This is a genomic window from Flagellimonas amoyensis (assembly GCF_003058265.1).
GTDB classification, from domain to species: Bacteria; Bacteroidota; Bacteroidia; order Flavobacteriales; family Flavobacteriaceae; genus Flagellimonas; species Flagellimonas amoyensis.
Map to the genome: position 1 here is coordinate 57672 of NZ_QBUK01000006.1, position 57671 is coordinate 115342.

Here is a 57671-nt window from a genome sequence, read left to right on the forward strand (position 1 = left end):
CCATCCCATCCAAATGCGTTTGTAATTTTTCCAGAATCCGGTCCAAAAGTCCGTCAAGATCATAAAAATGGCCCGTGATGGATTTTAAGGAGGATGCTTTGTCCAGATTCCCAAAATCTTCTTGGTTCACGTTCAGTCCTATCCCAATGATCGAATGCTGCACCCACTGCCCTTTTAGGACATTCTCGATCAAAATGCCACCGATTTTAAAAGAACCTGACATAATGTCGTTGGGCCATTTCACCTTCAAATCAGGTATGGCATGCTCCTCCAAGGCATCACAGACCGCCAATGACACCCCAATGTTCAACAAAAATTGCTGTTCTGCCAGCAACGAATCAAAGTGCTTCAAAACACTGAAAGTTAGGTTTTTACCCTCTTCAGATTCCCAAACGGAACCCATCTGTCCCCTACCCTTGAGCTGTTTCTTGGCCTCAATGGTGGTATAGTCTGCCAAGGGGCCGGATGACTGTAGGAGCCCCTTCAAAAATACATTCGTGGAATCCGTGGCATCAAGTTTGATTATCCGAGTATGTTCTCCCAATGTGGTACGCCTTATCGATTTGTTAAAAACTAAGGCTAAGAAAACAAAAAAAATATAACTTTGTAAAAACTAAAATTTTTGAATGCAGAAAACGAAAGCCAGCGCAGATGAACTGATTGCCTTGATTTTGCACGGGATAGAAGACGTAAAGGGGGTTGATATAAATCTACTGGACCTAAGGGAAATCGAAAACACAGTTTGTGACTACTTCATAATCTGCAACGGTACTTCCAACACGCATGTCAATGCAATCGTTTCCTCTATACAAAAAACCGTAAGCAAAGCCATCCAAGACAAGCCTTGGCACGTTGAAGGTTCAGACAATGCCGAATGGATATTGATGGACTACGTAAACGTGGTGGTACATGTATTTCAAAAACATATTAGGGAATTCTACGACATTGAAGGACTTTGGGGAGATGCCAAGGTAACGATGGTGGAGAGCAGCTACAATTCTTAAAAAAAATGGCAAAAGAAAACAATCCAAATACCCCTAAGAAACCTCGTTTTAGTTCGTGGTGGATATACGGCGTGGTGATCGCTTTGATCATCGGCTTCCAGTTCTTTGGAGGAAGCAGCTTCTCCAGTACCGAGAAGACCACAACTTCAGAACTACAGGAATTTTTACGCAATGGTGACATCTCCAAGATCGTCATCATCACCAATACACGCCAGGCCAAGGTATATTTGACCGAAGAGGCCCTCAACAAGGATGTGCACAAAGGAGTGGCCAAAAAGCCCCTTTTCCCTTCCTCCAGTTTGATGCCCCAGTATATCCTGGATTATGGTGACCTACAGATTTTCCAGAACGAGATCACAGAGATCAAGAAAGAGAACAACCTGGATACCATTGTGGAGTTCGATACCGAATCCAATGTTCTGGGCGATTTATTATTGTCATTGCTGCCCTTTGCGTTGATCATTGCCATCTGGATCTATTTGATGCGCAGAATGTCCGGTGGTGCCGGAGGTGGTGCCGGAGGACAGATTTTCAACATCGGAAAATCCAAGGCCAAACTATTTGATGAAAAGACCGATACCCGCACATCGTTCAAGGATGTCGCCGGTCTGGAAGGTGCCAAGGAAGAAGTACAAGAGATTGTGGAATTCCTTAAGAACCCTGATAAATATACCTCGCTCGGTGGAAAAATACCCAAAGGGGCCCTTTTGGTTGGACCTCCGGGAACAGGTAAGACCCTTTTGGCCAAGGCCGTGGCCGGAGAGGCAAAAGTGCCTTTCTTCTCCCTGTCCGGTTCCGATTTTGTGGAAATGTTCGTAGGTGTGGGAGCTTCCCGCGTGCGTGATCTTTTCAAACAGGCCAAGGACAAGTCCCCTGCCATCATCTTTATTGATGAGATAGATGCCATTGGACGCGCAAGGGGCAAGAACAATTTTACAGGTTCCAACGATGAGCGCGAGAACACCTTGAACCAGCTGCTCACCGAAATGGACGGGTTTGGCACCAACACCAACGTCATTGTACTGGCCGCCACAAACCGTGCCGATGTACTGGACAAAGCCTTGATGCGTGCCGGACGATTTGACCGTCAGATCTATGTGGACCTTCCCGACCTGAACGAAAGAAAAGAAATCTTTGAGGTGCACTTGCGCCCCATCAAGACCGCGGAGACATTGGACCTCGACTTTTTGGCCAAACAGACCCCAGGTTTCTCAGGTGCTGACATCGCCAACGTATGTAACGAGGCCGCCCTTATTGCTGCCCGTAAAGAGAAAAAGGCGGTGACCAAGCAGGATTTCCTCGACGCCGTGGACAGGATTGTCGGTGGTTTGGAGAAAAAGAACAAGATCATTACCCCCGAAGAGAAAAAGACCATTGCATACCACGAAGCCGGTCACGCCACCGTGAGCTGGATGTTGGAGCATGCCGCACCTTTGGTGAAGGTCACCATAGTTCCACGCGGACAATCGTTGGGAGCAGCTTGGTACCTACCCGAAGAGCGCTTGATCGTTCGTCCGGAACAGATGTTGGACGAAATGTGTGCCACCATGGGAGGAAGGGCCGCTGAGAAGGTCATCTTCAACAAGATTTCCACAGGAGCTTTGAGCGATTTGGAAAAAGTGACCAAACAGGCCAGGGCCATGGTCACAATATATGGTCTGAACGATAAATTGGGGAACATCACCTATTACGATTCATCTGGCCAGAACGAATATGGGTTCACCAAGCCCTATAGCGAGGAGACCGCACAGCGAATCGATCAGGAAATATCCAAAATGATAGAGGAGCAGTACCAACGCGCCATCAAGCTCCTGGATGACAATAAGGACAAATTGACCGAGCTTGCTGACAGGCTTTTGGAAAAAGAAGTTATCTTTAAGGACGATCTGGAAAAGATTTTTGGCAGAAGACCTTTTGAAAAAGAAGAGGAAAAACTGGAGCCTGCCAAATAGATTGGGTTCCAAAAGATGGAGTCTAAACTGAAATAGAAAAATGCACTCGATACGGTAAATGGGAGTTTTTAAAAAGATTTTCGGAGGAGGAAAAAAGGTTTCCAAGGAAACTTTGGAAACCCGTGGAGACCACATGCCCGATCTGAAAATTCCCATTGACGAAAAGTTCACCATCTATTTCAAGAAAAACGGGGGAAAGTTCATCTACTGCGAGGACTTTTCAGAAATATCCGATGCGTTGAAAAACATCATCTCGGAGAACAACTGGCAGAACCACATGCTCTATTCCCTCGACCCCAGACTGGAAAACCGCTTTGCTTCAGAAAAACTTGAATTTACGGGCAATCGGCAGGAAAGTGACATTTTCTTCACCACCTGCGAACACCTTGTTGCCCACAACGGCTCCATTTTGGTATGTTCCAACCAGATCAAGGAAAAGAAATTGGACGAACTCCCCTCCAACCTGATCGTGTTTGCCACCACAAGCCAATTGGTGGACTCCATCAGTGGGGCACTCAAGATCATCAAGGAAAAATACCGTAAGGACATTCCCAACAATATCACCACGCTAAAGCATTTTCAACCTACACCGGAGAACAAAGACGATTTCCTTTCCTATGGAAGTGCCTCAAAAAATGTCTATCTTTTACTCCTGGAAGACTACTAGTACATGAAAGAAATTTTAAGGCGCTCCATAACGGGGGTCATCTACGTGGTGCTTCTCTTGGGAGCGGTTTTTTTAAGTTCGGATGCCTTCGATTTCCTTTTTATGGCCTTTGGACTTGCCTGCCTGTATGAATTCAAACGCATCGTAAAGCTCAAGGGATACGCCATCTTTGTCGCTTATCTGGCACTCTGGTGGGTATTCATCTATCTTGTTCAGGACGGCGCTCTGGTGACCCTTCTCATGCTACTGACCATAACGGTGGACCTAGTGCTCCTTGCTTTTCTATTTTCCAAAAGACCAAAAGAGTTTACGGAGCTCCAAAAATTCATCATTGCCGTTTTCTACATTGGTGGCGGATGTATCTTCCTGACCATGATCCCCTATAAGGATGATGCCTTTGCCCAATTTTTGATCATGGGCATCTTTATCCTGATCTGGGTCAACGATACGTTTGCCTATTTGGTGGGAAGGGCCATGGGCAGAACAAAATTGTTTCCTGCAGTTTCTCCAAAAAAAACCATTGAAGGTTCTGTAGGAGGTCTTATTTTTGCACTGGTGGCCGCCTATATCCTTTCTTGGTACGAAACCAAGCTCAGCTTGATGGAATGGATGGCAATGGCCACCCTGATCGTGGTTGCGGGAAGCCTTGGCGATCTTTTGGAATCCAAATTCAAACGTATGGCGGGAGTGAAGGACAGTGGTGCCATCCTTCCCGGTCATGGCGGGGTTTGGGACCGATTGGACAGCTTGGTGTTTGCTTCGCCATTTGCATATTTGATACTTAATATTTTCTCCTATGTTTCATAAAGAGGGTCAAAAAATAGTCATTTTCACTTTTTTTCTTGTGGTTGCCGCCCTATTTGCCGCACAGTATTTGATTGATGTGGAATGGGCACGGTTCACCATACAGATTTCCGCCCTTGTTGTCCTGATTGCCATTCTCCAGTTTTTCAGGAACCCCAAAAGACCGGTGACCCCCAATTTTGATGAGATCTTGGCTCCCGTGGATGGGAAGGTCGTGGTCATAGAAGAAGTGGATGAACCTGAATATTTTAAGGAACGTAGAAGACAAGTCTCTATTTTCATGTCACCCGTGAACGTGCATGTCACCCGATACCCTGCCAGCGGAACTGTAACCTATTCCAAATACCATCCCGGGAAATATTTGGTGGCCTGGCACCCCAAATCCAGTACGGAGAACGAACGTACCACCGTGGTGCTCCATACTCCTAAATTTGGTGAGATTGGGTACCGACAAATTGCCGGGGCCATGGCCAGGCGTATTGTCAATTATGCGGAAGAAGGCGAACAAGTGACACAGGGTGAAGATGCGGGCTTTATCAAGTTTGGGTCCAGGGTAGACCTTTTGTTGCCCTTGAATTGCAACATCACCGTGAAACTGAACCAAAAAGTGACCGGGGCCAAAACCTGCATTGCATCTGTAAGAAGAGAAGATGATTGACGAAGCCTTGCATAAAAAATTTGAGGAGGCGGTAGCTTTTGTGAACAGCTATACGGAACCATTGCCCGCCGATTTGCTACTAAAACTGTATGCCTACTTCAAAATTGCCAACCGAAATTTTGACAATCCGGGCAGCAGGACCCCATTGATCAATGCCTTCAAGGCCAATGCCCTGTTCCAAGCGAAGAACATGGGCCGAAAAGAGGCCATGGAAAAATACATCGAACTGGTGGATTTGGAAATTAGGACACTCTAGGACGCCAAGTTGGTTGCCGCATATGGCTTTTCAAAATAGGTGAAATATACGCCGCCAAAAATGGTGATCAAAAAATAGATGGCCACGGAATAACTGGCCATCGGCAAAAAAGAATCGATTCCGAACCAATCCTTGGTGAAGAAAATCAAGGCCAACCCCGCCACTCCCCGGAACACTTCAATCCAGACAGCATACTTTTTTCGGTCCATCAAGGTCGTGTACCCATAGACGCCTATAAAGACAAAGCCCCCGAACAGCAAAAGGCCATCAAACCCAATGTTGGAATAATTGTAGAACATAAAGAGCATCAGGGCCGTGGTCATGATGAGTTGGAACAAGGCATATACCTTCAGCGAATTGGAAGCTTCCGGCCGGTATTTCTCAAAATTATAGACATCTTCAATGATCTCTACCGGATGGGCTGACTTGACATCCGCAGGCCGCCAGCCAGTAGGCATGAACCAAATCCGTAGTTTGTCCCAGTAGCTCCTGGTCCGCCATGCATCCTTCACTAGTCGCCACAAATGCTGAAAATTGATGATGATGGGATTCCACGTGTTGGCAGGTTTCAAGACACCATATTGGGGCGGTACCTTATCCAGTTCCTCCTGAAATGTTCCGAACATCCTGTCCCAAATACAGAATATCTGCCCTAAGTTCTTGTCGATGTATTCCTTGTTGATGGCATGATGAACCCGATGCTGCGAAGGGGTAACGATCACATACTCCAACCATCCCATTTTTCCGATATGTTGGGTATGGTACCAAAACTGGGCAAAAAGATGGATAGGCGCCAAAACAGCGATGACCTCATGCGGGACCCCAAGCAGGGCAGCAGGGATCAAGAGCAGCGCATAATAACCCAAAAGATTGGAAATGGGCTGGCGAAGGGCACAGGCCAGATTGAATTCTTCACTGCTGTGGTGAATGACATGCTGGTTCCAGAAAAAATTGATGTGGTGGCTGAGGCGATGGTTCCAATATCCCGCAAAATCAAGCACGATGAAGGCCACCAACCAGACCAACCAGGTAGCCTTGATTTCGGTAAGCGCCAAATGTTCCAACAAAAATGGATAGCTGACCAGAACGAGTACCAACCCCAAAGAATCCTTTACCACATTGGTCAGCCCCGAGCTGAGACTGCTCACGGTATCCATCAGGTTGTGCTTCTGGTTTTTCACAAAACGGCCGTAGAGCACTTCGAAAAGTACCAGACCTATAAAGAAGGGAGTGGCATATAACAATGCCGTTGCATACGATTCCATTCCAAAAGTTTAAAATTTTAGTCGTTGCAAGTATGGGGCTGTGCACCATGAAGTTACTCCAAATTTTTGAATAATTGGATATCGTTGGCATCTGTAAGGTCGGGAATGTGTTCCAAACGCGGAATACAGAGCACACTTTGTGGGTTATCCGTCACCAAATTACCAACAGCCTTGGGCAGTTCCTTCTCGTCCCGGACCGGATCTAGGGGACAATTCTGTAAATAAGGATAAATGTCCTCACCATAAAAACTGAAGATGTTCATGCTCACACGAAGTTCCCCTGTTTCGTCAATATAGTTGGGCATATCCTGTAGGGCAGGTTTTTCAACGATTTTCTTGAGGAAACCATCTTCGGAAATATCCATGACCGCAAATTTGGAGATACGCTCGTCCGTAAACTCAAATCCGGAACTGGCATAGCTGATGAGGGCATTGGCCGCTTTTCTTTCGCTCCGTAAATCCTTGAGGGCCCCTACAGAATACAGGTTGTCTCCGTTACAGACCGTAAAAGTGGATGTTTTGAGCACCGGATATTGATCCAAACATTGCTGAAGGGCATCTGCAGTTCCCAAGGGCTTTTCCCTATCGCCCGGCACCTGCTGGATGGCCATGAATACCTGCAAACCAGAAGGAAGACCTCCATGATCCACCAGATTTTGGAAAGCCTCATTCCCTGGACTAGTGATCAAATAGAGGTTTTCATAACCAGCTTCCATGGCATTCCTGACCAGATAAAACAAAAAAGGCTTCCCTCTATTCCCCACGGGAATGAGGCTTTTATGGGGAATGTGGTCCATCACACCCTTGTTTTCCCGATCTGATGACAGACTTCTTTTCATTCGGGACGAAGCCCCTCCCACCATGATCACCAAACTATTGTTTTCCATATTCACTATGCTGTTATTTCAACTTCATACACTGCTTTGGCGCCGGCATCCAAAAAAGCTTGTCGCACGGCTTCCTTGACTTCCCCAGTGACCATGGCCACCATGCAGCCACCTCCACCCGAACCTATGGTTTTTGCACCGATGGCCCCTGCCCCAATGGCAGCCTCCATCATCCGTACCATTTCTACAGGGGTATTCTGAATCTGCTCCTCAAGGATTTTTTGGTGCCTGTTCATCAAATCCCCTAATTTTCGAAGGTTGGGCAGTTCCTTTTGCAACTCCTTCTTGGCCGCAAGGGTAATCTGATAATTATGGATGGCCGCATACCAATGATCTCGAAATTCGTGGGGCACCGATTCCAAATATTTTTCATAGTCGTCCAACACAGACTCCTTCAAAACAAATTCGGGATGGTTCCTTTTCACGGCATCGACAGCGTTTTGTGCGAAGACACGGGCATTCTTGAGCACTTCGAGGGTCTTTTTGGCCAGACCGGATTCGGCCACCAACAATTGCCCCATGTCCCCTACCAAGCGTTCACTTTTTCCACTTTCGGTATCGATGTAGAGCAACCCACGTTGCGCAATGGTGTATTGGTCCATCAATCCACCCGGGGAATCGAAGAAAACCACTTCGGCTTTATAGGCCCATCTGCCTACTTGAAAATCGCTTGTTTCATCCAATTTACCATTAATGGCCACCAAAAAACGAATCCAGGCCACCAATAAGGCCGAGGAACTGGAAAGGCCTGCGTTTACCGGGATATTTCCTGAGATTTCAACAGTATAACCTTGTTGGTAACGGAAGCCCTCATTCTTTAAAACCGCCATGGCCGAACGGAAAAAATCGCCGGGTTGGACATTTTTCAAGTCATCGTCCAAAAGAATGAATTCCTCCTCCTCCAGATCCAATAGTTTCAGAACAAATTTTTCCTCAGTATTGGGTCGGGCCGTTATGTGGATATAGCGATCTATGGCACCTGCAATTACCGGAAGCCCCAAATAATCTTGATGGTCCCCATAAAAGCAGATACGTGCCGGAACTTGTATTTGAATCATGTGATGGTTAGCTTATAATGTCCAAGGGGTCGGTTTCCTTCCAGTTGCCCCTTGTAAAATCAGGAAAAGGTTGTGGAGCTCCCCCACTGGCCACAGAGCGTTCGCTCAATGGTGAAACGGCACTCCAGAGACATCCTTCGTAGACGTTTTGGTCCAAGGGAAGTCCTTTTTGGAGGCATTCCACGATACGATAGACCATGATCCCGTCCATTCCACCATGCCCGCTGCCTTTGGCCGCTTCGTTCAACCTTTTGTATAAGGGATGGTCGTATTTTTCATATAATTTTTCCAGTTGGTCGCCCTGCACCCAGGAATGGTGGTCCGTGGTCAGCCCCTCAACACCTCCTTCGAGCGCCACCCGGGTCGGAAATCCGGCCAATATACCTTTGGTACCCTGGATTAAGTTCAATCTGGAATAGGGCCTGGGGCTGGTTTCGTCCCATTGCACCATAATGGTCCTTCCCAAGTTCGTTTTGATGATGGAAGTATTCAAATCCCCTCCCTTGAAGTCCAATTGGTTCCATTTATGATCCTTTGGATAGTTCTTTTCTGCATAGAGCCCCCGGCCTCTTGATGGGGTCGAGAAGGAAACCAAACTGCCAAAGGTATCCTCTCCCCTGCCCAAATTCATGTATTGGGCAACGGGACCCAAGCCGTGGGTCGGATATAGGTTCCCATTTCTTTTGGCATAATGAGGGGTGCGCCAAGAACCGGTTCCCCTTTCCTGTTCCTCCATCTGCCAACGCAATTCGTGGATGTAAGCGGCCTCACCATGCAATACTTCACCGATCACCCCCTGCCTGCACATGTTCAGGAACATGAGCTCATCACGACTGTAGTTGACGTTTTCCAACATCATGCAATGTTTTTGGGTACGCTCACTGGTGTCCACAATGTCCCACATTTCTTGGATGGTCAATGCGATGGGCACCTCCACAAAGGCATGGGCACCCTGCTCCATGGCACCGATGGCCATAGGGGCATGGTTCACCCAGTTGGTGGCAATGAAGACCACATCCGGCCGTACCTCCTGCAACATTTTTCGCCATTGGTTCTCATCGCCCCAATATTGCGCTATGTTCTTATGCTTGTTTGGTCCGCCTGCCTCTTTTACCCATTGTGTCTTCTCCTTGACCAAATCTTCATAAAGGTCGCAGATGGCAACGACTTCCGTTCCCTCCAAGGCCGCAAAGAACTTGGCGTGTGTGCCTCCCCTGGCCCCGACCCCTATGAAAGCGGCACGGACCTTAGCCATCTTCGGAGCGGAAAAACCGCCCATATAGGTCGATGAGATCGGTCTTTCAGGGGCTGCCTTTAAATAATTGGGAACAATGGCCACCGCAGCAGCCGTCAAGGACGTTTTTTGAATAAAACTTCTTCTATTGAGGTTTTTCATGGTCCATAAAAAGTGTTGGTTCTAATCGATTCCAAAGTATGAAAAAAATAAAAAGGGAAGCCAGCTTCCCTTTTCAAAAATTGTTCGAATAACCAAAGGTTATTGTAAACTGGCCAAGCTTTTCTCCAAAGTCTCGATCTTGGCCTCGGCATCTGCAGCCTTTTTTCGTTCTATAGCCACGACCTGTTCCGGGGCATTGTTCACAAAGCGTTCGTTGCTCAATTTTCCCTGGACCGATTTTAAAAAGCCTTTGGTATAATTCAGTTCTTCCTTGATTTTTGCAATCTCGGCCTCCACATCAATGGCCCCACTGATGGGAATGAAATACTCGTTGCTCTTTACCCTAAAGGTCAACGCACCATCCAAACTGGCGTCCGTCACCTCTAAATTCGATAGGTTGGCCAACTTCCGAATAATGGCATCCATTTGGTTGTCCACGCCTTCTGCATTCATCATAAAAAGTTCCAATGCGTCTTTTTGGGGAATGCTTTTTTCCTTTCGGATGGTCCTGATACCTGAGATGACCTCCGCAGCAAAATCAAAACCGTTGATCAATGCCGTATCCACTTTGCCGGGTTTTGGCCATTGGGACACGATCAATGCTTCCTCCGGGGTTCGTTCCTTAATATGTTGCCAGACTTCTTCGGTCAAAAATGGCATGAACGGGTGCAGCAATTTCAAATTTTCTTCGAATAACTGGGTGACCGCGTCAAATGTCACGCTATCGATGGGCTTCTGATAGTCCGGTTTCACAATTTCCAACAACCAGGAACAGAAATCGTCCCAGACCAATTTATAGATGGCCATCAAGGCATCTGAAATACGGTATTTGGAAAAATGGTCCTCTATTTCCACCAAGGTCTGATCAAACTTGGCCCTGTACCAATCAATTCCCACTTTGGCCGCTTCGGGCTGTGGAATATCGGCGACCTCCCATCCCCTTACCAACCGGAAAGCGTTCCAAATCTTATTGGCAAAGTTGGAACCTTGTTGGCAAAGTGCCTCATCGAACAAGAGATCGTTACCTGCGGCAGAACTCAACAGCAGTCCCACACGAACACCATCGGCCCCAAAATCTTCGATCAATTTCAGTGCGTCGGGTGAATTCCCCAACGATTTGGACATTTTCCGACGCTGTTTGTCACGGACCAATCCGGTCAGATATACATTTTCAAAAGGTCTTTTTCCACGGTACTCATATCCGGCCATGATCATACGGGCCACCCAAAAAAACAGGATATCCGGTCCAGTGACCAGATCATTGGTCGGGTAATAATAATCCACCTCTTCATTGTCCGGCTCCAAAATACCGCCAAACACGCTGATGGGCCATAACCAGGATGAAAACCAGGTATCCAAAACGTCCGGGTCTTGTGTCAAGTCCGAAGTCTGAAGTCCGAAGTCCGAAGTTTTTTCCTGTGCCAATTTCAGTGCTTCTTCGGGGGTTTCCGCTACCACAAAATCATCCTTTCCATCTCCATAATAGTAGGCCGGAATCTGCTGTCCCCACCACAACTGGCGCGAAATGTTCCAATCACGTATGTTTTCCATCCAATGGCGATAGGTGTTGTCAAATTTGGATGGATATAGTTTAATGTCGTTCGTTTCCAAAACCCCTTCGAGAGCCGGTTTGGCCAATTCTTGCATTTTCAGGAACCATTGGTCGGACAATCGGGGTTCAATGACCGCTTTGGTCCGTTCCGAAGTGCCCACTTTGTTCAAGTGCTGCTCCACTTTGACCAAATAGCCTTTTTCCTCCAGCTCCTTCGCAATTTCCTTGCGCACCAAAAAACGGTCCTTTCCTTCGTAGTGAAGTCCAAAGGAGTTGAGGCTCGCATCTTCATTAAAGATATCGATGACCTCCAAATTGTGCTTGTCCCCAAGGTTTTTGTCATTTTCATCGTGGGCAGGGGTCACTTTTAAGCAGCCTGTCCCGAATTCCACATCCACATAGTCGTCCTCAATGATAGGTATCACACGACCGCAGATGGGCACAATGGCCTTTTTGCCGCGGAGGTGATGGTACCTTTCGTCGTTGGGATTGATGCAGATTGCAGTATCTCCCAAAATGGTCTCTGGACGGGTGGTGGCAATGGTCACTTTTTCGTCTGAACCTTCTATGGCGTAGGCCAAATAATACAGATTCCCTTGTCTTTCTTCATAAATGACCTCTTCATCGGACAAGGTGGTCTTGGCCTCAGGGTCCCAATTTACCATTCGAAACCCCCTGTAAACCAATCCTTTATTGTAAAGATCCACAAAAACTTTGATCACCGAAGCTGACATATCGTCATCCATGGTAAACTTGGTTCGGTCCCAATCGCAGGAGCAACCCAGTTTTTTCAACTGCTGAAGAATAACACCGCCATACTCGTTCGTCCAGTCCCAGGCGTGTTTCAGGAACTCTTCCCGGGATAGGTTGGCCTTGTTGATGCCCTGATCCTTCAGTTTGGCGACCACTTTGGCCTCCGTGGCAATGGAAGCGTGGTCCATTCCCGGTACCCAACAGGCATTTTTGCCCAAAAGCCTTGCCCTTCGTATCAAAACATCTTGGATGGTATTGTTGAGCATGTGCCCCATATGCAGTACCCCGGTGACGTTTGGCGGGGGTATTACAATGGTATAGGGCTTTCTTTCATCGGGTTTCGAGCTAAAATAGCCATGTTCCGTCCAGTACGCATACCAGTGTCCTTCAACCCTTTGGGGTTCATATTTTGATGGAATCTCCATTTTTCGGTACAGTTTTTGTTTAATGGGTATGGATTGGTTTTTTTGAAGGGAAACACAATGTTAATTTAATGCAATTCTTCCGATAGAAGCCAATCCAGAAATACGAAACAAAAATAAGTAACGTTATTAGATAACAAAAGAATTTTGGATGCAGGTGGCAAAACATCTACATTTGGAGTTCACCCAAAAACCAAAAATGATGAAAAAAACTGTACTCATGCTGTTTGTAGGGCTTCTATCTCTAGGGATATATGCCCAGGAAACTGCTAAGATTGAATTTAAGAGCGAGACCATTGATTACGGTGAAATTGAAAAGGGCAGCGATGGTGTCCGGGTATTTGAATTTACCAATACCGGAAGTTCGCCCTTGGTGATCAGCAGCGTAAAATCAAGCTGTGGTTGCACCATCCCGAAAAAGCCAGAAGAACCCATCATGCCCGGAAAAACTGGCAAGATAGAGGTGAAATATGACACCAACAGGGTAGGACCCATTAGAAAGGCCATCACGGTGACCTCCAATGCGGACACTCCCACTAAGGTTCTAAAAATAAAAGGGAACGTAAACGGCCCAGGAGCTAAGTAAGTAAAAAGAAAATTATGACCCTATCCCCGAAAAGCGATTGTTTTTCGGGGATTTTTTTTAGTCGTCATCGAAGACTTTTTTGAGCACAAAGGAAAACGTGAGGTCCCTGTTGTACCTTTCTATGTGCACTTTGATGCGCTTGCCTTCTTTCTCGTTCATCATTTTGAGGATATCCTGTAGTTTGTACCGATGTACGCTTTTACCATTGACAGCAAGTATCACATCCCCTTCACGCAGTCCGGCCTCTGCAGCTGGGCTTCCGGCCCTGATACCGGACACCACGATTTCCGGCACCAAACTGAGTCTGGTCTTGTTCTCCAGTAGTATCTGGACATTCCCAAAGGTGGAATCATCGTCCTTGACAATTCCGCCGGGACCGGCAATACTTTCGGCGATGTACCGCAGTCCATTGTGCTGAAGTTGTACGCCGGACAGATTATAGTGGAAAGGTTCCTTAAAATTACCGTTCTTTTTCAGGGTGACCAATCCACGGGTATAATCAAAAACGATGTTGAACCGTTTCAGGATCTCCCCTCCCACACTACCATTGCGGTCGCCCAGATTTTCCAATGCAGCAAAGGATTCCCAGTACGGAAATGCTACTTTGGCTTCCTTGAGTTCAAACCCACCGATTTTGACACCATCAATTTTGCTCCGTTTTCCAAAAATGTCCCCACTGAGCCCCCTGCCCAAATGGTCCTCATAGTTTTTTTCAGGTATATCCAGTCCCTTTTCCGGTTCTTGGAACAGCCAGAGGGCATCACTACTACCTGTATCCACGAGCAGTTTAACTGGAATATTGGCTGTATCTTTCATTAAAACGGTTCCTTGCACATAGGCTTTGTTCTTTTCTATGACTATGGGAAGGGACTGTGTATTCTTTTTCTTTTTGTGTTTGAACATCTGGGGGTTATGGAGTTTTATGGTTTGTGAGCCATAATTCACCTCCATGATGAAATCCTTGAAGAGGTCATACCCCATTATCCCATGGACCGGTATGCCCAAAGAGGTGGAAAAATTGATTTCCCTGTCCAAGACGATGTAAAGATCTTGGGAAAAATTCCGTACATCCCCAAGGCGAAAGATATTGGATTTAGAGCTGAGCGCCTTCATTGGCTCCCCTGTTCCCAGCCCCCTAATGGTGACTTCGGATACGTTGTTGATGGGTATGGAATCGGATTCGGAAAGGTTGAACAGAATAGGTTTGCTGACGCCTGAATCCAGAATAAAGGTAAGCTCGGCCCCATTGATCTCCACGGGGATGATGATAAGGTTGTTGATGAGCTCAAACCTGATTTTTTCGAACTTCTGCCCTTTGGGCAAGAAATACCCCTGCGCCAAAACCAGCAAGGGCGCCATCGCAAAAAGCACAAAAAAAGCAAGTTTTCTTCCCAACATTCTTAATTCTAGTAGGTTGTACATATTAAATATACAAAATAAGACGAATCGTTCACCTTATTTTAACATTTTGGCAAACAGATAAATAAACCTGTAATGTGTTGTTTTCAAGTGTTGGTTTTCCCATTTTTGCCAAAAATTTAGCACATGCCGAGTATCTCCGAAAAAGGAAGGCAAATGCCTGCCTCCCCGATCCGAAAATTGGTCCCCTATGCCGAAGCCGCAAAGAAGAGAGGGACCCACGTCATCCACCTGAACATTGGCCAGCCGGACATCAAGACCCCGAAAGTGGCCTTGGATGCCGTTAGGAACCACAATATAGAGGTCCTGGCCTATAGCATGACCGAAGGTTCGGAAATCTATCGGGAAAAGATAGCGGCCTATTATGACAAAAAGGACATCCATGTGGCCGCCAAGGACATCATTGTGACCACAGGTGGCTCGGAAGCCATTTCTTTTGCCATGGGAACCATCATGGATACCGAGGATGAGATCATTATCCCGGAACCGTTCTATGCCAACTACAATGGTTTTGCCACTGCTGCCGGCGTGAAGGTGGTACCCATTGCCTCATCCATAGACACCAATTTTGCGCTTCCACCCGTTGCGGAATTTGAAAAGCTGATCACTCCACAGACGAAGGCCATCCTGATCTGCAATCCGGGGAACCCAACAGGATACCTCTATAGTAAGGAAGAAATAGAACAACTGGCCACTTTGGTGAAGAAGCACGACCTTTTCCTTATTGCGGACGAAGTCTATCGCGAGTTCACTTACGAAGGAAGGCAGCATTATTCCATTTTACAGGTCAATGGTCTAGAGGAACATGCCATTGTGGTGGATTCGGTTTCCAAAAGGTACAGCATGTGCGGGGCACGTATCGGATGTATCGTTTCCAAGAACAGGGATGTTATCCAAACTGCAATGAAATTTGCCCAAGCCAGATTGTCCCCTCCCACTTTTGCCCAGATAGCCAGTGAGGCAGCGTTGGAGACCCCTCAGGAATATTTTGACGATGTCATTGAAGAATATGTTTCCCGTAGAAATGTCCTCATTTCAGAACTCCAACAATTGGAGGGCGTAAAAGTGGCCGTGCCGCAGGGTGCTTTTTACTGTGTTGTGGAACTGCCCGTTGTGGATGCCGATGATTTTGCGCAATGGTTACTTGAAAAATTTGAACTGGACGGCAACACGGTCATGGTAGCCCCGGCAGCAGGCTTCTACGCCACTCCCGGATTGGGAAAAAACCAGATCAGGATTGCCTATGTCCTAGAAAAAGAGCAACTTGTAAAGGCCGTCCAGATTTTGGGCAAGGCTTTAAAGGAGTACAACGCCAAGTGACCATACAGGAAAACATATCCCTCAAGAGCTACAATACCTTTGGTATTGATGCAAAGGCGCGCTTTTTTGTGGAAATATCCGGATTGGCCCAACTCCAAAAGGTGCTGGAACTGACGGTTTATCCCAAAAGATTCATCATCAGCGGGGGGAGCAATATGTTGCTCACCAAGGACATTGACGCCCTTGTGATGCACATCGGCCTAAAAGGCATCTCCATCGCCGAAGAAAATGGAGAAACCGTCGAAATCAAGGCCATGGCCGGTGAAAATTGGCACAATCTCGTCATGTGGAGCCTGGAGCGTGGATATGGCGGGTTGGAAAACCTCTCCCTTATCCCTGGCAATGTGGGGACCGCTCCTATCCAAAATATTGGCGCCTATGGCGTGGAGCTGAAAGATGTATTTGTAAGCTGTACCGCAATGGAGGTGAAAACCGGGGAACTGGCCGCTTTCGACAAGGAGGAGTGCGAGTTTGGATACAGGGATTCCATTTTCAAGAACCGGGCCAAGGACAAATACATCATCACATCCGTAAACCTCAGGTTGACCAAAAAGGACCATATGCTGCACACAGGCTATGGCGCCATCGAGGAAGAACTCAAAAGAAATGGTATTGTTTACCCCACCATCAGGGACATTTCCAACGCAGTGATAGCCATTAGGCAAAGTAAATTGCCCGACCCCAAGGAACTGGGGAACAGTGGCAGTTTTTTCAAAAACCCCGTGATCTCGAAAAAAAAGTTCGACAAGTTCATCAAATCACACCCCAAGGCCCCTTTTTATGAATTGGAAGATGACCAGTTCAAAATACCGGCCGGATGGCTCATAGAGCAGAGCGGGTTCAAGGGAAAACGTTTCGGGGATGCCGGGGTACATGAAAAACAGGCGCTGGTACTGGTGAATCATGGAAACGCCACTGGAAAAGAAATCCTGGAACTGGCCGAAAAAATACAAAAAGAGGTTCGCGGAAATTTTGGGATAGACATCCAAGCTGAAGTGAACATCATAAAATAACCCCCGCATTGAAACCAATAACGGGGGTTATACCAAACCAAACTAACCAAAATTATATGTATCGTATAGGGTCTTACCCCTTTTTCTTGCTCAATCGAACGCTGACAAGTAAAGCTTTTTCTACCTTAGCGCTGTAGTATGTACGATATAAATCCTATTTTAGATTTTTTGTCCCAAAAAAAATACCCAAAGCATCGTAAATGAGCACATTGATTGAGAAACACATTGTTTCGCTACTTGCAGAAAAGGATGATAGGGCCATTGCCCTACTCTATGAAAACTATGGGGATACACTTTTTGGGGTGGCCCACAAAGTGGTCAAGGATGATGAACTTGCCCAAGATGTGCTCCAAGAAAGCTTCATCAAAATATGGAAAAAGGCCGACTCTTATGATGCCTCAAAAGCCAAGCTCTTCACTTGGTTGTTCCGCATTACCAGGAACACTGCAATCGACAAATTGCGAAGTGTGAACAATAAAGCGAGCAAGGAAGTCCAAATCGACGTTTCAGACGTATATAATCTTGGAGTGAGTGGCATTAGCCCCGAACATCTGGACGTCCAAGAAAACTTGGACAAGATAGAACCCAAGTACAGAATAGTTTTGGAAGCCCTGTTTTTTGAGGGAATGACGCAACAAGAGGCAAGTGAGGAACTTGACATCCCCTTGGGCACCATCAAATCCAGACTTAAAATTGGACTTAGGGAACTTGGAAAGATATACGGCACAACAATGGCCTTGCTCATCGTTTTAAATCTATTGTCATGAAAGAGAAAGTTAAAATATTTCTAGAATCCGACTCACTGGAAAAATACCTATTGGGACACACCAACAAAGATGAATCCCTACAAGTGGAAAGGTACATCGCCATGTACCCCGAAGTGAGGCAAACCTATGATGAGCTCCAGAAAAATCTGGAAACCTTTGCAAAAATGTATGCAAGGAAAACCCCTGAAGGCCTCAAGGAAATCATTCTGAGCAGCGCTCGCAAGGAGAGAATGGTCAGTAGAAATTTCTTCAGGTATGCCATTGCCGCCAGCGTGGCAATAATGGTCTTTGCAGGAGCATCCCTATTCTTCTGGAACCAGAACAAAACCCTTCAGGAGGAAAATGCATTGGTCACCAATAAGATCAAATATTTGGAGGATGACATGAAAAACCAACTGGAAGACATGAGAAACCAGTTTATCGTCCTCAACAATCCTGATACCAAGAAATATCAGGTCAATGGCAAAAAAGAAGGTAAAGAACTAAAGGCCATCGCCTATATCAACCCTGTAAAAAAACTTTCCTACATCAATATGAGCAATGTTCCCCAGCTACCTGAGAACAAATGCTTCCAGATGTGGGCCGAGGTGAACGGGGAATTGGTGAACTTGGGCGTGATCAAGCAGTTCAATGAAAAGGACAAGCTCCTAGCACTTCCCTATGCCGATAAGGCCATAGGCTACATCACCATTGAGCAGGAAGGTGGAAACACTTCGCCCACCGTGGAGAACATCGTTGCCAACATCACATATTGATAACGCAAAGCATCCCTTTTAGTCAGGTATTTTGTACCTTTGCATAAAAGTTGGATTATGAAGTTAGTACTATTGACCATTGGTTTGTTGGCCCTTGCATTCGCAGGGATTGCCATCAAGATCTGGGGCAAAAAGGACGGAAAGTTCGCTGGCACATGCGCCAGTCAAAGTCCCTTTCTGAACAAAGATGGCGAGGCATGTGGATTTTGCGGAAAAATGCCCGACGAACAGGAATGTAAAAGAGACTCAGTACCCGGATTGCAATAATCCCATCAATATCGTATTTTAGGCAAAAGCCACATTTTTGGAAAAAACCAACGATTCCATCAAAGACATCATCAAGAAGGCAAAGGAAGGAAACCAAATTGCCTTTAGCACACTCTTGGATACCTTTTGGAACGATGTGTACGGATTTCAACTGCTCCGTACCAAAAATGAAAACGATGCGGAGGACATCACCATACGCACCTTTTCCCGCGCTTTTGACAAAATAGACACTTACGATGACGCCTTCGAGTTCAAGACCTGGCTCATCGCCATCTCCAAAAACTTGCATGTGGACCTCATCCGAAAGCGAAAAAGAAGCCTTTTGGACGAAATGGAATCCCAAGGGGATGCCGTAAAAAAAGTGCTGGACGAAACCCCCACCGTGGAGGACCGCCTGATCACGGAACAGAACCTTGCCGATTTGCTCCTGGACATCAAAAAATTGAAGCCCCATTACCAAGAGGTCATCAACCTACGCTATTTCAACGAATTGAGCTATGCAGCCATTGCCAAGGAACTCAACGAACCTGTCAACAATGTCAAGGTGAAATTGCTACGCGCCAAAAAACTCCTGGCCGAGATCATCAAAAAAAAGTGAGCCGTTCCAACGACTACATTTTCCTTCCCAGTTTCGTATCTTTGTAAATCAAATTTCTTTGTATGAGCACAAGTGTTGCGGAAAACGTACAGCCACCCAAAGGAAAGCCCAAATGGCTCAGGGTAAAGCTTCCCACGGGAAAAAAATATACCCAGCTCAGGGGGCTTGTGGACAAGTACAACCTCCACACCATATGCACCTCTGGAAGTTGCCCCAACATGGGCGAATGCTGGGGAGAGGGCACGGCCACCTTTATGATCCTGGGCAATGTCTGTACCCGTTCCTGCGGATTCTGTGGGGTGAAGACCGGAAGACCGGAAAGCGTGGATTGGGCAGAACCCGAAAAAGTGGCAAGGTCCATCAAGATCATGAACATCAAACATGCCGTGCTGACCTCTGTGGACAGGGACGACCTCAAAGATATGGGATCCATCATCTGGGCAGAGACCGTCAAAGCGGTACGAAGGATGAACCCCGAAACTACACTGGAAACATTGATTCCTGATTTTCAGGGAATTGAATCCCATTTGGACCGAATCCTTGAAGTGGCCCCTGAGGTGATTTCCCACAATATGGAAACCGTGAAGCGACTTACCCGTGAAGTACGCATACAGGCCAAATACGAAAGAAGTCTCGAGGTCCTGAACTATTTGAAAAAGAACGGTGCCAACCGTACCAAATCAGGTATCATGTTAGGACTGGGCGAAGAAGAGCACGAGGTCATCACCACGATGGAAGACCTAAGAAGAGCGGATGTGGACGTGGTCACCATTGGCCAATATCTACAACCCTCCAAAAAACACTTGCCGGTAAAGCAGTTCATCCTGCCCGAACAATTCAAAAAATATGAGGAAATTGGACTGGAAATGGGCTTCAGGCATGTGGAGAGCGGGGCATTGGTCCGTTCCTCCTACAAAGCGCACAAGCACATTCACTAGCCGTTAACCTTCCCCTATCCCATCATGAAAGTTATCAAAATAGGCATCAACGGTTTTGGGCGTATTGGCAGGACCCTTTTTAGGCTTCTGGAAAAACATCCGAACATCCAAGTGGTGGCCATTAACGACCTAGCCGATGCCACGACCCTGGCCCATTTGCTGAAATATGACAGCATACACGGCACCTTCGATGCGGATGTCCGTGCGGAGGGCAGTTCCATCATTGTAAATGGCCGACAGATTCAGGTATTGAACCAAAACCACCCCAAAGAAATAGACTGGAAGAGCCATGGAGTGGACCTTGTGGTGGAGGCCACGGGAAAATTCAAGAAGAGGGAACAATTACAACATCACTTGACCAATGGGGCCAGAAAAGTGATTCTTTCCGTGCCGCCAGAGGACGAATCCATCAAAATGGTAGTGTTAGGGGTAAATGAAGGGCAAATCGAGGCGGATGACCAGATCATCTCCAATGCTTCATGCACCACCAACAACGCGGCTCCCATGATCAAGGTGATCAACGAACTCTGCGGAGTGGAACAGGCGTATATCACCACGATACACTCCTTTACCTCGGACCAAAACCTGCACGATGCGCCGCACCGGGACCTCAGAAGGGCCAGAGCGGCCTCGCAGTCCATTATCCCCACCACAACTGGGGCAGCAAAGGCACTCACGGGTATTTTCCCCGAACTCTCCAATGTGATCGGGGGCTGTGGCATACGGGTACCGGTGCCCAACGGATCGCTTACCGATATCACTTTCAATGTGAAAAGGGAAACATCCATTGCCGAAATAAACGCTACCTTTAAGAAATATGCGAAAAACGAGCTGAAGAACATCCTTCATTACACAGAAGATCCCATTGTTTCTATTGACATAAACAATAGTTCTCATTCTTGTACGTTTGATTCTTTGATGACCTCCGTGATCGGCAAAATGGTGAAGATCATTGGGTGGTATGACAATGAAACTGGATATTGCTCCAGAATTATCGATTTAATAGCTTTGCTTATAAAGAAAGACTACGTTTGACCTCAGGCTTGCCACACAACTGGATGGGCGTAAAAACGCTCCTTATCTTGTGCATTATGATATGCACACAAGCTTCTTTTGGTCAAAACGATTCCAGCTCCACCAGTAAAATCCAGTCCATCTTTGATGACTTTATGGACTACAGGCACCAGAACAAGGTGGACAAAGCACTACAAACCCTTGATGAGGCTGCCAACATTGCGGAAAGCAACGAGGACGCCAAATTGTTGCTCGACATCTATCACCAATATGCGCGACTGTTCCTTGAGGAAGGCGATAGGGAAACCGCACTTTTCTATTGGGACAGGGCCAACATTCTTCTTCGGGACATTTCCTATTCCTTCGGACAAGCCTTCCACCTCTATTTGGAAGCGGCACTCCGCTTTGATGAGGGGAACAATTTCCAATCCCTGAAATTATTGGAGGAATCCAGAAAGCTCAGCAACAACAGGAACCTTGGCAACAACATCCTTCTTTTGGAGGCTTACATCTACACCAACATCACCAATTACGAGAATGCCATCAAAAACCTGAACGCGCTGATCGTGAACTCAGATGACAAGGAGCGGGCCTACCTCGCCACCAAGGCCAACCTGCAGTTATCCAAGATCAGTGTCACCCTCAATGATCTGGACGAAGGCATCATTCACTCCAAGGCCACCTTGGAACTGGCCGAAAAGTACGGGTTTGCCAAAGAGGTGAAAAACGCCTACGAACAGCTGTCCAGCATCTATGAAAAAACGGGGCGTTATGATGAATCGCTCTTCTATACCAAGAAACTGGAACGCATCAAGGATTCTATCTTCAACATAGAAAAGGCCAAGCTGGACCTTGTGACCGCAGACAAGATCCGTTTTGAGCACCAAATGACCGAACTGAACAAGTTGCAGGCCAAAAATGAGGAACTGAGCGAATCCAAGAACCGATCGGAGATCACCGCTATTTTGACATCGGCGTTCTTGACCATTATCTCCCTATTGGCCGTGTCCCTTTTCAGGAACAACCAGATCAAATTGAAGACGAACGATCTTCTGTACACCAAGAACAAGGAACTGGAGCTGGCCAGGGATGCCGCCGTTTCTGCCATGGAGGCCAAAACGAATTTCTTGTCCACTGTGACCCACGAGCTCCGAACACCGCTCTACGCCGTGACCGGGCTCACCCACTTGCTCTTGGAGGAAAACCCTTCGGAGCATCAAAAAGAACATTTGAAATCGCTCAAATTCTCTGGGGAATACCTATTGAACTTCATCAACGACATCCTTCAGATCAACAAAATAGATGCGGACAAGTTGGAGCCGTTGAGCATTGAGTTCAAATTGAACAAAGTACTCACGGATGTTGTGGATTCCCTCCAACAGAATGCCAACGAGAACAAGACCAAGTTGATTCTTGATTACGATCCCAGTATACCCCATCAGCTTCTTGGCGATCCCATCAAACTTTCACAAATATTCATGAACCTCGTGGGCAACGCCCTTAAGTTCGCCAAAAACGGAAAGGTCGAAGTGATAGCCAAACTGCTCAGAAAAGAAGAGGACCAAGTGAAACTCTATTTTGAGGTAAGGGACAATGGCATTGGAATCTCCGATGAACAACAGAAACACATTTTTGACAGTTTTGAACAGGGCTCCATCCAGATCAATCGGGAATATGGGGGCACGGGCCTTGGCCTCACCATCGTAAAGAGTCTTTTGGGCCTATTTGGCAGCACCATCCACCTAGAAAGTGAACTGGGACATGGCAGCTCCTTCTTCTTTGAGATGGACCTAAAATGTGACAGCAAGGCCTTGGACGATCTGTCCTTTGAACTGAATCCCGAAGAATTTGATTTCAGCGGGCTACATGTTTTGGTCGTTGAGGATAACAAGATCAACCAGGTCATCACCAAAAAGATGCTCAACAAAAAGGAGATCAGCTGCGATATTGCCAACAATGGGAACGAGGCCATCGATTTGGCCAAGACCAATACCTACGATGCCATTTTGATGGACATCCATATGCCCGGCATAAGTGGTGAGGAAGCGACCCGACAGATCCGAAAGTTCAATCAGGATATTCCCATCATAGCGCTTACGGCCATTTCTTTGGATGATAGTTTGGAAAGTTTCTATCAGGCTGGCTGCAACGACGTGGTGACCAAACCCTTCAAGCCAGAGGTATTCTACCAAAAAATTGGGGAGAATATCTTCAAGAGCAAGATCCAAGGCTCCATTGGTTCCATCTAGACCACTTTTTTAATCATCTTTTCCAGCGTGGCCGCATCCGCAGCATCAAAGCGGTGGGCTATCTGTATATAAAAAAGATGTTCCAACCGGCCTTCCAATCGCACGAAATCCTTTTCCGTGGTCAACACCACTTCATGGTCTTTGAACTGTTCAATTTCCTTATCCGTAAAATGATGGTGATCGCCATACTCAAAATGTTCAAATTGGATGCCCAAATTGGTCAAATGCTCCACCAAAGGTCCTGGAGAGGCAATTCCGGTCACCAAGGCAACCTGTTTCCCCTTCAGTTGCGACAGTTCCATTTTTTGTTGACCTCCATCGGTCACCTCGTTATGATATTCCAAAGTGGCAAAGAGCACTTGCTGTTCGGCACTGGCCCTCAACCTTCGCGTTATTTGCTCCCGTTCGGTACTGGATAGCGTTGCGGGACACTTGGTCACAATGATGACATCCGCCCTTCGAGCTTCCTTTTTGGCATCCCTCAAATCGCCCGTGGGCAAATACCAATCATCCACAAAGAGGGCACTGTGCATGGTAAGAAGGATGGAAAACGCAGGTTTCACCCGCCTGTGCTGAAAGGCATCGTCCAAAATGATCACTTCAGGTTTTACGAACTCTTCCAGTTGGGCAATGCCGTTTCGCCTGTCCGCATCCACGGCGACGGCCACTTCCGGGAACTTCTTTTTTAATTGGTAGGGCTCGTCCCCAAGGTCCAGAACCCCAGTGTGGGGCATGGCCAATACAAATCCTTTGGACTTTCTTTTGTATCCCCTGCTCAGCACGGCCACCCTTCGGCCCTGCAACATCCGGATCAGGTATTCTGTCATCGGGGTCTTGCCTGTGCCACCAACACTTAGGTTGCCCACACAAATGGTGGGCGTTCCATAGGAAACGGAAGTGAATGCCCCCACATCATAGAGTGTATTTCTTAGATGGACCACCAAGGCATAAATCAAGGAAAACGGGAATGCTATTTTACGGAGCAATTGCTGCATTGAACGAAAATATAATATTTTATCTTTAGGCGTTTAAGAATTTTAAAATGACCGTACAGGACATCACAAAAATACTGGAAGAGCTCGCTCCCTTGGCACATGCCGAGGATTTTGACAACGTGGGACTATTAGTAGGAAACCCGAACATGTCCGTGAAGGGCGTTTTGGTGACCTTGGACACGCTTGAAAATGTGGTGGACGAAGCCATCGAGAGGGAACACAACATGATCGTGAGCTTCCACCCCATCATCTTCGGGGGGCTAAAAAAACTTACCGGGAGCACTTATGTGGAACGGGTGGTGATAAAGGCCATTGCCCACAACATAGCCATCTACAGCATGCACACCGCCCTGGACAACAGCATCATGGGGGTGAATGCAAAAATCTGCGAGGTTTTGGACATCAAAAATCCAAAAATCCTTATCCCCAGAAAAGGTGCCATAAAAAAACTGACCACTTATGCCCCTTTGCAAGATGCAGAAAAGGTGAAAGAGGCCCTTTTTGCCGTTGGAGCGGGCGAAATCGGCAAATACAGCAACTGCAGTTATAGTCTGGAAGGTACGGGAAGTTTTAAAGCGGGCAACAATGCGAACCCGGCCGTGGGAAAGATCGGGGAGATCCATTTTGAAAAAGAGACGCAGATCAATGTGATCTACACCTTTGAAAAGGAAAAGAAAATATTGGAGGCCCTTTTTGCGGCCCATCCCTATGAAGAAGTGGCGCACGAAGTGGTCACTTTGGAAAACACCAACCAGGACATGGGCATGGGCATGGTCGGGACTTTGGAAAAAGAAATGGACGAAAGGGCATTTTTACTGTGGGTCAAAGAGCGGATGGGGGCAACTGTGGTGAGGCACTCGCGGCTATTGGAAAAAAAGGTCAGAAAGGTGGCCGTTCTGGGGGGCAGTGGTGCCTTTGCGATAGCTGCGGCCAAGCGTTCCGGGGCCGATGTTTTCATTACCTCGGACATTAAATACCACCAGTTTTTTGAAGCCGAGGACCAAATCGTCATCGCCGATATTGGGCACTTTGAAACTGAGCAGTTTACAAAAGATTTATTGGTTGATCATCTTACAAAAAAAATTCCTAATTTTGCAGTCGCTTTATCAGAGAGTATTACGAATCCCATCAAGTATCTATAAATTATATGGCGAACAAGAAAGAAAGCACCGTGGAGGAAAAATTGAGAGCTCTGTACGATTTGCAGCTCATCGATTCCAGGGTTGATGAAATACGCAACATTAGGGGCGAACTGCCTTTGGAAGTACAGGATCTGGAAGATGAGGTCCATGGCCTTAAGACCAGGTTGGACAAGTTGAAGACCGATCTTGAGACCATCAATTTTGAGATCACTGCCAAGAAAAACCTTATCGATGAGTCCAAGACACTCATCAAAAAATACAACGAACAGCAAAAGAACGTCAGGAATAGCCGTGAGTTCAATTCGTTGACCAAGGAAGTGGAGTTCCAAGAACTGGAAATCCAATTGGCCGAAAAGAACATCAAGGAGTTCAAGGCGCAGATTGAGCAGAAAAAAGAGGTGATTGCCCAGACCAAGGACAAACTGACCGAGCGCGAGGGACACCTTAAGCATAAAAAAGGGGAATTGGACGCTATTTTGGCCGAGACCGAAAAAGAGGAGAAAGCCCTTTTGAAAAAATCAGAGGAATACGAGGACAAGATCGAGGACAGATTGGTGCAAGCCTACAAAAGAATCCGTCACAATGTGAAAAACGGTCTTGCCGTGGTTGCCGTGGAGCGTGGAGCCTCAGGAGGTTCTTTCTTCACTATCCCACCACAGGTACAGGTAGAGATCGCTTCCCGCAAGAAGATCATCACCGACGAGCACAGTGGCAGGATTTTGGTAGACCCGCTTTTGGCCGAGGAAGAACAGGAAAAAATGCAAGAGCTTTTCGCTAAGTTCTGATTGCATTCCACCAGATAGTAAAAAAGCCACCCTTTGGGTGGCTTTTTTGTTGGTTTATATTTGCTTTATTCCTCCGTCAACAGTTCCAATATCCTGTCCTCCACTTCCTGGGAATCCCATTTTTCTTCGATATGGGGCATTCGCATCACTTCTTTCATGATCTTTTCCTGCTGGTCCCCAATGGCCAATGCCTCCGCATAAGGTCTTTCGGAAAACGTGACCCTACTGTAGACCGGCACCCACTTTTCAGGATGTTTGGTCGCAAAATGCTTCTCTATCTTCTTTTGCAAAAGAAACCTGAGATCGGCCGTTTTACTGCTCATCTCCACAAAATTTCTGTAACTGAGCTCCGCAATGGCATCCGCGTTGGGCTTGCGTTCTTTTTGAAAGGTTGAAAAAATGGTGTCCCAATCGTCCCCATGGGCATCCATCAACTTATCGAGCATATAAATATCCTCAAAACCTGCATTCATGCCCTGCCCATAAAAGGGTACAATGGCATGGGCGGAATCCCCGATCAGGGCCACTTTGTTCCAATAGGTCCACGGATAGCACTTCATGGTGACCATGGCACTTGTGGGGTTATTGAAAAAATCTTTGGTCAAATCCTCGATATCCTTTCGCACATTGGGAAAATATTCCTTGAAAAATGCGCGCGCATCATCTTCCGTTGCAATGCTCTCGAAAGACACCTTTCCTTCAAAAGGCAAAAAGAGGGTACAGGTGAAACTGCCATCCACATTGGGCATGGCGATGAGCATAAACTGGCCCCTCGGCCATATGTGAAAAGAGTTTTTGTCCAATTTATGGGTGCCATCCTCATTGGCCGGAATGGTAAGTTCCTTGTAGCCCACATCTATAAAATCTTGGGAATAATCGAACCTGCTCTGTCGTTGCATCTTATGCCTGACCCTTGAGAATGCCCCATCGCAGCCGAACACAAGATCGTACTGATATTCCTTCCACTCCCCTTTTTCGGTTTCGCCCGTATACAATCGCGCTGTGGGAAGGTCAATGTCCCATACTTTCTCATTGAAGCGGAACTCAGTACCTTCCTCTTCCGCCAAATCAATCATTCGCTTGTTCAGGATACCTCGGGAAATGGACCAAATGGCCTCCCCTTCCTTTCCATATTTCTGAAAATACACCGGTTTGTCGTTCACGTGCATGGCACGCTTGTCCAAAGGAATGGCTATTTCCTTGATCTTTGCCTCAAGACCTACTTTTTGGAGGGAGCGCCATCCCCTGTTGCTCATGGCCAGGTTGATGGATCGACCCGAAAATTTAATGGTCCTGATATCGGGCCTCCTGTCAAAAACCGTGACAGTGTGTCCTTTTTTTCGAAGATAAATTGCCAAGAGCGAGCCCACCAATCCGGAACCGATGATGGCGATATTTTTGGGAGTCTGTGCCATAAATGCCCAACCGGGCCAATTCTAGTTAAACTTCAAAAATACGGATTTTTCGCTTGTGTCCCCTGTTCCTGTGGGATTATCAGGGTCCGTAAAAGAAAGATGGAACCCACCATGGTCCATGTTTAAGAATTTTTAACAGTACCCTGGAAATCCCTTTGTGCGAATGCTGCCGTATATATAACAAATATCCCGCTTCGGCGTCCATATATATGAAAAAAGTCCTTCTCAAAAATTTGCGAAGGACTTTTTCCCTTTTAGGGTATTTGGTTTTTATTCCAGGATCCCGTCCACGATGCCATACTCCACGGATTCTTCGGCGCCCATCCAGTAATCGCGGTCAAAATCCTTCATGACCTTTTCGAAAGACTGTCCACAGTTGTCTGCCAAGATACGGGCTCCCAGTTCCTTGGTCTTGATGATCTCCTTGGCCTGAATCTCGATGTTCGAGGCCTGACCTCTTGCACCACCACTAGGTTGGTGGATCATCACGCGTGCATGGGGCTGGATGAACCTTCTCCCCTTTTCGCCCACGGACAAAAGAATGGACCCCATGGAGGCCGCCAGTCCACTACAAACGGTGGAAACCGGGCTTTTGATCTGCTTGATGGTGTCATAAATGGCGAAGCCAGAGGTCACATAACCTCCTGGACTGTTGATGATCAATTGGATCTCCTTATGGTTTTGAAGATCCAAGTAGAGCAAACGGTCTATGACGTGCTTGGCAGAATCATCGTCCACTTGGCCCCACAAAAATATCTTGCGCTCATCGAGCAACTTTTCTTGGATCAATTCCTGAACCTTTCCTTTTTTTGAACTCATTTTCTAATTGTTGTGAACCTCAAAAATAATCAAATTCCAAGGAAATCTTGTCACTGGTTGGCCACAATGGTCGGTTTAAGGGCGTATCTCCACTTTTTGGGACACCACATCCTTTATCGGGATCACAAACTTGCCCCTTTGGGTGACCAAGGTGAGGCTATTGTTGTCAATGGATTCTATGGTGCCCTCTTCGCCCCCGATCACAATGGTGTCCCCTATCGCAAAGGTTTTTCGGGTATAGAAGGACCTCAGGATGTCCGCAATGATCTCTCTGGAACCGAGACCTACCCCCAGCGCAAAGGCCAAAAGGAAGGAACCCATGATCATGGTAATGTTGTTGGTGATGATGGTGGTGTCCACCCCCGCTTGGTTGAGTGCGGTAACGGACATAAAGATGACAATGACGTAGAACATAAGGTTGCTCACCAGATGACTGCCCCCGAACTCCAGGGAATCGAACAACCGCTTCACTGTATTCTTCACAAAGTTGCCGATGTAGAACCCGATCATCAACAATGCCAAAGCACTGAAGAAACGGGGCAGGTAGTGCAGCAGGTTCCCTATCTCCACCGAAATGATCTGCCAATCGAGGATATCTGCGGCCACGATCAAAAAGACGAGGATCAGGAGCCATTTCACGAAGCCCAGTATAATTTTGGACACATCGATAGTGAAATTGCCCTTGCTGGCCACATCCATACCATTTATTCTATCGTTCAGCAGCTCCACTTTGGCCAGTTTTAAGACACGTCCCAATACGAACAGGGCGATCTTGATGACCAACCATCCCAAGAGCATGATCACAATGGCCCCGATGATCTTCGGAAATACCATTGCCACTTCCCTTCCCATCGTCGAAAGGGAATCAAAGGTGATGTTCTTCCAATTGTTGATTGTTTCCATAGTTGTTGTTTATTTATATAGTGTAGTTGTTAGGTTCTCAGTTATCGCCCAGTGTTTTGAAGAGCTTTCGCAGGGCACTTCCCAAATTGATGGAAAACAAGGAGGCCATGTCCATGATCAGCTTTGCTGCGGCAATGTCGTTCATGACCTTTTTTCTCATTTCGGGCGGGGCCTCCCTGAGTGAGGCCTCCAACTCCTTGAACGGGTTTTTGTTTTGCTCTACCATCTATTCCTGGGTATTGTAGATTTCCACTAATCTTTCCTTTGCCCTTTTCAACCGCATCTTCACGGCGCTCTCGCCCAGATCCAACAGGTCCACAAGGTCTTTGATGCTGGCCCCGTCCTGGTATTTCAACAGCAATAGGGACTTATCCTCGGCAGAGATCATCTCCAGGGCCTTTTTCAGCCTGTCCGCCTTCATCTCGTACAAGCTCTCATCCGGCACATCTTCCGTTAGCTTATACTCGGTCTCTTCGACAAGAACGGATTTGTCGCGCATTTTCCGTTGCTTGTTCCGATTGATATAGTTGACACAAAAATTATAGGTAAAAGAATACAGCCAAGTAGAGAACTTGGATTTCCCCTTGAAGGTCCGCAACTTAATGAACAGTTGCAGGAAAACGTCCTGGGTCAGGTCCTGGGCTTCGTCATCAGATTTCGCAAATCCATAGCATTTGTTGTAGACCATCTTGGCATAACGGTCATACAACTTACCGAACAACATAGGGTCGTTGCTTGCAACAATCTGTTCCACTAATTCCTCATCCGACAGATGGGCATAAAGGTCGTCTGCTTCCAAAAGCGTTTTGTCGGGGTTACTTATGACGATTAGAAACAGTTTTTTAAAAAAAGTCACTCCAGGGTCGAATTAATTTTGCCGTCCTTCAAAAAGGGGCGCAAAAATAGGGGAATTTCAGGTATATTTGGTTAAAAACCAGATATGAAGACTGTTTACCTCGTTGGAATGTGCTCCCTCATCTTTTTGGTGGGCTGCAAAACAGAGACCAAAAAAACGGAAGAGACCACAGTGCCTGAAAAAACCGTCCCCGAACTGGTGGCGGACGCCCATGGTTTCCAAAACTGGAAATCGGTGAAGGAGATCACCTTTACCTTCAATGTGGACAGGGATTCCATGCACTTTGAGCGCAGCTGGGCCTGGAGGCCCAAACTGAACGAAGTGACCGCCATTTTCGGGCCGGACACCTTGGTGTACAACAAAGGGAACATGGATTCCATTGCCTATAAGACCAACGGTGGGTTCATCAACGACCGGTATTGGTTGTTGGCCCCCTTCAACCTGATGTGGGACTCCAAGAGCTATACGTTCAGTCATACTGCGGACGCAAAGGCGCCCATCAGTGGGGATCAGATGCAAAAACTGACCATAGTGTACAAGAACGAGGGCGGCTATACCCCTGGTGATGCCTATGACCTTTATTTTAAGGACGATCATATCATCCGGGAGTGGGTGTACCGCAAGTCCAACCAAGAAGAGCCTTCCCTGACCGCCAGTTGGGAGGATTATACCGAGGTAGGCGGACTGAAACTCGCACAGGAATACAACAGGCCCGAGGGCAACACCAAGCTGTATTTTACAGGCCTGACGGTAAAAAAGGAGTAGGCGTTTGGCTTGGAGCCAACGGCACCTCACCTATTTTTAAGTTCCCCAGTACACATAACGGATGACACAATACATCGTTTACTGCCCTATTGGGGTGTATAGCGATGCAAAAGGTACTTCTATAAACAAGTTGGTGGTAATTTAATTTATCAGTACTGATAAATTATTAAGGAATAATGTCAAAATCAAGAAGACAAGCAAAATTTGAAAAATTTTCTACAGAAGCTTTAAAGAACTCTTTAAGACTGCATTTTGATTCTATATTGCTCTATAAAAATGATTCCTTTGCCTCAGCATTTCATCTTAGTGTTTTGGCCTTGGAGGAAATTGCCAAATCCGATTGGATAGACCACTATGTGCACACAAGTATTACAAATCATGGACTGACGGAGATTTTGAACAGGAATGGATCAAATTGCTTTATCAGCATTCAAAAAAACAATTCGCTTTTATAAATCAACAGTTTCATTTTCTTGATGAATCTTTCTACGATTTCTTGAAATCTGGAAAATTGGAAAGTAAAAAACAAAAATCCATTTACGTAGGGCTAAAAAGAAATCGAGGTGCAATAGACACTAAATCCAAAATTTCTTCTCCAAATCAAATTAAATCTAAAGATGCGAAGAAAATAATTTCTTTAAATAATCAGGTCTTAGTAAACGAATGTGTCCGAAATATCAATGATGGATTCTATTATGGACCACTCGAAAAATTTAATTTAATGAATCCTGAATTGATGAAAAAACTTATGGAAATATGGCCTTACAAATCGAGGTTAATTGAAAAAAGAAAAATAATAAAAAACAACCATTAACACGGTGTATGATTAATTGCGGGTGAGATTTCCATGTGGAAATTCCTGCAATCAATTATCTTTAAAATCAGGGAGATATTTTTCCGTTGGAAAAGTCCGCAACTCATCATACACGAACCGTTGGCAAAATATTGGAGTATTGAAAAGTATATGAGACAAATCAATGTTTTGGAATTCATATCGTTGGATGGTGTTATTCAAGCTCCCGGGGCAAAGGATGAGGATAGGTCCGGTGGTTTTGAATTTGGGGGCTGGGTGGCTCCTTTTGGCGATGAAGTTTTTGGAAAAATCATTCAAAGGCAAATGGAACCTTCCGATTTATTGTTGGGCAGAAAAACTTTTGACATCTGGGAAAAACATTGGCCCCATAATGCGGATCATTGGCCGAAGATCAATGAAGTCAAAAAATATGTTTTATCCAACACCAGAACAAATTCCGAATGGAGTAATTCCATATTTTTAAACGATATAGAAGACATAAAAAACCTCAAAAAAACGGATGGAACCGACATCAAAGTCTGGGGAAGCAGTGAACTTGTTCAGCTCCTGTTCAAAAATGATCTGGTAGATGGGCTTTGGCTCAAAATATTTCCAATCACACTTGGGCAAGGAAAAAAATTGTTCGGTAATGGGGTTATGCCAGCGACTTTCAAATTGATGGAAAGTACCATTACCCCAAGCGGAATAATTGTGGCCAATTATAAAAAAGAAGGAGACGTCAGGACTGGAAATATTGGCGAAAAATAACAACTAACGGACGCTGTGGTAGGTCAAAAATATTCGTTCAATCAAATAAATGAGCCTTGGGGAAGCACTATATAAACAGAATCTTTTGGGTGGTGGTAGCACTCTTGAGTGCTTACTATTTATATCGCGGAATTAAATTCAGGTTTTTCACAGAGGGCAATCTGTCCGAAAAGGCCCTATGGTTTTACTTCCATTTGGCAACCGCAATTGCCCCTCTCGTCCTGGGACCCTTCCAATTTTGGACCCGTCTCAGACTCAAGTCCCCATCCATCCATCGGACCTTGGGCAAGCTGTATTTGATCGGCTCCGTATTGGGCGGGGTCACGGCCCTGTACCTAGGGATCACCATTGACTTGGAAGGATCGAAAGTTCCTCTTTTTTTATTGTCCTCCACCTGGTTGTTCATGACCATTGCCGCATGGATCACCATCAGAAATAAAAACATAGAAGGCCACAGGCAGTTTGTGATCCGAAGTTATGCACTTGCCCTGGTATTTGTATTTCTCAGACTGATCGGTGATATTCCGCAGGACAGATTGTTCTTTTTTATAGCATCTCCAGAAATAAGGGACACCACCCTCGAATGGCTTAGTTGGATCATCCCGTTGCTGACCATTGAATTGATTTTTTCATGGATCCCATTGATGAGAAAAAAGAAACGGAGGTAATTCCAGATGTAACCCAAATACGACTCCATACACTATCAATAGCCGACGGATTTTCCTCCAAAAATCCCGCAATGAATTATCTTTGACATCAGGCGGACACTATTCTTCCAAATAGGTCCGAAAGAACTCAACACAAAAAATTTAACCTCAACAAAAAGCGTAAAATCCGCACAAAAAATGAGAAGATTTGGAATTTTAGCACCCTTTGTTTTTGCTGTAATGGTATCGAGTTGTAATTCCGACAAGACCAACACAAAAACCGAGGTCCAGGAACCAAAGGAGTTGGCCTCCGACACCCTTACCAAACATTTGAAACCCTTTGACCCCAATCTGCCCACCATTGGCCTATTGATGTACAACGGAGTGCTCCAAAGTGAAGTCGTGGCCACATCCGATGTGTTTGCCAAACCCACCGAGGATGGAACCCAAATCTTCAATGTCGTCACCATTGCCGAGACCCAAAACCCCATCACCACCGAAGAAGGACTGAGACTTGTCCCTGATTACACATTTGAGAACGCCCCAAAACTGAAAGTGCTGTTCGTGCCCAGCGCCTATGATATGTATGCCCAGGTCCACAACGATAAGATCGTGAATTTCATCAGTGAAAAGAACAAAGAGACCGAATATATGGTCAGTAATTGTGCCGGGGCACAGCTCATAGGGGCATCTGGAATTGCAGACGGGCATCAGATCGTGACCTGGATCGGTGGTGGTGAGCAGCTCCAAAAGGACTACCCCAACCTGAAAGTCGAGGACGACAGCGTGGTCACTTATGTGAAGGATGGCAAATTTCTGTCCTCCAACGGCAATTTGGCCAGCTACATATCCGCATTGGAACTCCTCGAAATCATGACGAGCGCGGAGCACCGAAAGTTTGTGGAGAGCTATCTTTATCTTGACCGACTTCAAAATTGGGGCAAACCAGCGCCGTGAACATCGGTCAGGCCAAACATGATCTGGATCGCTAAAAATGAATATCTTACAGTGGAGCAAACTTGTAACAAGCTGCAAGGCAGCAAGCTCTAGGCTGAGCTATGCAGGAGAACTCTACCGAATCCACCCGAATGGTGAGCTAGGGAACATCAGGACAAACGGCCCTTGGAAGTAAAAAAGAAGGAACAATCGCCACTGGACATATGCCATGTGTCGAAATAACAAAACCCAAAGAAGCCAAACTTTGTTATGAATACAGAGGAACAGATCAAAGCGTACATGGATAGCCAAGATGAACCAAAACGTAGCGACATCCTAACTTTACATCAGTATTTGCTTCAGCAATTACCGAATGGCAGATTATGGTACTTGGATGGCAAAGATGAAACGGGAAAGGTGGTCACCAACCCCAGTATCGGTTATGGACAGTATACCATCCACTACAAAAACGGCTCCACCAAGGAATTTTACCAAATTGGCATCAGTGGCAACACCTCGGGTATTTCAGTCTATATCATGGGGCTTGAGGACAAAAAATACCTTCCCCAAAATTTCGGGGACACCATAGGAAAGGCAAGCGTGACAGGCTATTGCATCAAATTCAAAACACTTTCGGACATCAACTTCAACATTCTTGAAGAAGCGATTCGATATGGCATCCAGCAGACAAAAAGCTAAAAACACGAACAACGGACCATCAGCTGAAAAACTGAAATGAACAACGAACATACGGCGATCCGAACCACTTATTTCAGCATTATTGGAAATACCAGTCTGGCACTGATCAAGGGACTGGCTGGATTCTTCGGAAATTCCTATGCGCTGATTGCAGATGCCATCGAGTCCACAACGGACATCTTCTCTTCCCTCCTTGTGCTGTTCGGACTCAAATATGCCAAACGGCCAGCGGACGAAAACCACCCTTATGGACATGGAAAAATAGAACCCCTGATCACCTTCTTGGTGGTCGCTTTTCTTGTCACATCGGCAACGGTGATCGCCTACGAGAGCATCCAAAACATCCAGACCCCCCACAAAATTCCAAAACCTTGGACATTGCTTGTACTTGGCGGCATCATTCTGTGGAAGGAAATCTCATTCCGGATCGTGATAAAAAAAAGCAAGGAAACCAACAGTTCCTCACTAAAAGCGGATGCCTGGCACCACCGTAGTGATGCCATAACCTCGGTGATGGCCTTTATCGGGATTTCCATTGCACTGCTGTTTGGCAAAGGATATGAAACGGCAGATGACTGGGCGGCCCTTTTGGCCTCTGCCTTTATCCTCTACAACAGCTATCTGATCTTTAGGCCGGCCCTGGGGGAGATCATGGACGAGCACCTGTACGATGACCTTTTGGAAGAAATCAGGGAGGAATCCATCAAGGTTAAAGGCGTCGTCGGCACCGAAAAATGTTTTATCCGAAAGGCCGGAATGAAATACCATGTGGACCTGCATGCCATTGTGGATGCAGAGATTTCCGTGAAGGAAGGTCATGACATTGCCCATCGGCTCAAGGACCATTTGAGAAAAGAAATCCCCAATTTGGGACATGTGCTGATCCATATTGAACCGGACACCTGCACGGTTGAGGTACCATTGACCAATGGCAAATAAGTCAATCGAGGTTTCCACCCCTTTTGACCATGATTTTATTTCCGCTTCTTACCGAGAAAAAAAGTAATGCCCATAACCAACAGGGCCATACACAACAAGAGCATAAAACTGTACTTCAACGAAGCACTTTCTGCAATGAACCCTAAAATGACGGGACCCAACAAAAAACCGATATAACCGGAGCCTGCAATAAAGGCAACCCCCTGGGAAGAGTCCACTCCCTTCACATTACCGCCTATGCGGAACAATTCGGGGACAATGACCGAAAAACCAAGGCCATTCAAGGCAAACCCAATAATGGACAATGTGGTGTGCTGTGTCAGCACCAACAAATAGCCCAAAGCGGCGATAAAGGCACCAAGTCCCACAATTTTTATAGGACCAATTTTAGAGCTGATCCCATCCCCAAGAAATCGGCCCAAGGTCATGGTCGTGGAAAACGCCAAGAATCCCATACCGATCAACACCTCGGGAGCCATGGTCATTTCTTTGAGGTAAAGCCCGCTCCAGTCGATGATGGCACCTTCGCTCCCAAAAGAAACAAAACCAATGATCCCCAACAGCAGCAAAGGCTTGAAAAGTTTGAGGCTAAACGGTTCTTTTTCCACGGGAGCAGCAACAATATGAATGTAGTGTTTTCTAAAATAGAGGTTGAGGATGAACACCAACACCACCGTAATGCCCATGTGCAGCACCGGGTTCCCAATAACAGGGATCAGAAAACTGCCCAATCCCACCAAAATACCACCCAGACTGAAAAAGCCGTGGGCCGCAGACATGAAATTTTGCTTGTCCTCTTTTTCGATCTCCGTGACCAAGGTATTTATCGCAATATCAATAAAACCATTGCCCGCCCCAAACAGGTACAGTGCCGCCATCAATAGGTAATAATTGGGGGCCATAAGTGGCAACATGGCCGTAGCGGTAACCCCTACAACCCCGACCCAAGAAGCCCTGCCCACACCAATTCGGTTGATGAGCTTGGATGCTATTGGAATAATGGTAAACACGCCCAGGGACAGACAGAACAAGGCTATTCCCAAGTCTGCCTTATCTATGCCCAACTTCTCTTTTACAGTGGGGATGTATATGGCCCAGGTACCAAACCAGATATTGATACTGGTAAAAACCCATGCTGCTCCAAAATACCTTGGATTGGACAAAATCAATTTTAAGGACTTCATACAGGTGATGGGTTGGTTGGGTTCATATTAAAGAGTGGTCAATGCTTATTTGTCTTGAATGCCTTGTTTTAAGATCTGCCCAAAGCGGTACATATCTTCGTAGGAGCAATAGAAGGGGGCCGGGGCCAAACGTATCACATTGGGTTCCCGCCAATCGGTGATCACCCCTTGCTTCATCAAGTAATCAAACAAGGCCCTGCCCTCACCGTGCAAAAACACGGAGAGTTGACAGCCCCTTTCCGCTGGGGTGATGATCTCAAAAGTACTGTCCACCTGCTTGTCAATCTCATGGAGAATAAATTCCAGATAGGCCACAATGGTCCGTTGTTTTTCGATCAAGGCATCCATTCCCACCTCATCGAACAGTTCCAAAGAGGCCAAATAGGGGGCCAATGACAGTATGGGCGGATTGCTCAACTGCCAAGCATCGGCCGAAGCAATGGGATCAAACTCGGGCTTCATCAAGAAACGGGTCTCCTTTTTGTTCCCCCACCATCCTTCAAAACGAGGGATATCTTCCTTGCCCAAATGTTGTTCATGCACAAAAACACCCGAGGCATTCCCAGGACCGCTGTTCATGTATTTGTAGCTGCACCAAGCGGCAAAGTCTACGCCCCAATCGTGCAACTGTAGCTTTACGTTTCCTACTCCATGTGCCAAATCCCAGCCCACAAAGGCCCCAACAGCTTTTCCCGCTGTGGTGATGGCCTGCATGTCCAGCACCTGCCCGCTATAGTAATTCACGCCACCCATCAGCACCAAGGCAAGTTCCTCCCCCACCTCGTTGATCTTGGCAATGATGTCCTCCGTTCGCCAGGCATGTTCCCCGTCCCGTTTCTTCACTTCAACAATGGCTTCCTTGGGGTCCAGGCCATGGAACCGGGCCTGACTTTGCAACATGTACTGATCCGATGGAAAGGCCTTTTCCTCACAGATGATCTTGAACCGCTTTGCGGTAGGTCTGTAGAAGGAGACCATCAACAGGTGCAGATTCACGGTGAGCGTGTTCATCACCGAAACTTCTTTGGGTTGTGCGCCTACCACTTTCGCCAATCCTTCCGCCAATCGCTCATGATAGTCCCACCACGGTTTTTCGGCATAAAAATGACCTTCTACCGCCAGTTCCCTCCAATCCTTCATCACCTCATCCACATACGCTTGGGTGCGCTTGGGCTGCAAGCCAAGGGAATTTCCTGTGAAATAGATGACGTCCCTGCCATTTACCTGCGGATAGTGGAACTCTTGTCTGTATTTGGAAAGCTGGTCCGCGGCATCAAGTTGCTGAGCGAATTCCAGCGTATTTTGGAATGTCATGTGCTTTTGCTTTGCTTCAAAAATACGATTTGTGGGATTAAATCCGGCCCCGGAAGTCACTCCAACCGCATTTCGATGATATGTTTTTTAAACCCAACTTTTTCATAGGCCCTGATGGCGGGAAGGTTATCGCTGTAAACCGTCAACCGTATTTCCGTGAACCCTTTTTGAAGCGACCATTGCTTCAGTTCGTCCACAATTTTGGCATTGATGCCCAACCCACGGTACTGCGGGTCGGTGTACATAAACCCCAAATAGGCATACCATTCGTGGTCCAGATAGTGCCTTGCCTTCTTGCGGATGGCATAGCCAGATGCCACAAGCATTCCATCGGTTTCCGCTACGACCACATGGGCCTCGGGATCCTGCACCATTTGGGCCAGGTCATAATAGCTCACGTGGCCCTCTTTAATCGTGACATCAAAAGGGCGTTCCGCCTTGATGATCTCTTGTTCAAATTGCAACAATGTGGACAGGTCCTCCAATGTGGCCTGTCTAACTTTTATAGGTTTTGACATTATTTCCCCAAATTCGTGAATCCATGTGAATGTACTTCTTTTCCCTATTTTTGCGAAAACTTGACCATGCATTTCCTATCCCCTTTGTTGGAAAGTTATATTGCCGACCATTCGGAACCGGAACCGGAACTGTTGCGGGAACTGACCCGCGAAACTCACTTGAAAGTGGTGCAGCCCCGGATGATCACAGGACATTTTCAGGGAAGGGTGCTTAGTATGCTGTCCAAGATCATCGCCCCAACCTCTATTTTGGAAATTGGGACCTACACGGGGTATTCGGCGATCTGCTTGGCCGAAGGCATGCAAAAAGGAGGACAATTGCATACCATTGAAGTGAATGAAGAGCTCCACCAGATCCAACGCACCTATTTTGATCGGAGCGGGTATGGTCCACAAATCATCCAACATACAGGAGATGCACTGGGTGTGATACCACAGTTGGATCAGACTTTTGATTTGGTCTTCATTGATGCGCAAAAAGTAAACTACGATGCCTATTTTGAGGCCGTGATCCAAAAAACAAGACCGGGCAGTGTCATTCTATCCGACAATGTGCTATGGTCCGGCAAGGTGGTGGAACCTCTTGAAAAATCCGATAAGGCCACGGCCGCCCTTCTGGCCTATAACCAAAAACTCAAGGATGATCCAAGGGTGGAAACGGTATTGTTGCCCATCAGGGATGGACTGACGTTGAGTAGGGTGCTATAAAGCGTTTGTAGAGGACATGGAACAGCCAACCGGACAATAGGCCCACCAGGGTGCCTACAATGATGTCTATGGGAAAATGGACACCCACATAGATACGGCTCATGGTAAAAAGAATGGGCCAAATGAAGAAAAGGAGGGCCCATTTCAGCTTTGCCCGCAAAAAAAGATACATCAACATGGCAATGGAAAAAGAACTGGAGGCGTGCCCCGAGAAAAAACTATAATCTGTAGGGGTCTTCAATATGCGGATCAGGGTGTTGATCTCCTCCGTGTTGTTCGGCCGTAAGCGTGCCACGGAAATTTTGGTCAAATGGGTGATGAGGGTCACAAAAACCACCAAACCCAACATCGTCAAGAATTTATAGTGGGCTTCCTTTTTGGGGAATTTCACATACAGTAGCACCAAAAAAAGAACGAAAAGGGGGGTCCATGTGGTTATATTGGTGACAAAGGACCAAAAACCATCATATCTTTCAATGCCCAAACTGTTGAGATAGACAAAAGTATCCCGATCCCATTGGAGCAATTTTTCAAGCATGGATTATTTGGAGCTTCTTTTGATGGAGCCTGTCACTTCGTCCACATTCTTCTTCACCTCGTTCAGCTCATTACGGATATCTTTGGTGAAATCCGTATCGATGCCCTGTTTCTCGGCACTTTTCTGGATCTCTCGTTTGATATCGTCCGTGGCATCCCGCAACTGGCGCATTCCCTTGCCAAGTCCCTTGGCTATTCCGGGAATTTTGTCGGCACCAAAGACCATCACCACTATAAATAGGATGAAGAATATCTCCGCGCCGCTAATGAATAGAAAATACATACAACAAATATAATGAGAACTTGGTAGGAAAATAAAAAAAGCCCCGTGAAATCACGGGGCCTCTTTTAGTTAAATTTTTCGCTATTTCTCGCCTTTGATATTTTCCTTGAACTTATCAAAGTCTGACTTCTCGTCTTTCTTGGGCCAAGAATTGTTGGTCGTGTCAATATCAGCGGTTTCCATCTTGGGATCCACAGCTATGCCTACCAATTCCTTCTGCGAAGCAATGACCCTTTTGACCTCGGCATCGTTCTTTCTCCAGATTTCCGGTGGGTAGGTCACATTTTCCTTACTACCATCGGCATAGGTATACTCGACAATCAATGGCATGGGAACGCCTCCTGGTTTGTCAAAAGTGATCTCATAGAAATATTTGGGCTCCTTCACCTGGGACCTTTCAGCCTCGGTCATGTTGTCCATCATAAATTCCTTCAAGTTCTTTGATGTCTCCGTTGGCGATTTTCCTTTAAGCTCTGGCATAAAGTCCTCACTTTCCTCTTCCGCCAAATATACCAATGGGGGAAGGTCGGCCTCGGTAAGGTTCCTATCGGCCATGTACTTCTCCATTTCTTTGGTAGGTTTGCTGGCCACGTAGTACTTTTTAACTCCTTTGACCCCTATATCCACATAATCGGTGGTGTAGAACCAAGCTCTCCAGAACCAATCCAAATCCACTGCGGATGCATCTTCCATGGTACGGAAGAAATCCTCTGGCGTAGGGTGCTTGAACATCCAACGCTGCGCATAGGTTTTGAAAGCATGGTCGAAGAGTTCCTTGCCCATGATGGTCTCCCTCAAGATGTTCAATCCCGTGGCAGGCTTGGCATAGGCGTTGGGACCCAATTGGTACACGTTTTCTGGGTTGGACATGATGGGCGAGATAAAACTCTGGTCACCGCTCATATAAGGTACAATGGCAGCTGGCTCACCCCTTTGTGAAGGATATTTTTCGTTGGGGGCGATAATGTTGGGATAGGTTTTTCCAAAATCCTGTTCGGCCAAGTACTGCATAAAGGTATCAAGGCCTTCGTCCATCCATCCCCACTGACGCTCATCGGAGTTGACGATCATCGGGAAGAAGTTGTGTCCCACCTCGTGGATGATCACACTGATCATACCATATTTTACCCTATCGGAATAGGTACCGTCCTCATTGGGGCGCCCATAGTTCCAACAGATCATGGGATATTCCATCCCTTGGTTCTTGGCATGCACGGAGATGGCCTTGTGGTAAGGGTAGTCAAACGTGTGCGCTGAATAGGTCTGCAAGGTCTGCACCACAGCTTTGGTGGACATGTCCTCCCAAAGTGGGTTTCCTTCCTTGGGGTACATGGAAACGGCCATAACATCCTTTCCGCCTATTTTGACGGCCTGCATGTCCCAGATGAACTTTCGCGAAGAGGCAAAAGCGTAATCCCTGACATTGGTCGCCTTGAACTTCCATGTTTTTTTATCTGTGGCAAAGCCTTTTTCCAAAGCCTCCACTTCTTCTTGGGTCACAATGATCACCGGCTTGTCATACGACTTGGTGGCTTCTTTGTAACGCTTCATCATTTCTTTGGAGAACACATCCTCCCTGTTCTGCAATACCCCTGTTCCATCCAAAATATGGTCAGCGGGCACGGTGATGCTCACATCATAGTTTCCAAAAGGGAGGGCAAACTCGCCATTTCCCCAAAACTGATGGTTTTGCCATCCTTCCACGTCGCTGTAGACCGCCATCCTTGGGAAGAACTGTGCGATCACATAGGCACGGTTACCATCCTTGGGGAAATACTCGTATCCGGAACGGGCCCTGTTTACGGTATGGTCGGGAATGTTGTACCACCACTTGATGGAAAAGGAAATCTTCTCCCCGCTTTTTAGGGCTTGGGGAATGTTTACCCGCATCATGGTCTGGTTGATGGTGTAGGACAATGGCTTGCCGCTGGCATCCTTCACCCACTCAATGTTGAAACCTCCGTCAAAAGGCTCACTGATGTAGGTTTCGGCAAAATTGCCGGCAGTATAGGCGATGTTCACGCCATTACCGTCCCTCAATGGGGATTTGGAATCCTTGGCACGGACGTTTTGGTCCAATTGTACCCAAAGGAATTCTAGATTGTCCGGTGAATTGTTGTGGTAGGTGATGGTTTCCTCACCATAAAGTTTGGCATTCTTGTCGTCCAGCTCCACGTTCATCACATAATCTGCCTGCTGCTGATAGTAGTCTGGTCCCGGGGCACCGGAAGCCGACCGATACGTGTTCGGAGTGGCGAACTCCTCGTACATTTGTTTGAACCTGCTTTGGTTGTAGTGTCCTGGCTCCCGCTCTTTTTTGGCCTCTCCTTCCTGTGCCATGGCCATGGCACCAAAAAGAAAGAGCAGGGAAGCTACGTAGTGTTTGATTCTGTTCATTTTCAATTTGATTTTATGAGGGTGTAAAGTAACGCATTTTAACCAATTGTTAACAAAGCGTTATAAGTTTAACATTCCTTTATTATTGCTCTTCATCAGCACAAAACTCTTTTTGTTTCCGTTCCATTTCACATGGACCACGTTCTGCTGTTCATCGAAGAGATCGGTGAGCACATCGTTCTCCACAGTCATGGTCTTGATACTAGCTAGCTTCACTTTCGGAATTTCCAGATAGCAGATGACCACATCGTTATCGTACCGCTTTCCCAGAAAGGTATATGGGGCTGGTTCCCCATTGAAGAGGACGAGGAATTTGGCCCGAAGGTATTTTTCAATGTATTCATCCGCGACCTTGGCCTCATCCGGGGTGGCCAACTTGGCCTTGATCCCATAGCGTTCGGCCAAAAGGGCTTCCAAATCGTCTATAAAAATACGGGAGGTGATCTGAAATGCTTCCTCATCCGCGGCATAGACCATGTTGGTGACGCTCACATAGAATTTATGCGCGGTGGTGAAGGACAAAAAAAGGGCCATTGCCAAAGGCAAGACCAACACTTTTGCAATTTTCCGCTTCATCATGGTTTGTTTGACGTTATTTCTGTGGCAATGTTACAGTTTTATGGGGTTATCTGCAATTTGTTTGCCAAACAGCTTTTTCAGACCTGAGATATAAGAACAAATCCCGCTTGTCAGCTTCTTATTTTGTTACTGGGTTATTCAGTTACTGGGTTATTCAGTTACTGGGTTATTCAGTTAATAGGTTATTTGGAATTTTGGGTTTGGCACTTATCACAAGTTGACCCCTCACTCCAAGTTGTTGTTCTTCCGATAGACGCGGCTCTTTTCCACCATATAGTCCCAAATTTTTAACTTGTCATGGCTATCCACGGTTTCTTGGAATGCTTCGTCCACCTCACAGAAGTACATGAAGTCGTCCAATTTTTCCATAGGGATCTTCAAGGTCGCCACAAATAGGGAATCCACATAGTAGTCCTGTACGCGTTGGGTCCTGGCGTAGGTATTGTCCACTTTCACCCGGTTCTTCAACATCTTGGTGCGTCCGGTGATGGCATTGATGATGGGATTCAGCGACATTCCACCCCCTGCCCCGCCAACGCCGCCGCCCGCCGTCATGGTCATGGACGACGCTTCCCGAAGCAGTCGTTCACTTTGGGTCAAGGGCTTCACATCCGCATTGGGCAGTCCCAAGGCCGATGCACTCACATCTTTTTCCAAGGTCAGTTTGCCCAAATCCTGGCTCAGGTCCCCGGAAAGGTTATAGGGCCGCACCACTACTTCCTTCAGCTCGTTCACGAACTCTTCCATGGGCACTTCCACAAAACTGGTCTTGTACAATACTTCGGTGACAGGCACCATTTTTCTTTGGTAATGGACCGCCGAAAAGACCAGCGTGTCCCCCAATTGCATATTGATGGCAAAGTTCCCGTCCATATCGGTGATCACGGCCTGATCCAAACTGATGTTCTGGACCACTACCCCTACCACATCCTTATCGGCACTGGTGACCCTTCCCCGTAATGTTTTGATGGACCCGTCTTGGGCAGTGGCAAAAAAAGCCGTGAAGCACAGCAAGGGAAGAAAAAAATGTTTCATTCCTCATTCAAGGTTTCCAAATATTCCTTGCTCTGGGTGACCAAAAAGTCGATCAGTTGGAACTCGTTGTCCTTTCTGAGCAAGGTCTGGGAAGGAATCTTGTCATCACAATAGATCAAGAAGGCATCTATCTTGTCCTGCGGAAGTTTTAGGTCCAGCACAAAAAACTCATCATCGTAGACATGGCGGAGTACTTCGCTCACTTTGAGCGGCTCCCGTTCCTGCCCATCCACTTCGCGGGATTTGAAAAGTGCCTTGAAAATGTTCTTGATGTTGAGTCCGTTCTGCATACCGCGGACCGCTTGGGATTCCGCCACGTTCACCACCTCGGTGCCCCGGTCTATTTCGTAATCGAACTGTTTGAAGTCCTCGTTCTTTACCCGAAGAAAACCTTCTTGGTTCTCTGGGGTCACGATTACTTCGTCCAGCTCCGTCACTTTTTCGTTGACCTCGACCACCAATCGGTTGTTCGCCAGAATTTCCGGGCTGATCTTCACCACCATCAATTGGTAGTTCACCGCCGTGAACACCAACTCGTCACCTTCTTTCACCACAATGGCAAATTCCCCATCGTTATTGGTGATGGTAGCCTCTCCCGAAGTGGAATTGATCACGTTCTCATTGGGCACGTTGGTACTTCGGTACAATACTTTCCCCCGTAGCAATTGGCCACCATCCTGCGCCAGTGACACAGCGGAAATCAACAAGGAAAAAAAGACCAAAAGTATATGTTTCATAGTATGTGTTTTTTAGAATGATGCCCCACGGGCCAGTGCAAATCCTTGTCACCACAAGTACAGCAAAAACCCCGTACGTTCCACGATGACAGGTATGCCAATCGTTTCTTACCGAACAAGTATTAGCACAAGTTAAAGAAAACCTTTGAAGCCCATATAAAAAAATATAGAGGTTCTAAACTTTTGTTAATTCTATGTATTCGGTTGGCAAGTGGCAGAATGCAGGTTGCAGTAGGTAGCTTGGCAATCGTGGTTTCTGGTTTTTTGGTTTCACGTTTAGGGTTTATGGTTTCCCTGTTTTTGAGTTTGATACTTGGCAGTGAACTTTACTTGCTTGTATGCCTCTGACACCCCTAAAGTCCCCTCAAGGGGACAGTTGCTTCTGCCTTCTAAAATGCAGCTGAGTTGTTACTGGGATTTGGCACATGGGGTTTGAGTTTTCGCATCTTATGTCCTAACACGAAACCCACATCTCGCAATCCACGACCAACATCCCAAGGTCCCCTACCTGCGGCAGGCAGGCCTCAAGGGGACAATTGCTTCTGCCTGCCGGAACGCAGATGAGCTGTGTTAGTGGAATTTGGTACTTGGGGTTTGTCGTTTCATATTTTATGCCCCAACCTGAAACCCTAAACCTGAAATCCATATCCCGTTCACCCTTGAACTTCGCATTTCGACGGGAAATGACCAAAAAATGGATCGATAAGGTTAGTTTTGTGGATTACGTTAGGAAAACCTCAAATACTGACACCGTGAAAACGTACATGAGCTACTTGGTCATTGCCCTACTGATGACCCACACCCTGACCGCACAGGTCAAGATCGGGGACAATCCCCAAACATTGAATCCTTCTTCTATTCTGGAATTGGAAAGCACCTCAAGTGTGCTGGTGATCACAAGGGTGACCGATGTCCAAATGAATGCCATCACCCCCTTGCGCGGTGCATTGGTCTACAACACGGACCAAAACTGTTTGCACTATTACAACGGGGACGAATGGATCAACATCTGCAAATCACTGGACAATTCGTTCACCGTGAGCACGTTGGCAGAACACATGAGACCCATCAACCCCAATGCGCTGGACGACACTGTGGTGATCACGGAAACACCCAACCCGGATGGCAGCATCAACTATAACTTTGAAGTGGGCATCCTTAACGGGGCCAACATTGCCCCCTCTGCGATAAACGGGGACAAGATCCAAAACGGGACCGTGGGCAGCCAAGATTTGGCCCCTCGCTCGGTGGGACTGTCCCATTTGCAGGACGGAGGTGCCAATGGCGACCTTTTCCAATGGAATGGAAGCGCATGGACGCTGATTAACGAAGCGGATATCAGCATCACCGAATCTCAGGATCTTGCCGATGTCATTGCTGTAGATCCCAGTGCAGGAAACCAGCAAATTAAAGATTTGCAAAACCCAACCGACCTACAGGACGCAGCCACGATGGGTTATGTGGATGATTCCATTGCAACATCCGACGCTTTGGATTTGGATAAGGACGAAACAAACGAGCTTCAAGATCTAAACTTAACGAGCAACATATTGACCCTAAGCAATCCTGCAACACCGGGAAACCAAGTAAATCTTGCAGGATATTTGGATAATACTGACAACCAAAACTTGAGCATCGGCGGGGGTGGCACTCCCAACCAAACCGTTGAAGTGGCCATTTCCGGTGGGACAAGTGCAATAGTGGATGTCCGAGATGGAGATTTTGACCCCAACAATGAAAACCAAACTGTTTCCGCAGGAACAGGCATATCCGTCAACCAAACAGGGCAAGACTTTCAAGTGACAAACTCGGCACCAGATCTTACGGTGGCACTTGCAGACGGAGGAAGCGGAAACGTAACAATCGGTGGCACTTATCCAAACTTCACCATCGATGTTCCCGATAATACTGACAGCCAAAACTTGAGCATCGGCGGGGGTGGCACTCCCAACCAAACCGTTGAAGTGGCCATTTCCGGTGGGACAAGTGCAATAGTGGATGTCCGAGATGGAGATTTTGACCCCAACAATGAAAACCAAACTGTTTCCGCAGGAACTGGCATATCCGTCAACCAAACAGGGCAAGACTTTCAAGTGACAAACTCGGCGCCAGATCTTACGGTGGCACTTACAGACGGAGGAAGCGGGAACGTAACAATCGGCGGTATCTATCCAAACTTCACCATCGATGTTCCCGATAATACTGACAGCCAAAACTTGAGCATCGGCGGGGGTGGCACTCCCAACCAAACCGTTGAAGTGGCCATTTCCGGTGGGACAAGTGCAATAGTGGATGTCCGTGACGGAGATTTTGACCCGACCAATGAAATTCAAAATGTCATTGCTGGTGGCCCTGGAATAAGCGTTTCACAAGCTGGATTGGACTTTTTCGTGGAAAATACAGCGCCTGACCAAGTTGTTTCATTAACAGACGGTGGAAGTGGAAATGTTATAATTGGTGGAGGCTATCCAAACTTCACCATTGATGTTGCCGACATTACAACTGGCGACATTACCTCTTCGGACTTAAATGTCAGTGGAGGAGCTGATGCAACTCTGAACAATGTAACTTTGGAAATCAATCCAGGAGCTGTAGGAAATTTGGAACTTGCGATCAATGCTGTCACAACTGATAAAATTCAGGATGGCACCATAACCAATGATGATATTCAACTAGGTGCAGGTATTGACGGCAGCAAAATCAATCCAGCTTTTGTCAGTGATGTTTCTACAACTGGAGATTTTGTTTCTGGAGGAACAATATTAGATGTGCCAGATTTTGTGTTTCAAAAATATTACACTGGTTTTTCCAATCTCAACAATAGCTATCAATTCAGAAGTTTGAAAGAAATTGAGGCTTTTGTAAAAGAGAACAACCATCTACCCGGAATAAAATCAGCTTATGAAGTAAAGTCATCTGGTGAATATCGTTTGGCTGAATCTTCATTGGCCCATCTCGAAAAAATCGAGGAGCTGTTCCTTCACACCATTGAGCAGGAAAAGAAGATTGAAAAACTACAATCCGAAAATGAAAAAATGGCCGAGGAACTCCATGCCCTAAAATCGGATATGGAGAAAATAAAAGCCATGCTTTCTGAAAAAAATCAAGATTAACATTTGAAACCCCTCCACCTCATAGCATTCTTCTTGTTCGCCCATTTTGCGGTGGCGCAAAGCGCCCTGCACCATGCCGGCAACATGCAGGTACATAATGGCGGTCCCAACCGCGGGCTGGGCCTGCACACCAACTTTATCAACAATGCCGTCTTTGATCAGTCCGAGGGGCTGGTGGGCTTCTATGGCAATACCACGATCGAAGTATCGGGCAACACGCCCGCCCATCTGTGGGACACCGAAATCATGATCCTAGACCGGGTTTTTCTGGAGAACACGCTCCACGTAAAGAACAATGTCAACTTTGTGGATGGCAATTTCCTGAGCCCGAAGGACAACCAGGCCGTTTTCCTCAACTTTATGGACCAAGGGTTCTTTACCGGTGAAAACGACCAATCCAAGGTCACTGGCTTTGCCGCCATCAACAACCGCAGCTTTTTTTCGTTTCCCGTTGGCGATAACGCCCTGTTGAGACCCTTGACCTTTGAGTCCGAAGGGGCAACACCCTTGGCCATTTGCGCCTATTTTGACGAAAACCCAGCTACCCCCTCGTTTCTTCCACAAAGCTTGGATACCGATCGGAAAGTAAGGGACATCGGCACCATATCCGAGCGCGAATTTTGGATATTTCAAAGCGATGTGCCCGCAAAGGTCACGATAAGCTGGAATGTGGGCAGCGGACTGGCCCTTATCCCCAATGCCACGGCCGAATCGGTCATCGTGGTGGGTTGGCGAAAGTCTTCCAAACAATGGGTCGTCCTTGGCAACACGGCCTTCAGCGGCGATATCAACCAAGGGTTCGTTACGTCCGACACTTTTCTGCCCAGCGAATATACAGCCATCACCTTTGCTACCGTTCCCTTGCCCACGGATACCTTTGCGGTGAACAACCCTACCTTGGGCAACTATTTTCTGAGTCCCAACGGCGATGGTGTCAACGATTTTCTGGTGATCGACAACATGGACGAATCACCCAACAACAGCCTGCGCATTTTTAACCGTTTGGGCCAAAAGGTTTTTGAGAAGATCAATTACACCAACGAGTTCCGGGGCGATTCCAACACCGGGAGCCTTATCATGAGCCAGGACATTGGGCTGCCCGAAGGGGTCTACTATTACCTTGTTACCCTGGACGACCTGAACCTGCAATACACCGGCTTCCTCTTCCTGGACCGCTGATCGGGAAAACATCTTACAGTCTATCGAGCTGTCACCCTGAGCGCAGTCGAAGGGAAGGTCGAAGATTCGAAAATCCACCTTCATCCGCAAATGCACGATGGATAAATTTTGATCTCTTTTGGGTTCCATTGACAGATTATTGCGATTTTTACGTTGTTTGATGGGAACAGGTTCCAAAAAAGGAACACCCCAATAATGTAACAACCGAATAACGAACTACGATGAAAAGAAGGACCTTTTTAAAAACCACCTCCGTATCGGGTCTGGCCTGCGCCCTACCCCCATTTTTTCCTTTCCCCACCGATGAGGAATACACCACCGAAGAGTTGATGGGAAAAGCCAAAGTGGAACTTTTTGGAGAGGGCATCAATTTGAGGAAAGCAGCACACGATGCTTTTTTGGAAATGAAAAAGGCCGCCTATTCGGACGGGTTCGACATCAAGATCGTGTCCAGCTATCGGGATTTCTACCGGCAGGAGGGCATTTGGGAGCGCAAATACCTCAGCTACACCGAGGACGAGCGCATGTCCCCTCTGGATGCCATCGACAAGATCATTGAGTATTCCACCATTCCCGGAACCAGCAGGCACCACTGGGGTACCGACATCGACATCATAGACGGGTATCCCAAAGCATCGGGAGACGTACTGGTCCCCGGAAAATTTGAAAGTGGCGGTCCCTACGAAGGGTTAAAACTTTGGTTGGACGAAAACTCGGAAAAATTCGGTTTTTATCTCGTCTACACGAACGATCCCCGACGACGTGGTTTCAAATATGAGCCATGGCATTACAGCTATGCACCCATTTCCATCCCCATGCTCACGGCATACCGAAAACTAAATGTGTTGAAACTGATGCAAGAAGAAGAGTTTTTGGGCATTGAGCACTTTACGGCCGGATTTGTACGGACCTATGTCCAGGACCATATTTTGGACATCAACCCCAAGCTTTTGTAGTCCATTGCATTTTTGATTGAAGTTTGTCAGTTCGAGTGATTTTTGAGGGTTGAGCGAAGTCGAAATCAATGAAAATTGTATCGAGAACCAGAATCCCAAGCCAAAAAACCTTCAAAATACACAACACATTTTTATAGTCCCTTTTTTCGTATCTTCCACTAACACTAAACACCATTGACCATGAGAAGAGGAAGTTGGAGGATCCGAATCCTGATAGGCCTTGCCATTGTGGCCTTTGCTTTTATCCGCCGTTGCAGCAACCAAGAAGAAAACCCCTACACGGGTAGGGTGCAGAACATTGACATGACCACCGAGCAGGAAATTGCCATAGGGTTGCAGAGCGCCCCGGAAATGGCACAACAACACGGAGGACTGTACCCAGATGAACGTTTGCAGAACTTGGTGGACCAAGTGGGCAACCGATTGGTACAGAACAGCATTGCCAGCGAGACCCCTTACAAGTATGATTTCCATTTGCTCGCGGACGACCGCACCATAAACGCCTTTGCCCTTCCGGGTGGACAGATCTTCATCACCTACGCCCTGTTTTCCCAACTCAACGAGGCCCAATTGGCCGGCGTGCTCGGGCATGAGATTGGCCACGTCATCGGCAGGCACTCCGCGGAACGCATTGCCGAAAGTGGCTTTTGGCAAACCTTGGCCACTGGCGCATCCGTGGGTGGTGACATGGGGAGTGTGGTGAGCGGCATTGGACAGAACACCTTGCTGAAAAATGGACGGGGCGACGAACTGGAAAGCGATGACCTTGGCGTACTGTTCATGATCGAGTCCGGTTATGACCCCAATGAGATGATCCAAGTAATGGAAATTTTGAAGGCCGCCGCAGGTCCCGATAGGGTCCCGGAGTTCCAGAGTACCCATCCCGACCCGGAAAACAGGATAGAAAAGATCAGGGAGGCCATCGAAAAATATTCAGGTCGATAGAATCGGGACGTTTATCGAGAAAAGAGCCCAAGTGATTAGATTTCACTATCTTTGAAGTGACCCCAAATCGAAAACCATCCATTTGCTTGCCCATTTGTGCTATCCAAAACGAGAGAACACATTATGGGAACACTATTACACTTTAAGCACCTCTATTTTGAGGCATTCGACGATTGTAAACCAAGCTTTGTGGTACTTTTTTTGAAAGGGTACTCCATCTTTTGTGCGGTTATGCTGTTCATGGCGGTATATGCATTTTTGTACAGGGCTTTTACTGGCTTTGAATTCTAGGCCACGATGAGATACTCTTTTGCTAGGACACTATAAATTAGGTAAAATGAGGCAAAAAAAGGGCCCATCCTTAAGGATGGGCCCTTTTTGTTTGGACGAATAAACTCCTTTTTCTTTTTACATAGCGGTTTCCAAGAGAGCCAGTACATCGGTGGCATTGGACAACTCGGCATGTTTTTTTACCGAATAGCCCTTGTCACAGCGCTGTTTCAAATCGGCTCCATTGTCGATCAGCACTTGCAACACTTCAGCTTTGTTGTAACGTGCCGCAAAATGTACGGGGGCCATACCCAAAGATTTTTGGTTCACATCCTCTCCCAGTTCGATAAGTTTTTTTACGGTTTCCACATCACCCTGCATCACAGCCTTACAAAAACTGCTGAGTTCGGGAACCGATGTGATAAGGTTCGGATTTTCGTTGGAGGGAAGTTCATTGGCGGATACGCCGGTCACTGCTAGCATGCATAATGCAGCTACTGCAAAAATTGTTTTTTTCATGATGATTGTTTTTTGATTAATGAATTAAAACTTCTATAAAAGTAGACTGTGCAAAAGGCAAGATGTTACACGATTAACACTTAAATAACTAAATTTTAACAACCTTTCAATATTAACATAAAATAATTAACAATTTCGCAATCAGAAAAACAGGGAATCCCTAGGGCATCCAAGCAGATCATTTTATTTTTGAGCTCACAATTCTGATTACATGAACAAGAAGGTCATTTTAATGATATTGGATGGTTGGGGAAAATCCCCAGACCCCAAAGTTTCCGCCATAGCACAGGCGAACACCCCTTTTGTGGATTCACTATATACCCAATACCCCAATGCGGACCTGCTCACTGACGGGATGAACGTAGGCCTGCCCGAGGGACAAATGGGCAACAGCGAAGTGGGGCACATGAACCTTGGGGCCGGTAGGATCGTTTACCAGGACCTGGCCAAGATCAACAAGGCAGTGAAGGAAGATACCCTGAAAAACGAAAAAGTGATCCAAGAGGCCTTTGCCTTTGCGAAGGGCAGCAACAAGGCCGTACACTTTCTTGGTTTAGTGAGCGATGGTGGCGTGCACAGTCACATAGACCACCTAAAAGCACTGATCAAGGCCGCCGATGAAAGTGGTGTCAAAAACGCATACGTACATGCCTTTACGGATGGTCGGGACGTGGACCCCAAGAGTGGAAAAGACTTTTTGGTGGACCTTACGAATTTCTGTTCCGACAAAAGCACCAAATTGGCCACCGTGATCGGCAGGTACTACGCCATGGACCGGGACAAACGATGGGAACGGGTAAAATTGGCCTACGATGTGTTGGTGAACGCCGAGGGCGAAAAAATACAGGACATCGGCAAGGCCATGCAGGAAAGCTATGACGAAGGGGTCACCGACGAGTTCATCAAACCTTTGGTCTTGACGGACAGTAACGCAGAACCCTTGGCCAAAATACAAGCCGGGGATGTGATCATCTTCTTCAACTTCAGGACCGATCGTGGAAGGGAACTTACCCAAGCGTTGAGCCAACAGGACTTCCATGAGCAGAACATGCACAAAATGGACCTGTATTATGTCACCATGACCAACTATGACGAATCCTTCAAGGGCGTCAAGGTGATCTATGACAAGGACAACATCAAGGAAACCTTGGGAGAAGTGCTTGCCAAAAATGGAAAGAAGCAGATCCGGATCGCCGAAACGGAGAAATATCCGCACGTGACCTTTTTCTTCAATGGCGGGCGCGAGGAACCTTTTGAAGGGGAACAACGCATCCTGTGTCCATCACCAAAGGTGGCCACCTACGATCTGCAACCCGAAATGAGTGCCTACGAGATACGCGATGCCATCATCCCCGAACTTCAAAAAGGAGAGGTGGATTTTGTCTGTCTTAATTTTGCCAACCCTGACATGGTGGGCCACACCGGGGTAATGTCAGCAGCCATCAAAGCCTGTGAAACGGTGGACGAATGTGCCAAGGAAGTGATTACCACTGGGTTGGACAATGGGTACACATCCATTGTGATTGCCGATCATGGCAACTGTGACACCATGGTGAATCCGGATGGTAGCCCCAATACGGCGCATACCACCAACCCTGTGCCCTTGATCTTGGTGGATAAGGAACTGAAGCAGATCAAAAGCGGTGTTTTAGGGGACATTGCCCCCACTATCCTAAAACTGATGGGAGTGGCACAGCCCGAAGCGATGACGCAAAAACCACTCGTTTAGACAAAGATGGCCAAAATCCATAGAATCAATTTATCTTTGCAGCTATGATTCAAGTCAAGACAGCAGAGCAAATTGAATTGATGCGTGAAAGTGCCCTAGTGGTCTCCAGGACCCTGGGCATGTTGGCCAAGGAGATCAAACCGGGCGCCAATCCCTTGCATCTGGATAAAATGGCCGAGGAGTATATCCGAGAACAGGGTGCTGTTCCCGGATTTTTGGGCATGTACGATTTCCCCAATACCCTAAACTGGAGCCCCAATGCCCAAGTGGTGCATGGCATCCCGAACAATGACACCCTCAAGGAAGGGGACATTGTCTCCGTGGATTGCGGTGCCCTCAAAAATGGCTATTATGGGGACCATGCCTACACCTTTGAAGTGGGCGAAGTGGCCGAGGAAACCAGAAAACTACTCCGGGTGACCAAGGAATCCCTATACATCGGTATTCGGGAATTCAAGGAAGGAAACCGAGTGGGCGATGTGGGTTATGCCATTCAAAAATACTGTGAGGACCATGGCTATGGCGTGGTACGCGAACTCGTGGGCCACGGCTTGGGAAAAGAACTCCATGAAGACCCCCAAATGCCCAACTATGGCAAAAGGGGGCGTGGAAAAAAATTCGTCAATGGTACAGTGGTCGCCATAGAACCCATGATCAATATGGGAACAAGGCGCATCAAGCAGTTGAAGGACGGATGGACCATTCTGACCGCGGACGGTAAGCCCAGTGCACACTTTGAACATGATGTGGCCTTGGTGGACGGAAAACCAGAACTACTCTCTACATATCAATACATCTACGAAGCCTTGGGCATCACCAGTGATGAGGAGGAGGAATTCCGAAGCAAAAAATTGGTGCTTTAGCCCCAAACAGTCTTTTTGCTGACACGAATACCACGAATTTTCACTAATTTCTCAAATTTATATGTCCCAAATCCTGTATAAAAATGAGTCCTATTTTGTTGTTGGTCTGTGCATGGATGTCCACAATGAATTGGGCAAGGGTTTTAGTGAGGCAGTGTATAGCGATGCATTGGAAATTGAACTGAAATCCAATGGTGTTCCGTTCAGGAAAGAAGCCAAATTTGACATTATCTATAAAGGAGGCTGCTAAAACACCATTATTTTGCTGATTTTATTATTGATGATAAAATGATTTTGGAACTCAAAGCAGTTGAAAAAATTGGTAATGGCCATGTGAAGCAGACCATGAATTACTTGGCTGCATCCAAAATGAAACTGGGCTTGATTGTGAATTTTGGAGAGGATCAACTTACGTATAAGAGAGTTTTACTTTAAGCCATTCGTGTAAATTTGTGTAATTCGTGTCAAAACTATTTAAATACCTTCTCAATCTTATTCCAAGACCCCTTCTGATCAGATTGAGTTATTGGGTACGTCCCTTGATCGCTCTTTCCCTAAAGGGAAAAAAATTTACCGACCCTATCGATGGCAGAAGTTTCAGGAGTTTTCTTCCCTATGGCTATGAGAATCCGCGGGAAAATGTGCTCTCCCCTTCTACCCTCTCCTTGGAAAGGCACCGCCTGCTCTGGCTCTATCTCAAGAACGAAACGGATTTCTTCACCAAAACCCTCCAAGTTTTGCACTTTGCACCCGAACAGGCCTTTTACAAAAGGTTCAGAAGGATGCAAAACATTTCATATACCACAACCGACCTCAATTCGCCCTTGGCGGATGTGAAAGCGGATATCTGTGACCTACCGTTCGCAGACCATAGTTATGATGTGATCTTTTGCAACCATGTACTGGAACACATCCCCAACGATACCAAAGCAATGCAGGAACTCTACCGGGTGATGAAACCAGGGGGGTGGGGCATTTTCCAGATTCCGCAGGACCTCAAACGCGGAAAGACTTTTGAGGACGACACCATCACCGATAAAAAGGAACGGGCAAAAATATTTGGGCAGTACGACCATGTGCGTATTTACGGAAGGGACTATTTTGACAAACTCCGCAGCGTTGGGTTCACCGTAGAGGAGGTGGATTACACTTCTGTTCTTCCAAAGGAAGATGTGGAAAAATACCGATTGGCCAAAGGGGAAATCATTCCTTTGGTGCGGAAATGATCACTTTCCCACCAATGCCTTGAACCCGGGGGTCATATATTCGGCAGTGTTTCCCTCTTCATCCAGATAAATGATATAAGCCTCCAATTCCCCATGTTCCCCAAGTAGTTTTTTGGACTCTTCGAGATCCATGGCCATAAAGGTGGTGGCAAAGGCATCGGCTAAAGCACAGGTGTTCGCAACGACACTCGTGGCCAGCACATTGGAACTTTTGGTATATCCTGTCTTTGGGTTGATGGTGTGCACATACTTTTTCCCTGTTTCAGGGTCCACCCTGAACTTTCGGTAGTTCCCCGATGAGGCCATGGCCCTATCCTTAAGGGAAACAATCTGCTTGAGTTGGCGGCCTTCCTCCACTTGAGGGTCATCGATGCCCACGGTCCATTGTTTTTCAGAAACTAGATTGGTACCCTTTGCAAGCACTTCTCCACCCACTTCCACCAAATAGTTCTTTATGCCCTTGGCATCCAACATCGCGCCCAATCGGTCTATGGCGTAGCCTTTGGCCACGGCATTAAAGTCAAAACGGATGGCTGGGTGCGCCTTGAATATGGTATTGTCCTTATTAAGGGCCACTTTGTCCCATCCCACATAGGCCAAAAGGCTATCTACACGCAGACTGTCAAGCTCCAACTGTTCGCCGGGACCAAATCCCCATGCATTGGCCAAAACGCCCACAGTGGGGTCAAAATAGCCGTTTGAGACCTTGTGTACCCTGTTCGAGATATCAAAGACCTCCCTGAACATATCGTCCACAACAATGGTGGAGTCGCCTGCATTGATCTTGGAGATGTCCGATGTGGGGATGTAGGTGGACATGGATTGGTTCACCACTTGAAATACAGAATCGATCTCTTGCTGATAATCCAGTTCCCTATCCGCAATGTAAATGATGGAATAGGTGGTACCGAGTGCATTGCCCCAATTCTGGTTTTTGGTCCATTGTCCCTTGGTGCAGCACAAAAACAGAAGGGACACCCCTAAAATGAACGTTTTTTTCATGATCTATATCTCAATCAATCCTTGATAATCCACAATATATTCTTCATCCAAATATAACGGAAGGCCCCTGTCCGAAGCATTGGAAAGTCCCACCCCGGCATAGAAGGTCCTTGCCTCGAATTTGAGGGCATGGTCCTTTACGGTCTGCATCAATTCAGCATCATATTCCTTGGGATCCAAAGGGAACTCCACATTGCGCACCACAATAAAATGCAGCAATTTTTCCTTGAGGCACACATACTGGGGGTTTTTCTTCAGTTTACTGTTGATGGCCATAAACTCGAAACCATTGGCCTCCAGTTCGCGGCCCACAATGTTCATGGCCAGGTTGTGCAATTCCTGTTCTGTCAATTCTCTTCCCATAAGCAACAAAAAACCGATGCTTTGGGCATCGGTCGGTTTTATATATTCTTCTCGTTGACCGCCCCGAAACCAAGTTCGGGGAGGTCAAGTTTTCAACTTTTGGTCTATCCTCCAAAGTCATCGAACCTGATATTCTCATCTGGAATACCAAA

The 57671-nt window shown here is 46.8% G+C and carries 63 protein-coding genes (2 of these 63 cut by a window edge); 37 read left to right on the forward strand and 26 right to left on the reverse strand.

Going from position 1 to position 57671, the window contains the following annotated elements; all coding sequences use genetic code 11:
- Positions 1–544, reverse strand: the 5' portion of a protein-coding gene (locus tag DB398_RS09650) for a biotin--[acetyl-CoA-carboxylase] ligase (protein ID WP_108424188.1). It extends 203 nt beyond the left edge of the window; only the first 544 of its 747 coding nucleotides appear in the window; it begins with the start codon at positions 542–544; its stop codon lies beyond the left edge, outside the window.
- 82 nt (positions 545–626) lie between these two features.
- On the opposite strand from DB398_RS09650, the gene rsfS reads away from it, so the two are divergent.
- From rsfS to DB398_RS09680, 6 genes are read left to right on the forward strand one after another with little or no spacing between them, the layout of a single operon-like run.
- Positions 627–1004, forward strand: coding sequence for a ribosome silencing factor (rsfS, locus tag DB398_RS09655; protein ID WP_108424189.1), 378 nt, complete (start codon positions 627–629; stop codon positions 1002–1004).
- A 5-nt stretch (positions 1005–1009) separates the two neighbouring features.
- Complete coding sequence (gene ftsH, locus DB398_RS09660) at positions 1010–2956, forward strand: ATP-dependent zinc metalloprotease FtsH (RefSeq protein ID WP_108424190.1); 1947 nt, start codon at positions 1010–1012, stop codon at positions 2954–2956.
- A gap of 58 nt (positions 2957–3014) precedes the next feature.
- Positions 3015–3623 carry an LUD domain-containing protein gene (locus DB398_RS09665; protein ID WP_108424191.1) on the forward strand — a complete coding sequence of 203 codons (609 nt, stop codon included), beginning with the start codon at positions 3015–3017 and terminating at the stop codon, positions 3621–3623.
- Between the two features lie 3 nt (positions 3624–3626).
- On the forward strand, positions 3627–4430 hold the full coding sequence (locus tag DB398_RS09670; protein ID WP_108424192.1) for a phosphatidate cytidylyltransferase: 804 nt from the start codon (positions 3627–3629) through the stop codon (positions 4428–4430).
- Positions 4420–5085 (forward strand): phosphatidylserine decarboxylase family protein, encoded by a 666-nt coding sequence (locus tag DB398_RS09675; RefSeq protein ID WP_108424193.1) that lies wholly within the window; start codon positions 4420–4422, stop codon positions 5083–5085. The genes DB398_RS09670 and DB398_RS09675 overlap by 11 nt, the downstream gene beginning before the upstream one ends.
- On the forward strand, positions 5078–5341 hold the full coding sequence (locus tag DB398_RS09680) for an acyl-CoA-binding protein (protein ID WP_108424194.1): 264 nt from the start codon (positions 5078–5080) through the stop codon (positions 5339–5341). The genes DB398_RS09675 and DB398_RS09680 overlap by 8 nt, the downstream gene beginning before the upstream one ends.
- On the opposite strand, the gene DB398_RS09685 is transcribed toward DB398_RS09680, so the two are convergent.
- The 5 genes from DB398_RS09685 to DB398_RS09705 form a co-directional block, all read right to left on the reverse strand.
- Entirely contained in the window at positions 5338–6606 is a 1269-nt protein-coding gene (locus tag DB398_RS09685) for a sterol desaturase family protein (protein WP_108424195.1), read from the reverse strand. The two genes, DB398_RS09680 and DB398_RS09685, sit on opposite strands and share 4 nt — an antisense overlap.
- 53 nt (positions 6607–6659) lie before the next feature.
- Positions 6660–7493, reverse strand: a complete 834-nt coding sequence (locus DB398_RS09690) for a sugar phosphate nucleotidyltransferase (RefSeq protein ID WP_234416190.1) — start codon at positions 7491–7493, stop codon at positions 6660–6662.
- Between the two features lie 5 nt (positions 7494–7498).
- Complete coding sequence (locus DB398_RS09695) at positions 7499–8551, reverse strand: GHMP family kinase ATP-binding protein (RefSeq protein ID WP_108424197.1); 1053 nt, start codon at positions 8549–8551, stop codon at positions 7499–7501.
- A 7-nt stretch (positions 8552–8558) separates the two neighbouring features.
- A complete protein-coding gene (locus DB398_RS09700) occupies positions 8559–9947 on the reverse strand; it encodes a Gfo/Idh/MocA family protein (protein WP_108424198.1) in 1389 nt (462 codons plus the stop codon).
- A 99-nt stretch (positions 9948–10046) separates the two neighbouring features.
- A complete protein-coding gene (locus DB398_RS09705; protein ID WP_108424199.1) occupies positions 10047–12677 on the reverse strand; it encodes a valine--tRNA ligase in 2631 nt (876 codons plus the stop codon).
- 196 nt (positions 12678–12873) lie between these two features.
- Here DB398_RS09705 and DB398_RS09710 point away from each other — a divergent pair, with 196 nt between their 5' ends.
- A complete protein-coding gene (locus tag DB398_RS09710; protein ID WP_108424388.1) occupies positions 12874–13260 on the forward strand; it encodes a DUF1573 domain-containing protein in 387 nt (128 codons plus the stop codon).
- 57 nt (positions 13261–13317) lie between these two features.
- Here DB398_RS09710 and DB398_RS09715 read toward each other — a convergent pair whose 3' ends face one another.
- Positions 13318–14658 (reverse strand): aspartyl protease family protein, encoded by a 1341-nt coding sequence (locus tag DB398_RS09715; protein WP_108424200.1) that lies wholly within the window; start codon positions 14656–14658, stop codon positions 13318–13320.
- Between the two features lie 147 nt (positions 14659–14805).
- Here DB398_RS09715 and DB398_RS09720 point away from each other — a divergent pair, with 147 nt between their 5' ends.
- The 9 genes from DB398_RS09720 (at position 14806) to DB398_RS09760 (ending at position 23600) form a co-directional block, all read left to right on the forward strand.
- Positions 14806–15999 (forward strand): pyridoxal phosphate-dependent aminotransferase, encoded by a 1194-nt coding sequence (locus DB398_RS09720; protein WP_108424201.1) that lies wholly within the window; start codon positions 14806–14808, stop codon positions 15997–15999.
- Positions 15996–17012, forward strand: coding sequence for a UDP-N-acetylmuramate dehydrogenase (murB, locus tag DB398_RS09725; protein WP_108424202.1), 1017 nt, complete (start codon positions 15996–15998; stop codon positions 17010–17012). The genes DB398_RS09720 and murB overlap by 4 nt, the downstream gene beginning before the upstream one ends.
- 200 nt (positions 17013–17212) lie before the next feature.
- Entirely contained in the window at positions 17213–17779 is a 567-nt protein-coding gene (locus DB398_RS09730) for an RNA polymerase sigma factor (protein ID WP_108424203.1), read from the forward strand.
- Entirely contained in the window at positions 17776–18534 is a 759-nt protein-coding gene (locus tag DB398_RS09735; RefSeq protein WP_108424204.1) for an anti-sigma factor domain-containing protein, read from the forward strand. Before DB398_RS09730 ends, DB398_RS09735 begins: the two co-directional genes overlap by 4 nt.
- A gap of 57 nt (positions 18535–18591) precedes the next feature.
- Positions 18592–18801, forward strand: coding sequence for a membrane or secreted protein (locus tag DB398_RS09740; protein WP_108424205.1), 210 nt, complete (start codon positions 18592–18594; stop codon positions 18799–18801).
- A 37-nt stretch (positions 18802–18838) separates the two neighbouring features.
- Positions 18839–19399, forward strand: coding sequence for an RNA polymerase sigma factor (locus tag DB398_RS09745; RefSeq protein ID WP_108424206.1), 561 nt, complete (start codon positions 18839–18841; stop codon positions 19397–19399).
- A 62-nt stretch (positions 19400–19461) separates the two neighbouring features.
- The gene (lipA, locus tag DB398_RS09750; protein ID WP_108424207.1) at positions 19462–20337 is read left to right on the forward strand and encodes a lipoyl synthase; all 876 of its coding nucleotides are present in this window, start codon (positions 19462–19464) and stop codon (positions 20335–20337) included.
- Positions 20338–20361: 24 nt separating this feature from the next.
- On the forward strand, positions 20362–21372 hold the full coding sequence (gene gap, locus DB398_RS09755; protein WP_108424208.1) for a type I glyceraldehyde-3-phosphate dehydrogenase: 1011 nt from the start codon (positions 20362–20364) through the stop codon (positions 21370–21372).
- 56 nt (positions 21373–21428) lie between these two features.
- Complete coding sequence (locus DB398_RS09760; protein ID WP_234416192.1) at positions 21429–23600, forward strand: response regulator; 2172 nt, start codon at positions 21429–21431, stop codon at positions 23598–23600.
- Here the strand turns inward: DB398_RS09760 and lpxK are convergent.
- Positions 23597–24595 carry a tetraacyldisaccharide 4'-kinase gene (gene lpxK / locus DB398_RS09765; protein ID WP_108424209.1) on the reverse strand — a complete coding sequence of 333 codons (999 nt, stop codon included), beginning with the start codon at positions 24593–24595 and terminating at the stop codon, positions 23597–23599. The genes DB398_RS09760 and lpxK overlap by 4 nt on opposite strands.
- A 47-nt stretch (positions 24596–24642) precedes the next feature.
- On the opposite strand from lpxK, the gene DB398_RS09770 reads away from it, so the two are divergent.
- Both DB398_RS09770 and DB398_RS09775 read left to right on the forward strand, forming a co-directional pair.
- A complete protein-coding gene (locus DB398_RS09770; RefSeq protein WP_108424210.1) occupies positions 24643–25737 on the forward strand; it encodes a Nif3-like dinuclear metal center hexameric protein in 1095 nt (364 codons plus the stop codon).
- A 5-nt stretch (positions 25738–25742) separates the two neighbouring features.
- Positions 25743–26522 carry a zinc ribbon domain-containing protein gene (locus DB398_RS09775; RefSeq protein WP_108424211.1) on the forward strand — a complete coding sequence of 260 codons (780 nt, stop codon included), beginning with the start codon at positions 25743–25745 and terminating at the stop codon, positions 26520–26522.
- A gap of 65 nt (positions 26523–26587) precedes the next feature.
- Here DB398_RS09775 and DB398_RS09780 read toward each other — a convergent pair whose 3' ends face one another.
- The 5 genes from DB398_RS09780 to DB398_RS09800 form a co-directional block, all read right to left on the reverse strand.
- Positions 26588–27937, reverse strand: coding sequence for an FAD-dependent oxidoreductase (locus tag DB398_RS09780; protein ID WP_108424212.1), 1350 nt, complete (start codon positions 27935–27937; stop codon positions 26588–26590).
- A 270-nt stretch (positions 27938–28207) separates the two neighbouring features.
- Entirely contained in the window at positions 28208–28756 is a 549-nt protein-coding gene (locus tag DB398_RS09785) for a ClpP family protease (RefSeq protein ID WP_108424213.1), read from the reverse strand.
- Between the two features lie 75 nt (positions 28757–28831).
- On the reverse strand, positions 28832–29659 hold the full coding sequence (locus DB398_RS09790) for a mechanosensitive ion channel family protein (protein WP_108424214.1): 828 nt from the start codon (positions 29657–29659) through the stop codon (positions 28832–28834).
- A 37-nt stretch (positions 29660–29696) separates the two neighbouring features.
- Positions 29697–29885, reverse strand: coding sequence for a hypothetical protein (locus DB398_RS09795; RefSeq protein ID WP_108424215.1), 189 nt, complete (start codon positions 29883–29885; stop codon positions 29697–29699).
- Positions 29886–30515 (reverse strand): RNA polymerase sigma factor, encoded by a 630-nt coding sequence (locus DB398_RS09800; RefSeq protein WP_199913379.1) that lies wholly within the window; start codon positions 30513–30515, stop codon positions 29886–29888. It abuts the gene before it with no gap.
- An 84-nt stretch (positions 30516–30599) separates the two neighbouring features.
- Between DB398_RS09800 and DB398_RS09805 the strand changes: the two genes are divergently transcribed.
- From DB398_RS09805 to DB398_RS09835, 8 genes are all read left to right on the forward strand, one after another.
- Entirely contained in the window at positions 30600–31280 is a 681-nt protein-coding gene (locus DB398_RS09805; RefSeq protein ID WP_108424216.1) for a hypothetical protein, read from the forward strand.
- A 176-nt stretch (positions 31281–31456) separates the two neighbouring features.
- Positions 31457–31735, forward strand: coding sequence for an AbiV family abortive infection protein (locus DB398_RS18740; protein ID WP_199913380.1), 279 nt, complete (start codon positions 31457–31459; stop codon positions 31733–31735).
- Positions 31621–32094: a hypothetical protein gene (locus DB398_RS09810; RefSeq protein ID WP_199913383.1), complete on the forward strand. Its 474-nt coding sequence runs from the start codon at positions 31621–31623 to the stop codon at positions 32092–32094. The genes DB398_RS18740 and DB398_RS09810 overlap by 115 nt, the downstream gene beginning before the upstream one ends.
- Before the next feature lie 150 nt (positions 32095–32244).
- Positions 32245–32841, forward strand: a complete 597-nt coding sequence (locus DB398_RS09815) for a dihydrofolate reductase family protein (protein WP_108424391.1) — start codon at positions 32245–32247, stop codon at positions 32839–32841.
- A 56-nt stretch (positions 32842–32897) separates the two neighbouring features.
- On the forward strand, positions 32898–33509 hold the full coding sequence (locus DB398_RS09820) for a DUF2306 domain-containing protein (protein ID WP_108424217.1): 612 nt from the start codon (positions 32898–32900) through the stop codon (positions 33507–33509).
- 177 nt (positions 33510–33686) lie between these two features.
- Positions 33687–34445 (forward strand): DJ-1/PfpI family protein, encoded by a 759-nt coding sequence (locus tag DB398_RS09825; RefSeq protein ID WP_108424218.1) that lies wholly within the window; start codon positions 33687–33689, stop codon positions 34443–34445.
- 249 nt (positions 34446–34694) lie between these two features.
- A complete protein-coding gene (locus DB398_RS09830; RefSeq protein WP_108424219.1) occupies positions 34695–35123 on the forward strand; it encodes a DUF1801 domain-containing protein in 429 nt (142 codons plus the stop codon).
- 36 nt (positions 35124–35159) lie between these two features.
- Positions 35160–36062, forward strand: a complete 903-nt coding sequence (locus DB398_RS09835) for a cation diffusion facilitator family transporter (protein ID WP_108424220.1) — start codon at positions 35160–35162, stop codon at positions 36060–36062.
- Between the two features lie 35 nt (positions 36063–36097).
- Here DB398_RS09835 and DB398_RS09840 read toward each other — a convergent pair whose 3' ends face one another.
- Genes DB398_RS09840 through DB398_RS09850 form a run of 3 tightly spaced genes read right to left on the reverse strand, consistent with a single transcriptional unit; the run spans position 36098 to position 39078 of the window.
- A complete protein-coding gene (locus DB398_RS09840; RefSeq protein ID WP_108424221.1) occupies positions 36098–37246 on the reverse strand; it encodes an MFS transporter in 1149 nt (382 codons plus the stop codon).
- Positions 37247–37291: 45 nt separating this feature from the next.
- Positions 37292–38560 (reverse strand): kynureninase, encoded by a 1269-nt coding sequence (gene kynU / locus DB398_RS09845; protein ID WP_108424222.1) that lies wholly within the window; start codon positions 38558–38560, stop codon positions 37292–37294.
- 56 nt (positions 38561–38616) lie between these two features.
- Positions 38617–39078, reverse strand: a complete 462-nt coding sequence (locus DB398_RS09850; protein ID WP_108424223.1) for a GNAT family N-acetyltransferase — start codon at positions 39076–39078, stop codon at positions 38617–38619.
- A 66-nt stretch (positions 39079–39144) separates the two neighbouring features.
- On the opposite strand from DB398_RS09850, the gene DB398_RS09855 reads away from it, so the two are divergent.
- Positions 39145–39786: an O-methyltransferase gene (locus DB398_RS09855; protein WP_108424224.1), complete on the forward strand. Its 642-nt coding sequence runs from the start codon at positions 39145–39147 to the stop codon at positions 39784–39786.
- Here the strand turns inward: DB398_RS09855 and DB398_RS09860 are convergent.
- From DB398_RS09860 to DB398_RS09885, 6 genes are all read right to left on the reverse strand, one after another.
- Positions 39752–40324 carry a phosphatase PAP2 family protein gene (locus DB398_RS09860; protein WP_108424225.1) on the reverse strand — a complete coding sequence of 191 codons (573 nt, stop codon included), beginning with the start codon at positions 40322–40324 and terminating at the stop codon, positions 39752–39754. The two genes, DB398_RS09855 and DB398_RS09860, sit on opposite strands and share 35 nt — an antisense overlap.
- A 3-nt stretch (positions 40325–40327) precedes the next feature.
- Positions 40328–40606, reverse strand: coding sequence for a Sec-independent protein translocase subunit TatA/TatB (locus DB398_RS09865; RefSeq protein WP_108424226.1), 279 nt, complete (start codon positions 40604–40606; stop codon positions 40328–40330).
- 81 nt (positions 40607–40687) lie between these two features.
- Positions 40688–43003, reverse strand: a complete 2316-nt coding sequence (locus DB398_RS09870; RefSeq protein ID WP_108424227.1) for a M1 family metallopeptidase — start codon at positions 43001–43003, stop codon at positions 40688–40690.
- 60 nt (positions 43004–43063) lie between these two features.
- Positions 43064–43582 carry a DUF6702 family protein gene (locus DB398_RS09875; protein WP_108424228.1) on the reverse strand — a complete coding sequence of 173 codons (519 nt, stop codon included), beginning with the start codon at positions 43580–43582 and terminating at the stop codon, positions 43064–43066.
- A 225-nt stretch (positions 43583–43807) separates the two neighbouring features.
- Positions 43808–44617 carry a carboxypeptidase-like regulatory domain-containing protein gene (locus tag DB398_RS09880; RefSeq protein ID WP_108424229.1) on the reverse strand — a complete coding sequence of 270 codons (810 nt, stop codon included), beginning with the start codon at positions 44615–44617 and terminating at the stop codon, positions 43808–43810.
- On the reverse strand, positions 44614–45354 hold the full coding sequence (locus DB398_RS09885; RefSeq protein WP_108424230.1) for a peptidase associated/transthyretin-like domain-containing protein: 741 nt from the start codon (positions 45352–45354) through the stop codon (positions 44614–44616). The genes DB398_RS09880 and DB398_RS09885 overlap by 4 nt, the downstream gene beginning before the upstream one ends.
- 752 nt (positions 45355–46106) lie before the next feature.
- Here DB398_RS09885 and DB398_RS09890 point away from each other — a divergent pair.
- The 5 genes from DB398_RS09890 to DB398_RS18665 all read left to right on the forward strand — a co-directional run bounded on the left by DB398_RS09890 (position 46107) and on the right by DB398_RS18665 (position 51838).
- Entirely contained in the window at positions 46107–48467 is a 2361-nt protein-coding gene (locus DB398_RS09890; protein WP_159076386.1) for a bZIP transcription factor, read from the forward strand.
- A 3-nt stretch (positions 48468–48470) separates the two neighbouring features.
- Positions 48471–49646 (forward strand): gliding motility-associated C-terminal domain-containing protein, encoded by a 1176-nt coding sequence (locus DB398_RS09895; RefSeq protein WP_108424232.1) that lies wholly within the window; start codon positions 48471–48473, stop codon positions 49644–49646.
- A gap of 221 nt (positions 49647–49867) precedes the next feature.
- On the forward strand, positions 49868–50602 hold the full coding sequence (locus tag DB398_RS09900) for a M15 family metallopeptidase (protein WP_108424233.1): 735 nt from the start codon (positions 49868–49870) through the stop codon (positions 50600–50602).
- 180 nt (positions 50603–50782) lie between these two features.
- Positions 50783–51547: a M48 family metalloprotease gene (locus tag DB398_RS09905; protein ID WP_108424234.1), complete on the forward strand. Its 765-nt coding sequence runs from the start codon at positions 50783–50785 to the stop codon at positions 51545–51547.
- Positions 51548–51670: 123 nt separating this feature from the next.
- The gene (locus DB398_RS18665; protein WP_313777786.1) at positions 51671–51838 is read left to right on the forward strand and encodes a DUF6747 family protein; all 168 of its coding nucleotides are present in this window, start codon (positions 51671–51673) and stop codon (positions 51836–51838) included.
- Between the two features lie 117 nt (positions 51839–51955).
- Here the strand turns inward: DB398_RS18665 and DB398_RS09910 are convergent, their stop codons facing one another.
- Complete coding sequence (locus DB398_RS09910) at positions 51956–52336, reverse strand: ankyrin repeat domain-containing protein (protein ID WP_108424235.1); 381 nt, start codon at positions 52334–52336, stop codon at positions 51956–51958.
- Positions 52337–52547: 211 nt separating this feature from the next.
- Between DB398_RS09910 and gpmI the strand changes: the two genes are divergently transcribed.
- From gpmI to DB398_RS09930, 5 genes are all read left to right on the forward strand, one after another.
- A complete protein-coding gene (gpmI, locus tag DB398_RS09915) occupies positions 52548–54065 on the forward strand; it encodes a 2,3-bisphosphoglycerate-independent phosphoglycerate mutase (RefSeq protein WP_108424236.1) in 1518 nt (505 codons plus the stop codon).
- Between the two features lie 44 nt (positions 54066–54109).
- Complete coding sequence (gene map / locus DB398_RS09920) at positions 54110–54928, forward strand: type I methionyl aminopeptidase (RefSeq protein WP_108424237.1); 819 nt, start codon at positions 54110–54112, stop codon at positions 54926–54928.
- Between the two features lie 61 nt (positions 54929–54989).
- The gene (locus DB398_RS18620) at positions 54990–55178 is read left to right on the forward strand and encodes a GxxExxY protein (RefSeq protein ID WP_262497740.1); all 189 of its coding nucleotides are present in this window, start codon (positions 54990–54992) and stop codon (positions 55176–55178) included.
- 38 nt (positions 55179–55216) lie between these two features.
- Positions 55217–55363, forward strand: a complete 147-nt coding sequence (locus DB398_RS18625) for a GxxExxY protein (RefSeq protein WP_262497741.1) — start codon at positions 55217–55219, stop codon at positions 55361–55363.
- 26 nt (positions 55364–55389) lie between these two features.
- On the forward strand, positions 55390–56154 hold the full coding sequence (locus tag DB398_RS09930) for a class I SAM-dependent methyltransferase (RefSeq protein ID WP_108424238.1): 765 nt from the start codon (positions 55390–55392) through the stop codon (positions 56152–56154).
- Here DB398_RS09930 and DB398_RS09935 read toward each other — a convergent pair whose 3' ends face one another.
- The 3 genes from DB398_RS09935 to nqrF all read right to left on the reverse strand — a co-directional run.
- Positions 56155–57156 (reverse strand): FAD:protein FMN transferase, encoded by a 1002-nt coding sequence (locus DB398_RS09935; protein WP_108424239.1) that lies wholly within the window; start codon positions 57154–57156, stop codon positions 56155–56157. It lies immediately after the preceding gene.
- 3 nt (positions 57157–57159) lie between these two features.
- Complete coding sequence (locus DB398_RS09940; RefSeq protein WP_108424240.1) at positions 57160–57519, reverse strand: Na(+)-translocating NADH-quinone reductase subunit F; 360 nt, start codon at positions 57517–57519, stop codon at positions 57160–57162.
- A gap of 104 nt (positions 57520–57623) precedes the next feature.
- Positions 57624–57671 carry the end of an NADH:ubiquinone reductase (Na(+)-transporting) subunit F gene (gene nqrF, locus DB398_RS09945; protein ID WP_108424241.1) on the reverse strand. The gene runs 1263 nt beyond the window's last position, so 48 of the gene's 1311 nt are visible here — the last part of the coding sequence; its start codon lies beyond the right edge, outside the window; its stop codon occupies positions 57624–57626.

Bases quoted from the DNA above. Each gene is read 5' to 3' on its own strand.
- DB398_RS09940 (WP_108424240.1), bottom strand. From the start codon at position 57,519: ATGGGAAGAGAATTGACAGAACAGGAATTGCACAACCTGGCCATGAAC.
- DB398_RS09790 (WP_108424214.1), bottom strand. From the start codon at position 29,659: ATGGAAACAATCAACAATTGGAAGAACATCACCTTTGATTCCCTTTCG.
- DB398_RS09905 (WP_108424234.1), top strand. From the start codon at position 50,783: ATGAGAAGAGGAAGTTGGAGGATCCGAATCCTGATAGGCCTTGCCATT.
- DB398_RS09825 (WP_108424218.1), top strand. From the start codon at position 33,687: ATGAGAAGATTTGGAATTTTAGCACCCTTTGTTTTTGCTGTAATGGTA.
- DB398_RS09760 (WP_234416192.1), top strand. From the start codon at position 21,429: ATGATATGCACACAAGCTTCTTTTGGTCAAAACGATTCCAGCTCCACC.
- DB398_RS09670 (WP_108424192.1), top strand. From the start codon at position 3,627: ATGAAAGAAATTTTAAGGCGCTCCATAACGGGGGTCATCTACGTGGTG.
- DB398_RS09865 (WP_108424226.1), bottom strand. From the start codon at position 40,606: ATGTATTTTCTATTCATTAGCGGCGCGGAGATATTCTTCATCCTATTT.
- lpxK (WP_108424209.1), bottom strand. From the start codon at position 24,595: ATGCAGCAATTGCTCCGTAAAATAGCATTCCCGTTTTCCTTGATTTAT.
- DB398_RS09780 (WP_108424212.1), bottom strand. From the start codon at position 27,937: ATGGCACAGACTCCCAAAAATATCGCCATCATCGGTTCCGGATTGGTG.
- DB398_RS09665 (WP_108424191.1), top strand. From the start codon at position 3,015: ATGGGAGTTTTTAAAAAGATTTTCGGAGGAGGAAAAAAGGTTTCCAAG.
- DB398_RS09855 (WP_108424224.1), top strand. From the start codon at position 39,145: ATGCATTTCCTATCCCCTTTGTTGGAAAGTTATATTGCCGACCATTCG.
- DB398_RS09850 (WP_108424223.1), bottom strand. From the start codon at position 39,078: ATGTCAAAACCTATAAAAGTTAGACAGGCCACATTGGAGGACCTGTCC.
- DB398_RS09680 (WP_108424194.1), top strand. From the start codon at position 5,078: ATGATTGACGAAGCCTTGCATAAAAAATTTGAGGAGGCGGTAGCTTTT.
- DB398_RS09805 (WP_108424216.1), top strand. From the start codon at position 30,600: ATGAAGACTGTTTACCTCGTTGGAATGTGCTCCCTCATCTTTTTGGTG.
- DB398_RS09875 (WP_108424228.1), bottom strand. From the start codon at position 43,582: ATGATGAAGCGGAAAATTGCAAAAGTGTTGGTCTTGCCTTTGGCAATG.
- DB398_RS09795 (WP_108424215.1), bottom strand. From the start codon at position 29,885: ATGGTAGAGCAAAACAAAAACCCGTTCAAGGAGTTGGAGGCCTCACTC.
- rsfS (WP_108424189.1), top strand. From the start codon at position 627: ATGCAGAAAACGAAAGCCAGCGCAGATGAACTGATTGCCTTGATTTTG.
- DB398_RS09685 (WP_108424195.1), bottom strand. From the start codon at position 6,606: ATGGAATCGTATGCAACGGCATTGTTATATGCCACTCCCTTCTTTATA.
- DB398_RS09910 (WP_108424235.1), bottom strand. From the start codon at position 52,336: ATGAAAAAAACAATTTTTGCAGTAGCTGCATTATGCATGCTAGCAGTG.
- DB398_RS09830 (WP_108424219.1), top strand. From the start codon at position 34,695: ATGAATACAGAGGAACAGATCAAAGCGTACATGGATAGCCAAGATGAA.
- DB398_RS09730 (WP_108424203.1), top strand. From the start codon at position 17,213: ATGAGCACATTGATTGAGAAACACATTGTTTCGCTACTTGCAGAAAAG.
- DB398_RS09675 (WP_108424193.1), top strand. From the start codon at position 4,420: ATGTTTCATAAAGAGGGTCAAAAAATAGTCATTTTCACTTTTTTTCTT.
- lipA (WP_108424207.1), top strand. From the start codon at position 19,462: ATGAGCACAAGTGTTGCGGAAAACGTACAGCCACCCAAAGGAAAGCCC.
- DB398_RS09935 (WP_108424239.1), bottom strand. From the start codon at position 57,156: ATGAAAAAAACGTTCATTTTAGGGGTGTCCCTTCTGTTTTTGTGCTGC.
- DB398_RS09785 (WP_108424213.1), bottom strand. From the start codon at position 28,756: ATGAGTTCAAAAAAAGGAAAGGTTCAGGAATTGATCCAAGAAAAGTTG.
- DB398_RS09690 (WP_234416190.1), bottom strand. From the start codon at position 7,493: ATGGAAAACAATAGTTTGGTGATCATGGTGGGAGGGGCTTCGTCCCGA.
- gpmI (WP_108424236.1), top strand. From the start codon at position 52,548: ATGAACAAGAAGGTCATTTTAATGATATTGGATGGTTGGGGAAAATCC.
- DB398_RS09835 (WP_108424220.1), top strand. From the start codon at position 35,160: ATGAACAACGAACATACGGCGATCCGAACCACTTATTTCAGCATTATT.
- DB398_RS09700 (WP_108424198.1), bottom strand. From the start codon at position 9,947: ATGAAAAACCTCAATAGAAGAAGTTTTATTCAAAAAACGTCCTTGACG.
- DB398_RS09735 (WP_108424204.1), top strand. From the start codon at position 17,776: ATGAAAGAGAAAGTTAAAATATTTCTAGAATCCGACTCACTGGAAAAA.
- DB398_RS18625 (WP_262497741.1), top strand. From the start codon at position 55,217: ATGATTTTGGAACTCAAAGCAGTTGAAAAAATTGGTAATGGCCATGTG.
- DB398_RS09815 (WP_108424391.1), top strand. From the start codon at position 32,245: ATGAGACAAATCAATGTTTTGGAATTCATATCGTTGGATGGTGTTATT.
- DB398_RS09860 (WP_108424225.1), bottom strand. From the start codon at position 40,324: ATGCTTGAAAAATTGCTCCAATGGGATCGGGATACTTTTGTCTATCTC.
- DB398_RS09715 (WP_108424200.1), bottom strand. From the start codon at position 14,658: ATGTTGGGAAGAAAACTTGCTTTTTTTGTGCTTTTTGCGATGGCGCCC.
- DB398_RS09900 (WP_108424233.1), top strand. From the start codon at position 49,868: ATGAAAAGAAGGACCTTTTTAAAAACCACCTCCGTATCGGGTCTGGCC.
- DB398_RS09720 (WP_108424201.1), top strand. From the start codon at position 14,806: ATGCCGAGTATCTCCGAAAAAGGAAGGCAAATGCCTGCCTCCCCGATC.
- gap (WP_108424208.1), top strand. From the start codon at position 20,362: ATGAAAGTTATCAAAATAGGCATCAACGGTTTTGGGCGTATTGGCAGG.
- kynU (WP_108424222.1), bottom strand. From the start codon at position 38,560: ATGACATTCCAAAATACGCTGGAATTCGCTCAGCAACTTGATGCCGCG.
- DB398_RS09770 (WP_108424210.1), top strand. From the start codon at position 24,643: ATGACCGTACAGGACATCACAAAAATACTGGAAGAGCTCGCTCCCTTG.
- DB398_RS09740 (WP_108424205.1), top strand. From the start codon at position 18,592: ATGAAGTTAGTACTATTGACCATTGGTTTGTTGGCCCTTGCATTCGCA.
- DB398_RS09775 (WP_108424211.1), top strand. From the start codon at position 25,743: ATGGCGAACAAGAAAGAAAGCACCGTGGAGGAAAAATTGAGAGCTCTG.
- DB398_RS09710 (WP_108424388.1), top strand. From the start codon at position 12,874: ATGATGAAAAAAACTGTACTCATGCTGTTTGTAGGGCTTCTATCTCTA.
- DB398_RS18620 (WP_262497740.1), top strand. From the start codon at position 54,990: ATGTCCCAAATCCTGTATAAAAATGAGTCCTATTTTGTTGTTGGTCTG.
- DB398_RS09705 (WP_108424199.1), bottom strand. From the start codon at position 12,677: ATGGAGATTCCATCAAAATATGAACCCCAAAGGGTTGAAGGACACTGG.
- DB398_RS09870 (WP_108424227.1), bottom strand. From the start codon at position 43,003: ATGAACAGAATCAAACACTACGTAGCTTCCCTGCTCTTTCTTTTTGGT.
- map (WP_108424237.1), top strand. From the start codon at position 54,110: ATGATTCAAGTCAAGACAGCAGAGCAAATTGAATTGATGCGTGAAAGT.
- DB398_RS09695 (WP_108424197.1), bottom strand. From the start codon at position 8,551: ATGATTCAAATACAAGTTCCGGCACGTATCTGCTTTTATGGGGACCAT.
- DB398_RS18665 (WP_313777786.1), top strand. From the start codon at position 51,671: ATGGGAACACTATTACACTTTAAGCACCTCTATTTTGAGGCATTCGAC.
- DB398_RS09840 (WP_108424221.1), bottom strand. From the start codon at position 37,246: ATGAAGTCCTTAAAATTGATTTTGTCCAATCCAAGGTATTTTGGAGCA.
- DB398_RS09880 (WP_108424229.1), bottom strand. From the start codon at position 44,617: ATGAAACATTTTTTTCTTCCCTTGCTGTGCTTCACGGCTTTTTTTGCC.
- ftsH (WP_108424190.1), top strand. From the start codon at position 1,010: ATGGCAAAAGAAAACAATCCAAATACCCCTAAGAAACCTCGTTTTAGT.
- DB398_RS09885 (WP_108424230.1), bottom strand. From the start codon at position 45,354: ATGAAACATATACTTTTGGTCTTTTTTTCCTTGTTGATTTCCGCTGTG.
- DB398_RS18740 (WP_199913380.1), top strand. From the start codon at position 31,457: ATGTCAAAATCAAGAAGACAAGCAAAATTTGAAAAATTTTCTACAGAA.